The organism is bacterium, assembly GCA_019912885.1.
Classification (GTDB): domain Bacteria; phylum Lernaellota; class Lernaellaia; order JACKCT01; family JACKCT01; genus JAIOHV01.
In genome coordinates this window covers 1-51,946 of record JAIOHV010000069.1, presented here as the reverse complement: position 1 = coordinate 51,946, position 51,946 = coordinate 1, and the positions used below count along the sequence as shown (strand labels likewise).

The 51,946-nt window shown below is 65.1% G+C and carries 42 protein-coding genes and 1 tRNA gene; 22 read left to right on the top strand and 21 right to left on the bottom strand.

Annotated elements, in window-relative coordinates; genetic code table 11:
* Positions 1–500 precede the first annotated feature (500 nt).
* Entirely contained in the window at positions 501–1,097 is a 597-nt protein-coding gene (gene thpR, locus K8I61_05945; GenBank protein MBZ0271556.1) for an RNA 2',3'-cyclic phosphodiesterase, read from the top strand.
* A 104-nt stretch (positions 1,098–1,201) separates the two neighbouring features.
* Here the strand turns inward: thpR and cysK are convergent, their stop codons facing one another.
* Positions 1,202–2,161 (bottom strand): cysteine synthase A, encoded by a 960-nt coding sequence (gene cysK / locus K8I61_05940; protein MBZ0271555.1) that lies wholly within the window; start codon positions 2,159–2,161, stop codon positions 1,202–1,204.
* Positions 2,162–2,495: 334 nt separating this feature from the next.
* Here cysK and K8I61_05935 point away from each other — a divergent pair, with 334 nt between their 5' ends.
* On the top strand, positions 2,496–3,551 hold the full coding sequence (locus tag K8I61_05935) for an NAD-dependent epimerase/dehydratase family protein (protein MBZ0271554.1): 1,056 nt from the start codon (positions 2,496–2,498) through the stop codon (positions 3,549–3,551).
* 81 nt (positions 3,552–3,632) lie between these two features.
* Here K8I61_05935 and K8I61_05930 read toward each other — a convergent pair whose 3' ends face one another.
* Positions 3,633–4,091, bottom strand: coding sequence for a CAP domain-containing protein (locus tag K8I61_05930; protein MBZ0271553.1), 459 nt, complete (start codon positions 4,089–4,091; stop codon positions 3,633–3,635).
* 91 nt (positions 4,092–4,182) lie between these two features.
* Here K8I61_05930 and K8I61_05925 point away from each other — a divergent pair, with 91 nt between their 5' ends.
* Both K8I61_05925 and K8I61_05920 read left to right on the top strand, forming a co-directional pair.
* Entirely contained in the window at positions 4,183–5,220 is a 1,038-nt protein-coding gene (locus K8I61_05925; protein MBZ0271552.1) for a flippase-like domain-containing protein, read from the top strand.
* Positions 5,221–5,260: 40 nt separating this feature from the next.
* Complete coding sequence (locus tag K8I61_05920; protein ID MBZ0271551.1) at positions 5,261–6,715, top strand: B12-binding domain-containing radical SAM protein; 1,455 nt, start codon at positions 5,261–5,263, stop codon at positions 6,713–6,715.
* 180 nt (positions 6,716–6,895) lie between these two features.
* On the opposite strand, the gene K8I61_05915 is transcribed toward K8I61_05920, so the two are convergent.
* The 3 genes from K8I61_05915 to K8I61_05905 all read right to left on the bottom strand — a co-directional run bounded on the left by K8I61_05915 (position 6,896) and on the right by K8I61_05905 (position 10,338).
* A complete protein-coding gene (locus K8I61_05915; GenBank protein MBZ0271550.1) occupies positions 6,896–7,699 on the bottom strand; it encodes a hypothetical protein in 804 nt (267 codons plus the stop codon).
* A gap of 119 nt (positions 7,700–7,818) precedes the next feature.
* Positions 7,819–9,105: a B-box zinc finger protein gene (locus tag K8I61_05910; protein ID MBZ0271549.1), complete on the bottom strand. Its 1,287-nt coding sequence runs from the start codon at positions 9,103–9,105 to the stop codon at positions 7,819–7,821.
* A 33-nt stretch (positions 9,106–9,138) separates the two neighbouring features.
* On the bottom strand, positions 9,139–10,338 hold the full coding sequence (locus K8I61_05905; protein MBZ0271548.1) for an exo-alpha-sialidase: 1,200 nt from the start codon (positions 10,336–10,338) through the stop codon (positions 9,139–9,141).
* A gap of 221 nt (positions 10,339–10,559) precedes the next feature.
* Between K8I61_05905 and K8I61_05900 the strand changes: the two genes are divergently transcribed.
* Positions 10,560–11,939 (top strand): hypothetical protein, encoded by a 1,380-nt coding sequence (locus K8I61_05900; GenBank protein ID MBZ0271547.1) that lies wholly within the window; start codon positions 10,560–10,562, stop codon positions 11,937–11,939.
* Here the strand turns inward: K8I61_05900 and K8I61_05895 are convergent.
* The 3 genes from K8I61_05895 to K8I61_05885 all read right to left on the bottom strand — a co-directional run bounded on the left by K8I61_05895 (position 11,936) and on the right by K8I61_05885 (position 14,035).
* On the bottom strand, positions 11,936–12,448 hold the full coding sequence (locus tag K8I61_05895) for a 3-isopropylmalate dehydratase small subunit (GenBank protein ID MBZ0271546.1): 513 nt from the start codon (positions 12,446–12,448) through the stop codon (positions 11,936–11,938). The genes K8I61_05900 and K8I61_05895 overlap by 4 nt on opposite strands.
* On the bottom strand, positions 12,445–13,728 hold the full coding sequence (locus K8I61_05890) for a 3-isopropylmalate dehydratase large subunit (protein MBZ0271545.1): 1,284 nt from the start codon (positions 13,726–13,728) through the stop codon (positions 12,445–12,447). The genes K8I61_05895 and K8I61_05890 overlap by 4 nt, the downstream gene beginning before the upstream one ends.
* A gap of 233 nt (positions 13,729–13,961) precedes the next feature.
* Positions 13,962–14,035, bottom strand: a tRNA-Met gene (locus K8I61_05885).
* A 442-nt stretch (positions 14,036–14,477) separates the two neighbouring features.
* Here K8I61_05885 and K8I61_05880 point away from each other — a divergent pair.
* Positions 14,478–16,754 (top strand): beta-propeller domain-containing protein, encoded by a 2,277-nt coding sequence (locus K8I61_05880; GenBank protein ID MBZ0271544.1) that lies wholly within the window; start codon positions 14,478–14,480, stop codon positions 16,752–16,754.
* A gap of 202 nt (positions 16,755–16,956) precedes the next feature.
* On the top strand, positions 16,957–19,386 hold the full coding sequence (locus tag K8I61_05875) for a beta-propeller domain-containing protein (protein MBZ0271543.1): 2,430 nt from the start codon (positions 16,957–16,959) through the stop codon (positions 19,384–19,386).
* A 124-nt stretch (positions 19,387–19,510) separates the two neighbouring features.
* On the opposite strand, the gene K8I61_05870 is transcribed toward K8I61_05875, so the two are convergent.
* The 5 genes from K8I61_05870 to K8I61_05850 form a co-directional block, all read right to left on the bottom strand.
* Complete coding sequence (locus K8I61_05870) at positions 19,511–20,497, bottom strand: NAD(P)-dependent oxidoreductase (GenBank protein MBZ0271542.1); 987 nt, start codon at positions 20,495–20,497, stop codon at positions 19,511–19,513.
* A 228-nt stretch (positions 20,498–20,725) separates the two neighbouring features.
* The gene (locus K8I61_05865) at positions 20,726–21,058 is read right to left on the bottom strand and encodes a hypothetical protein (protein ID MBZ0271541.1); all 333 of its coding nucleotides are present in this window, start codon (positions 21,056–21,058) and stop codon (positions 20,726–20,728) included.
* Positions 21,059–21,328: 270 nt separating this feature from the next.
* Complete coding sequence (locus K8I61_05860) at positions 21,329–21,721, bottom strand: DUF1232 domain-containing protein (protein ID MBZ0271540.1); 393 nt, start codon at positions 21,719–21,721, stop codon at positions 21,329–21,331.
* A 307-nt stretch (positions 21,722–22,028) separates the two neighbouring features.
* Positions 22,029–22,646 (bottom strand): porin family protein, encoded by a 618-nt coding sequence (locus K8I61_05855; GenBank protein MBZ0271539.1) that lies wholly within the window; start codon positions 22,644–22,646, stop codon positions 22,029–22,031.
* Positions 22,647–22,653: 7 nt separating this feature from the next.
* Positions 22,654–23,286 (bottom strand): hypothetical protein, encoded by a 633-nt coding sequence (locus K8I61_05850; GenBank protein ID MBZ0271538.1) that lies wholly within the window; start codon positions 23,284–23,286, stop codon positions 22,654–22,656.
* A gap of 327 nt (positions 23,287–23,613) precedes the next feature.
* Here K8I61_05850 and K8I61_05845 point away from each other — a divergent pair, with 327 nt between their 5' ends.
* A complete protein-coding gene (locus tag K8I61_05845) occupies positions 23,614–24,093 on the top strand; it encodes a hypothetical protein (protein ID MBZ0271537.1) in 480 nt (159 codons plus the stop codon).
* 182 nt (positions 24,094–24,275) lie between these two features.
* Here the strand turns inward: K8I61_05845 and pyrF are convergent, their stop codons facing one another.
* From pyrF to K8I61_05830, 3 genes are all read right to left on the bottom strand, one after another.
* Positions 24,276–25,169, bottom strand: coding sequence for an orotidine-5'-phosphate decarboxylase (pyrF, locus tag K8I61_05840; protein ID MBZ0271536.1), 894 nt, complete (start codon positions 25,167–25,169; stop codon positions 24,276–24,278).
* 69 nt (positions 25,170–25,238) lie between these two features.
* Complete coding sequence (locus K8I61_05835; protein ID MBZ0271535.1) at positions 25,239–26,993, bottom strand: proline--tRNA ligase; 1,755 nt, start codon at positions 26,991–26,993, stop codon at positions 25,239–25,241.
* Between the two features lie 180 nt (positions 26,994–27,173).
* Positions 27,174–28,934 carry a hypothetical protein gene (locus K8I61_05830; GenBank protein MBZ0271534.1) on the bottom strand — a complete coding sequence of 587 codons (1,761 nt, stop codon included), beginning with the start codon at positions 28,932–28,934 and terminating at the stop codon, positions 27,174–27,176.
* Positions 28,935–29,078: 144 nt separating this feature from the next.
* Here K8I61_05830 and K8I61_05825 point away from each other — a divergent pair, with 144 nt between their 5' ends.
* Entirely contained in the window at positions 29,079–30,458 is a 1,380-nt protein-coding gene (locus K8I61_05825) for a DUF4147 domain-containing protein (protein ID MBZ0271533.1), read from the top strand.
* Between the two features lie 97 nt (positions 30,459–30,555).
* Here K8I61_05825 and K8I61_05820 read toward each other — a convergent pair whose 3' ends face one another.
* Complete coding sequence (locus tag K8I61_05820; protein ID MBZ0271532.1) at positions 30,556–31,311, bottom strand: 1-acyl-sn-glycerol-3-phosphate acyltransferase; 756 nt, start codon at positions 31,309–31,311, stop codon at positions 30,556–30,558.
* A gap of 95 nt (positions 31,312–31,406) precedes the next feature.
* Between K8I61_05820 and rplS the strand changes: the two genes are divergently transcribed.
* Positions 31,407–31,757, top strand: coding sequence for a 50S ribosomal protein L19 (rplS, locus tag K8I61_05815; GenBank protein ID MBZ0271531.1), 351 nt, complete (start codon positions 31,407–31,409; stop codon positions 31,755–31,757).
* Between the two features lie 124 nt (positions 31,758–31,881).
* Here the strand turns inward: rplS and K8I61_05810 are convergent, their stop codons facing one another.
* From K8I61_05810 to K8I61_05800, 3 genes are all read right to left on the bottom strand, one after another.
* Complete coding sequence (locus K8I61_05810; protein ID MBZ0271530.1) at positions 31,882–32,565, bottom strand: hypothetical protein; 684 nt, start codon at positions 32,563–32,565, stop codon at positions 31,882–31,884.
* A 343-nt stretch (positions 32,566–32,908) separates the two neighbouring features.
* On the bottom strand, positions 32,909–33,886 hold the full coding sequence (locus K8I61_05805; GenBank protein ID MBZ0271529.1) for a hypothetical protein: 978 nt from the start codon (positions 33,884–33,886) through the stop codon (positions 32,909–32,911).
* 217 nt (positions 33,887–34,103) lie between these two features.
* Positions 34,104–36,143, bottom strand: coding sequence for a hypothetical protein (locus K8I61_05800; GenBank protein ID MBZ0271528.1), 2,040 nt, complete (start codon positions 36,141–36,143; stop codon positions 34,104–34,106).
* A 65-nt stretch (positions 36,144–36,208) separates the two neighbouring features.
* Between K8I61_05800 and K8I61_05795 the strand changes: the two genes are divergently transcribed.
* From K8I61_05795 to K8I61_05785, 3 genes are read left to right on the top strand one after another with little or no spacing between them, the layout of a single operon-like run.
* On the top strand, positions 36,209–37,978 hold the full coding sequence (locus tag K8I61_05795; GenBank protein MBZ0271527.1) for a glycosyltransferase family 39 protein: 1,770 nt from the start codon (positions 36,209–36,211) through the stop codon (positions 37,976–37,978).
* Positions 37,975–38,157 (top strand): hypothetical protein, encoded by a 183-nt coding sequence (locus K8I61_05790; GenBank protein ID MBZ0271526.1) that lies wholly within the window; start codon positions 37,975–37,977, stop codon positions 38,155–38,157. Before K8I61_05795 ends, K8I61_05790 begins: the two co-directional genes overlap by 4 nt.
* Entirely contained in the window at positions 38,158–39,102 is a 945-nt protein-coding gene (locus K8I61_05785; GenBank protein ID MBZ0271525.1) for an A24 family peptidase, read from the top strand.
* Positions 39,103–39,282: 180 nt separating this feature from the next.
* Here K8I61_05785 and K8I61_05780 read toward each other — a convergent pair whose 3' ends face one another.
* Positions 39,283–39,777 (bottom strand): hypothetical protein, encoded by a 495-nt coding sequence (locus K8I61_05780; GenBank protein MBZ0271524.1) that lies wholly within the window; start codon positions 39,775–39,777, stop codon positions 39,283–39,285.
* Positions 39,778–40,056: 279 nt separating this feature from the next.
* Between K8I61_05780 and K8I61_05775 the strand changes: the two genes are divergently transcribed.
* The 9 genes from K8I61_05775 (at position 40,057) to K8I61_05735 (ending at position 51,777) form a co-directional block, all read left to right on the top strand.
* The gene (locus tag K8I61_05775) at positions 40,057–42,366 is read left to right on the top strand and encodes a hypothetical protein (GenBank protein MBZ0271523.1); all 2,310 of its coding nucleotides are present in this window, start codon (positions 40,057–40,059) and stop codon (positions 42,364–42,366) included.
* 261 nt (positions 42,367–42,627) lie between these two features.
* Positions 42,628–43,596, top strand: a complete 969-nt coding sequence (locus K8I61_05770) for an SGNH/GDSL hydrolase family protein (GenBank protein ID MBZ0271522.1) — start codon at positions 42,628–42,630, stop codon at positions 43,594–43,596.
* Between the two features lie 13 nt (positions 43,597–43,609).
* On the top strand, positions 43,610–44,656 hold the full coding sequence (locus tag K8I61_05765) for an SGNH/GDSL hydrolase family protein (protein MBZ0271521.1): 1,047 nt from the start codon (positions 43,610–43,612) through the stop codon (positions 44,654–44,656).
* A 37-nt stretch (positions 44,657–44,693) separates the two neighbouring features.
* A complete protein-coding gene (locus K8I61_05760) occupies positions 44,694–45,734 on the top strand; it encodes an SGNH/GDSL hydrolase family protein (GenBank protein ID MBZ0271520.1) in 1,041 nt (346 codons plus the stop codon).
* Positions 45,735–45,789: 55 nt separating this feature from the next.
* On the top strand, positions 45,790–47,325 hold the full coding sequence (locus K8I61_05755) for a hypothetical protein (GenBank protein MBZ0271519.1): 1,536 nt from the start codon (positions 45,790–45,792) through the stop codon (positions 47,323–47,325).
* Positions 47,322–48,938, top strand: a complete 1,617-nt coding sequence (locus K8I61_05750; protein ID MBZ0271518.1) for a hypothetical protein — start codon at positions 47,322–47,324, stop codon at positions 48,936–48,938. Before K8I61_05755 ends, K8I61_05750 begins: the two co-directional genes overlap by 4 nt.
* Positions 48,939–48,968: 30 nt before the next feature.
* Entirely contained in the window at positions 48,969–49,748 is a 780-nt protein-coding gene (locus K8I61_05745; protein MBZ0271517.1) for a phosphoglycerol geranylgeranyltransferase, read from the top strand.
* Positions 49,745–51,064, top strand: a complete 1,320-nt coding sequence (locus K8I61_05740) for a B12-binding domain-containing radical SAM protein (protein MBZ0271516.1) — start codon at positions 49,745–49,747, stop codon at positions 51,062–51,064. The genes K8I61_05745 and K8I61_05740 overlap by 4 nt, the downstream gene beginning before the upstream one ends.
* Positions 51,061–51,777: a hypothetical protein gene (locus K8I61_05735; protein ID MBZ0271515.1), complete on the top strand. Its 717-nt coding sequence runs from the start codon at positions 51,061–51,063 to the stop codon at positions 51,775–51,777. The genes K8I61_05740 and K8I61_05735 overlap by 4 nt, the downstream gene beginning before the upstream one ends.
* Positions 51,778–51,946: the final 169 nt, after the last annotated feature.

The window sequence follows — 51,946 nt, the reverse complement described above, 5'->3', positions numbered from 1 at the left end:
CGCGCCCCCCGCGCCGAGATGACCGTCCGCCACGTACGGACACGCGCCCCCCGCGCCGTGACGCGGTACCTCCGCGTCGTGATGACCGGTCGCCGCCCGCACGCGGCGGGCCGCCGCACAGGGACACACGTCCGCGAGATGATCGTCCGCCGCGCCGCGACGATCGCCCGCCGCGCAGGGACGACAGGCCGCCGCGCCGGGAAGACCGGGCGCCGGGTCGGCGGGGGGAGATCCTTCGCTCCGCTCAGGATGACAAGAGGCGGGATGACAAGAGGCGGGACGACAGGGCGCCGCGCAGGGATGACCGGGCGCCGCGCAGGGATGACCGGGTGCCGCGCAGGGACGACCGGGCGCGGGGTCGTGACGATCGCCCGCGTGACGATCGCTCGCGCGACGATCGTTCGCGCGACGAACGTCCGCCGCGCCGGGACACGCGCCCGCGCGATTTGCGGGTCGATCGACGGACAGAACGCGCGCCGTCGTCCAAGCCCAAGGCCAAAGTGGACGTGTCTCGGCCGGCGGCCGGCAAAGTCCGCGCGTTCATCGCCGTCAGCGTTCCGGGCGACGTGCGCGCGGCGATCACCGGCGCGGCGCGCGACGCGTTCGGCGATCTGCCGCACGTGCGTCTGGTCGCGGAAGAAAACATCCACGGCACGCTGAAATTCCTTGGCGATGTTCGCGAGTCCGACATCGCGGCGCTCGGCGACCTGCTCGAAGAGATCGCGCGGAAGCACGCGCCGTTCGCGCTTGAAATCGCGGGCATCGGCGCGTTTGAGAGTTTCGACTCGCCCCGCGTGTTGTGGGCGGGGGTCAGGGGCGATCTTGCCCGTTATGCGAGGCTCGTCGCGGATGTCGATAGGGTCGCGGCGGCGTTTGGCGTCGCGCCGGAAAAGAAAGACGCCACGCCGCACCTCACGTTCGCGCGCGTGAAGGCCGGCAAGCAACTCGGCGTCCTGCGCAAACGCGCGGCGCGAATGATCGACACCGTTTTCGGCGCGTGGCCGATCGACGCGATCGCGATCTACAAATCGACGCTCATGCCGGACGGCTCGAAGTACGAGTTGTTGAGGACGATACGGTTGACGGGGACGCCGTAGGGGCACGACAAAATCACGCTTCACCACAAGGGCACAAAACGCACAAAGGCCCAAAGAAACATGCGTTTTCCTTTGTGCCTTTGTCTTGAAAAATCTTTTGCGATTTAGTCGAACAGCCCTTCGTACAGCACCGACGACAGGTAGCGCTCGCCGGAATCCGGGAGGATGACGACGATCGTCTTGCCTTCCATCTCCGGCTCCTTCGCGACGCGCACGGCGGCGGCCGCGGCGGCGCCGCAGGAGATGCCGGACAGAATGCCCTCCTCGGACGAGAGGCGCCGCGACATCGCGATCGATTCCTCGTTCGTCACCTGCTCCACGCGGTCCACCTGTTCGAGATCCAGGTTGGTCGGGATGAATCCCGCGCCGATGCCCTGAATCTTGTGCGGGCCGGGGCGCAGTTCCTCGCCGCCGCGCTTTTGCGTGATGACGGGCGAATGCGTAGGCTCGACGGCGATCGCGGTGATCTTCTTGCCCTTGGTGTTCTTGATGAAGCGCGACACGCCGGTGATCGTGCCGCCGGTGCCGACGCCGGAGATGAGCACGTCCACCGCGCCGCCGGTGTCTTCCCAGATCTCCGGGCCGGTCGTGGATTCGTGGATCTTCGGATTGGCGGGGTTATCGAACTGGCGCGCCACCCAGTAGCGCTCCGGATCGGAGCGGGCGATCTCCTCGGCCTTTTCGACCGCGCCTTTCATGCCCTGCGCGCCGGGCGTCAGCACGAGGTTCGCACCGAATACCTTGAGAATCTTGCGGCGCTCAAGCGACATCGTCTCCGGCATGGTGAGCGTCAGCGGATAGCCGCGCGCCGCGGCCACGAACGCGAGCGCGATGCCCGTATTGCCGCTTGTCGCCTCGACGATCTCCATGCCCTTTTGCAGATTACCGCGTTTTTCCGCGTCCCAGATCATCGCCGCGCCGATGCGGCACTTCACGGAGTACGACGGATTGCGTCCTTCGATCTTGGCAAGCACGGTCGCCTTGGCGCCGTCGGTCACGCGATTGAGGCGCACGAGCGGCGTGCGGCCGATGGAAAAACTGTTGTCGAGAAAAAAGTTGCTCATGTTCGCCCCCTGGAGTTGGGGCAACGATTGGGAATTCGGCAAGGCGTGTCAAGGTGTGGCGCGGGCCGGATCGAATAGTCTGAAAGTCTGAAAGTCTGAAAGGTCATCGCAAGCAACGGTCGCGCAAATTGGACATGATGGACCGAATGGACGGGATGGCCGTTTGACGCGCTCCCTCGCCGAAGCGAACGCCGTGGGCACACGGCGGCTTGCGATGGCATTCGCAATCCGCAATTCCCAATTCCCAATTTGCCATTTTACAGTTCCCGATTCCCCATTCGATTGAGCCTGCCGCGATAACCGGATACAAACCAGCAAGGAGAAAGGCTCAACCATGCCCGTTGCCCTGATCACCGGCGCGTCCGGACTTGTCGGCTCCGAGTGCGTCGTGCATTTCGCCGGGCGCGGGTTTGCCGTCACCGGCGTCGACAACAATATGCGGATGGATTTTTTCGGGGCGGGCGGCGATACGCGGCGTCGCGGGCGAGAGCTGCTTGCGACGGTGCCGGATTACACGCTCGTCGAACGAGACATTCGCGATCGCGCGAAGGTGGACGATCTCGTGGCGGCGATACGGCCCGATCTCATCGTCCACGCGGCGGCGCAGCCCTCGCACGATCTGGCGAAGGATCGGCCGTTCGACGATTTCGAGGTCAACGCGCTCGGCACGCTGAATCTGCTCGAGGCGACGCGCCGGCACGCGCCCAAGGCGGCGTTTTGCTTTTTATCCACCAACAAGGTTTACGGCGACGGGCCAAACCGCGTGCCGCTTGTCGAACTTGAAACGCGGTGGGAATACGAACGCGACGAGGACCGCGCGGGGATCCGCGAGGATTTTCCGATCGACCATTGCACGCACAGCCTGTTCGGCGCATCGAAGGCCGCGGCCGACCTGATGGTGCAGGAATACGGCCGCTACTTCGGCATGAACACGGTTTGCTTTCGCGGCGGATGCCTCACCGGCCCGCACCACGCGGGTGTCGAATTGCACGGGTTTCTCGCGTATCTGGTGAAGGTCGCGGCGACCGGCGGCACGTATCGCATCTTCGGCTACAAGGGCAAGCAGGTGCGCGACAACCTGCACGCGCTCGACGTGTGCCGCGCGATCGAGGCGTATTTCGAGGCGCCGCGCCCCGCGGCCGTGTACAACCTCGGCGGCGGGCGCGGCAATTCGATTTCGCTTCTCGAGGCGATCGAAAAAGCCGAGGACGTCACCGGCAAGAAGATGAACACGGAGTACGTCGAGACCGCGCGCGTCGGTGACCACATCTGCTACATCTCCGACCTGTCGCGCCTTCGCGCCGACTATCCGGGGTGGGACGTGACCGTGGGGCTCGACCGCATCTTCGAGGAGATCCACGCGGATTTGACGAGGAGGATTGAGGATTGAGGATAGAGTCGAACGCAACGACATGTTACGCGTTGCAATGACCTTCCAGACTTCCAGCCTTTCAGTCTTCCAGCCTTTTCTTCACCCGCATGCCAGAAGCGCCACATACGCGCCGTGGTGCGCGACCCCGGCGTAATGCAGATCCGGCACGCGCATGTTGCGGTCGTGGCCCGGTGAAGCGCGCCAGCCGTTGAACACCTGTTCGGACGTGCGCGTGCCGACGGCGAGATTCTCGACGCACGTCGTCATGCCGCTTCGCCGCGCGCGTTCGCGGAAACCGTCGTGCGACATCTTGCCGGCCTCGTGCATCGCGCGGGCGTGCTCGCGCGCGAGCATTTCCAGATGCGGTTCGTGCGTGAGCTGCGCAAGCCCCAGCGACCAGCGGTATTTGTTGATCCGAATCAGCGTTTTTTGGTCGAATTCGTTCTCGGCCACATCGGGATAATACTCGACGCGCCCTTTCGCGGCGGTACACCCGGCGGCGAAGGCAAGGGCGATGGCGCAAATCGCGAGAGCGGCGCGGCGTCTGGTTTGGTCCATCCTTCGTCATTACAATCCGGATTCCGAAATCGCAATTCCGAAATGGCGGTTTTGCGTCATTTGGCCGCCTCACCAACGCGCGGGAGCCGAATTGGGACGCGTCCTGAGACATCTCACTCTGCTTGCCGCCGGCACCGGCGCGGCGCTTGCCGTGGTGTTCGCGTTCGCGCCGGTGGGCAAAACGGCGGCGGCGGCGCGCGAGCTTTCCGGGCCTGCGATCGCGTTTCTCGTCTTGTTCTCGCTCGCGTTCAACATCGTCGTGAACGCGGACCGGTGGCGGCGCGCGCTTTGGCACGTCGGCGTCAAGGCGCCGTTGGCCACGATCGTGCGGATTGACGTGGCGACCGGGCCGGTGCGCCTTGTGATGCCGATGCAAACCGGCGAATTCGTGACCGCGGCGGCGCTCGCGCAGTCGATCAAGGCGCCGGTCGGGCTTGTCGCCGGCACGATGATCTACAACAAATATCTCGCGCTCGCGGCGACGCTCATCCTGTTTGCGGGGGGCGCCGCCGCGGCCGGCGTCGAGGCGCGGTCATCGCTTGTGACCTTCGGCGGGACAGGCGCACTGTCGCCCATCGCCGCCGCGTCCGCGGCAGCCGGCGCAGCCTTGCTGCTGTTTTTCTCGCTTGAGATGGCGCCCGCGCGGCGGATCGCGGTGCGCGCCGCGGAGACGATCCACGCGCGGTTCGGCGACATGGCGCGCGATCTTCTCGCGGCGTTCGAACGCATTCCGTTTCGTGCCAAGCTCGGCCTGCTCGCGTATTCCGTAATTTTCCAGGCCTCCGAGATCGTGGCGTGCGCGATCATCTTTCGCAAACTCGGCATCGACGTGCCGACGGCGCGCCTCGTGGCCTACGTGACGCTCATCGTCATCGTGTCGTCGGCGCCCGTGTTTTTCGCGGGGATCGGCGCGCGCGAGGGCGTGGCGCTCGTTTTGCTCGCGGCGTACGCGACGCCCGGCGAGGCCGTCGCGGCGGGATTCGCGTATTCGTTTTTCGAGTATCTCGTGCCGCACGCCATCGGCGCGCCGATCGCCGTTCCTTTCATTCGCGAGGCATTGCGTTCGCTGCGTCGCGAGGATTCGTCAGCGGGCCTACGGGATGCGACGGACGAAACGTCCGTTCGTTGACACGCCCCAGGCGCGCGCGGAATATCGACCGGAATCGAACATGAGCCGCATTTTGTTCATCCGACCGGTCGATTCGACCGTCGCCGAGGTGACGCCGCCCATTGGCGTCCTGTTCGTGGCGTCCGTTTTGCGCAAGCGCCTGGGCGCGAAGGTGCGCGTCATCGATGCCTTTGCCGAGGGCATCGACGAGCGCGAGGTCGCGCGGCGCGCGGCGGCGTTCGATCCGCACGTCATCGGATACACCGCGTTGTCATGCCAGGCACCGTCGTTGCACCGGCTGACGCCGCTCGTGCGCGCAGCGTGCCCTTCCGCCGTGACGGTGGCCGGGGGCGCGCTGGCCTCGACGCAGACGGCCGATGTGCTTGCCGATCCGGCGATCGACTACGCCGTCGCGGGGGAAGGCGAGGATGTCTTTTGCGATCTCGTCTCGCGGCTTGCGGCGTGCGATGACGCGCGCGGCATCGCGGGGCTTTCGTATCGGAACCGCGATGCCGTGCACGATGGCGGCCACGCAACGGCGATCGAAAATCTTGACGCTCTGCCCGACCCGGCGGTGGATCTTGTCGATCTGGATTTGTACGCGCGCCTGCCGCGCATCGGCACGCTGTATCGCCACCGACGATATTTCTCCGTCTCCACGAGCCGCGGCTGCCCGTATCGATGCACCTACTGCCATGTCATCCACGGCAAGCGATTCCGCTACCGCTCCGCGGCGCGCGTTCTTTCCGAGATCGACGTTCTTGTGACGCGGCATGGCGTGCGCGAGATTCAGTTCGTCGACGACATCTTCAACATGCGCAAGGATCGCACGCTCGCGATATGCCGGGGCATCGCGGCGCGCAAGGAGGATCTCGCGATTTCGTTTCCGAACGGCCTTCGCGGCGATCAGCTCGACGAGGAGACGGTGGACGCGCTTGCGAACGCGGGCGCGTACAAGGTGTCGATCGCGATCGAGTCGGGCACGGAGCGCATCCAGCGCGAGATGAAAAAGAACATGAAGCTCGATCGCGCCGCCCGCGCCATCGACCTACTCGCGGCGCGGCGCGTCATGACGCATGGGTTTTTCATGCTTGGTTTTCCCGGCGAGACGCGAGAGGACATGGAGCAAACGGTCCGCTTCGCGCGGTCGTCGCGGCTGCACTCGGCGTCGTTTTTCTTCGTTCAGCCGCTGCCAGGCAGCGAATTGCACGCACAGTTCGTCGCCGCGGGCGCCATCGTTCCGAATAACGACGCGCTGACGAGCTACTACGACGGGCGCATGGCGGGTTTCACGCTCGCAAAGGTGGACGCGAGTGAAACGCGCCGGCTGATCCGCCGCGCAACGCTCGCGTTCTACGCGAGTCCGCGCCGGCTGTTCCGCATCGCGCGCGATCTGCCTTGCCGCCGCCAGCTTGCGTTCGCGGCCACGCTCGCCGCGACGCGGCTTTTCCTGCCTCGCCAGGAAGGCCGGCTGCTGGCGCGCCGCCGCCGAGCGGCGGCCGTGACGCCCGCGTAGCGCGGGTGATTCGGCGCGACGAGGATTGATCGCGTACAGAATCGGCGCCGATGCGAAAAGCGCGATCCGTGGCGGCAGCGCCCTTTGTGACTGTCAATTTTTATTTTGGTTCTTGCAGGCCCTTATGTTGTGGTCGACGCGGGCGCGGCGTGCGTTTCACCGTCGCGATTCGTCGCGCCCCTACGGCGTCGTCTCCGCCGTCTTCGTCCAGTCGGTGAGCGCTTTCTCGATGCGATCGAGGCGACGCCGCGCGCGGGCGAGTTTCTCGTCGGCCTTCGCGTCGGTCCTGCCTGCCATCGTGGCGCGAAGGCGCGCGGTTAGCGCATCGGTCGCGTCGTCGATCGCACGCTCGCGCTCCGCAGCGAGCGGCGCCGCGTACACGTAGCCTTCCGCGCCGCGGCCACGTTCGGCCGCGCGGCGAAGTTCTTCGAGTGCGTCCGCGAGCGCGGGCGCGCCGGGTTTGTTTTTCGAAATCTCCGTGGCGCCGCGCAGCGTGCGAATGTCTTTTTCGATCGATTCGGCAAGCCGCGCGCGCCGCCGCGCCACAACGTCCGCGTCGCCGAACGCCGCCGTCGCGGTGACGATCAACTCGAACGTCGCGCCGATGTCGCGGCGTATCGCGCCGGGTGTTTCGGCAAGGCGCGCCAGGTCGGCGTCGAGCCCCGGCGAAAGTCGCGGCGACAGCGCGCACGTCGCGGTGTAGGGAAGCTCCGCGGCGAACGGCGTCGCCAAAGCGAACGCACCGCCCGCGACGGGGACCGCGTCGGCGAACACGCCGTCCGCGCGCCCGGGGTCCGCGATGACCTCGACGTACACCCACGCACCGTCGGGCAGATCCGCGCGGCCGATAACGACGACGCGCCCATCCGCGCCGCGCGCAAGACGCGCCAGGAAAGCCGCGTCGCCGGCATGGACGGGCGCGGCGAACGCGAAGGCGAGCGCGACAAGGAGTGATGTCACGGAGACACGTTTCGATTGTTTCATGACGGGGGGCGCATGGACGTTTTGGACATGATGGACGAAATGGACAGGGCGATAGCGCCGATCGGCGCCGGCGCGTGAGTCTCTTTTTCCCTGTTTCCTATTTCCCGTTGCCTATCTCCTCAATTCACGTCCGGATACAACGCGCTGATACGCCGTTTACCGATCCAGCCGAGTTCCCACGCGGTCAGCGGTGAAATGACGTATTCATCGAGCGACGAGGGCCGTTCGATTTCGAACGGCTGGATCGGGCGATAGCAGGACATCAACGACGCCTTCTGTTGCGGATACTTCGGCGTCTGCGCGGGTTCGGCGAGGCCGTGCGGGTCGAGCGGGTAGCCCTTGTCGCTCAGTTTCAGCGTGGCGCCCATGGAGCGGCCGATGTAATGCGCGACAGCGGCGACGTAATACTCCGCGGACCACTTGAGGTTGACGACCGGCACGCGCACGTAGGCATATCCGCCGGCGGCGAAGCCGAGCTCTTCCATGAAGTCTTTTTCGAAGCCGGTTTCGTCGACGAGCTCCACCGCCACGACGATGTCATCGGTCTTGAAGGCATCCAGAAGATGCTCGTTCATCAAGCTCTGAAACCAGCCGCGAAACTCCGAATATTGCGCGAACGCCTTGTACGACATCTCGTCACGCGCGTGCGGCATCGGCGGCGGCAGATCGATGTCGAACGTGCCGGTGAGATGAAGATCCATCACGCCGCCGTCCTCCGGCTTTTTCCCCGCGATGCGCCGGTATTCCGTGTTGTACCAGTTGCCAATGTCGGCGACCGTGTGCTCCTCGCCGGGGAGGTAGTCCTGCGCCGTCGTGTCCTTGAACACGCGCATGTAATACGCGCCCTTGGCCTCGCCCGGTCTTTGCGTGACGAAGATGACGCCGACCTTCTGAACGTGGTGCGGGCCGAGATAGCGCGCCATCCGCGTGATCGGATGCCGAAACAGGATGCCCAGGAAAACGAGAAGCAACACCAGGAACGCGCCGCCGACCGCGCGCAGCACGCGCTTCTGCTTCCAGAGTTCGTAGTGCTCCGGGCAAAAAAGTTTCCCCTTGGAACCGTGGAGACAAATGATGCAGACGTATTTGCCACAGACCTTGCACGAGGCGCGCGCGAAGCGGTGCGGGTGAATTTCGCAGAACTTCGCGTTTTTTGTCAGCGGCAGGACCTCGATGGCCGCGCCCGCGTCGACGAGCTTTTCGGACAAGGCCTCCGCCGCTTCGGTTGGCAACGAGGGGACGAGATCGACTGGCGCGGTGTCCGCGATCTCGGAGGCCTCCTCGAAGTCCATGCCAAGGATTTCCGAAAGTTTCTTGATGGCGGCGTAACGGTCTTTCCCGGACTGGAATCCCACCAGGACGACCTTCGACCTCTCGACGCTCTGTCCGGGGCGCGTATCGGCCACGCGGTCTCCTTTCGTTTCGCGTGATGGTTTGCGCTACGCCGTTCGCCGCGCGGGGCGAGGCGTCTTCGCGCGGGTTTTCGCCGTCTTCGCCGATCGTTTCGCGTTCGCCGCACCGCCGGCGACGTACGCCTTCACGCACACGATGGGCGGCAGGCCGTCGGCAAGCGACGTCCACGAGTCGCCGTCGTTGCGCGAGGCAAACAGCTTGCCCGAGCGCGTTCCGACGTACACCCCCGCGGGCGAGAGCGGATCGACATCGAGCGCGTCGCGCAGCACGGTTTCGTAGGCGTCTTTTTGCGGCAGCCCTCGCGAAAGCGGCTTCCAGCTCTTGCCCGCGTCGTCCGTGCGGTAAACGCGCATCCTGGCCTCGGGCGTGCAACGGAACATGTCGGACTCGAGCGGCACGATATACACCGTGTTCGGGCGCGCCGGATGGACGGCCATGCCGAATCCGAAATCCGAGGGCACGCCGTTGGCGATATCCACCCACGTGTCGCCCGCGTTGTCGGATCGATAGAGCCCCCAGTGGTTTTGCAAAAAGAGGCGCTCGGGCCGTTTCGGGTGGGAAACGATCTTGTGAACGCACTGGCCGAACTGCGGGAATTTGCGCGGCATGAACTCGGCGCGCACGCCGATGTTTCGCGGCCGCCACTTGTATCCACCGTCGGTGGTTCGATAGACGCCGCCCGTCGAGATCGCCACGTGCATACGTTTGGCGTCCTTCGGGTGCGGAAGGATGGTGTGCAGGCAAAGGCCGCCGCCGCCCGGCTGCCACTTGGGGCGATGCGGGTGATCGAACAGGCCGTTGCAAAGCTCCCAAGTCGCGCCCGCGTCGGTCGAGATGAACATCGCCGCCGGCTGTACGCCGCAATACAGCGTGTCCGGTTCGCTATCGCGGCCGGGCTGGATCTGCCAGATCTGCTCGAGCGAAACGCCGGCCTTCTCCGGAAAGCGGATGGGGGCCTCATCCGGCGTGACCCACGTTTTTCCGAAGTCGTCCGAATGGCTGATCGTCGAGCCGAAGTGTCCGCCGTTCGTGCCAAGCAAAACGCGGTTTCGCCCGCCGCGCGTATCGTACGCCGCGGCGTACACCGCAAGGCCGGGTTGATACGGCCCGCTCACGCGCCACTTCCCGCGCGCCGCATCCGACGCGAAAAAGAACGCGCCCTTCATTGTCCCCACGACGACAAGCGTGTCGCCGTCTGCAACCGCCATCGGTTTCGCCGCGACCATCGTAAGCCTCCCCGGTCCGTTTAAGCCGCCATATTCGGCCGCGCATGGCGCGTCGTCAACGCGAAAGTTGAACGGCGCGTTGCGGCGTGTTTGCGCGAAGCGGTCATGCTAACGTCCGCAAGCCATGCGAACGAGGTAAAAAACGGCTTGGGATGGCCATGCGTCAAAAGCGGGTTCTTCAGGCTCGGGGGCATGACCGCCGGCGCGCACGAAGGCGCGTCGTGACGCGCCGTCCCGCGGCTTACGCAGCCGTTTGGTCGCGCCGCATGAAACGCGCGCTCTTCGCGCTCATTCCGGCATCGGTGTTGCTGATCGCGGCGACCTGGCTGCTTTCGGGACTTGAGCGACGCGACGCGATCCGCACGGAGACCGCGGACGAGTTGGCGCACTTCGGACCGGCGCGGCTATTCGGCGACTTCGCAACGCGGGACGCCGACGTCATCGTCGTGCGTCACCCGATGATGAATGCGATGACGATGCCCGCGAAGAAAAGTGGCTATCGCATCGTCACGACCGGCGGCAGCTTTGCGATGGGTTCGCCGTACAACTTCCAGGGCAACGACGATGTGGAGGCCCTCGGTATTCCGGACTGGATCCGCGAAACGCTGAAGGCCGCGCCGGGCGGCGCGCCGGCCGAGGTCCCGAACCTGGCGGCGGGAGGTCAGGATTCGACCGCGGTCGCCGAGATCGTTCGGCAGACCGTCGCGACGATCGATCCCGATCTGGTCGTCGTCATGACCGGCAACAACGAGGGCTTCGGCGCGCCGACCGCCCTCAACGAGCCGCTGCATCGGTGGGTGCTCTATCGCACGCTCAAGCGCGGCCTGCTGCCGGACATCCGGCCGGAAGAGAGGAGTTACTTCACGGCGGCGCGGGAATCCGAGGAACGCCTCGAGCGGCGATACGTCGCCAACATTCGCAAAATGGTCGCCGCCTGCCGCGACGCCGGCGTCGAACTGTTGCTCGCGACGCTGCCGATAAATTACCGATACTGGCCCGAATCGCCGCAAAAAATCGGGATTGATTTCGATCCGCTCGACGATCCCGCCGCGAGGGAGGGGATCGACCTTGCGCGCGAGGGTAAGTTCGACGCGGCGATCGAACGTTTCGCCGAGGTGCGCCACCAGGGCGCGTCCCTGCGCCTTCTCGCCGAGGCGTATGAGCGGCGGGGCGATTTCGGGCGGGCGCGCGAGTTCTATCGTCTCTACGTCGCGAGTTGGTCGATCAATCGCATGCGGCCGCATCTCAACGACCGCCTTCGCAGGATTGCGCGCGAGACGGGCGTGCCGCTTGTCGATCTCGAAGCCGCGTACGAGGCGACGGCGCCCTGGGGTCTCGGCGACCCGAAGCTGTTTGTCGACGTCTGCCACATGACCTGGCGGGGGTATTATCTCATGGCGCAGGCGGTGATGGATGCGATGCGCGACGCGAATCTGCCGGCCGCGGCTCGGCTTGCAGGCGCGCGGCCGGAGGCGGAGGCGATCATCGAGGCCTCACGATGGAACCGGAAGCCGGAGCGGCTCATGATCGAATACGAGACGGCACGCCCGTGGGTCAGCCTGTTCGACGAGGAGCCCGGCTCGGGCGCGTCGGCCGACTAAAGCCGCCCCATCTCGGCCAGGCGCTTTTGCGTGTACGGCACAAGGCCGCCGGCCTGGAAGAGCTTTTCCATGAATTCCGGCAGCGGCGTCGCCTTGAAGGTCTTGCCGGCCTTCGGCACCGTCACCGTTCCTGCCGCGACATCCACCTCGATCTCGTCGCCCTTCTCAACGGCGTCCACCGCTTCGGGGCAGATCACGACGGGCAGCGCGAGGTTCACGGCGTTCCGGAAGAAGATCCGCGAGAAACTCTTGGCCACGACGCACGGCGCCTTCGAGCCCTGGATCGCCAGCCCCGCGTGCTCGCGCGACGAGCCGCAACCGAAGTTGTCGCCGGCGACGATCACATCGCCGTCCTCGGCCTTCGTTACGAAGTCCGGGTCGGCGCTCTCCAGGCAATGCGCGGCGAGTTCCGCGGGGTCGATCGTCGTCAGGTAGCACGCGGGGATGATGACGTCGGTGTCGATGTCGCGCCCGAATTTCCAGACCTTGCCCTTGAAATACGTTCTCATGACGCCACCTCCGAGAGGTCCGCGGGCGCCACCTCTTCGGGGTGCGTGATTTTGCCGGTGATCGCGGTGGCCGCGGCGACGGCCGGATTGGCGAGCCACACCAGCGCCTCGGGGTGCCCCATGCGTCCGACGTAGTTGCGATTGGTCGTCGAAAGACAGCGTTCGCCCTTGGCGAGCACGCCCATGTATCCGCCAAGGCACGCGCCGCATCCGGGTGTGGACACGACGCACCCCGCTTCCGCGAAGATTTGCAGAAGGCCTTCCTTGTTGGCGCGCATCCACGCTTCCTGGCTTGCCGGCACGACGATGGTGCGCACCTTCGCCTCGCGGCCCTTGAAAAACGGCGCGGCGATCGCCAGGTCTTCGTAGCGGCCGTTGGTGCAGCTTCCGATGTAAACCTGATCGATCTCCTGCCCCGCGACCTTGCTGATGGGATTCACGTTCGAGGGCAGCATGGGGCAGGCGATCTGCGGCTCCATGCCCGTCACGTCAAATTCGATCGTCTCGCCGTACACGGCGTTGGCGTCGGGGTAGACGGGCTCAAAAGGCCGCGACTTTCGCGCCTCGCAGAACTCGAGCGTCTTCTTGTCGGGGATCATCAGGCCCGCCTTGCCGCCAGCCTCGATCGCCATATTGCTGATCGTCAGGCGCCCCTCGATCGTCAAATGATCGATGACCTCGCCTTCCCACTGGATCGCGCGGTAGAGCGCGCCGTCGTCGCCGATTCGCCCGATGAAATTCAGCACGACGTCCTTGCTGAACACGAACGGCGAGAGCGTGCCGTTTACGATCACGCGCAGCGTTTCGGGCACGCGCAGCCACACGTCGCCGGTGGCCATCGAGCAGCCGACGTCCGTCGATCCGAATCCGGAAGCAAACGCGCCGAGCGCGCCGTAGGTGCAGGTGTGCGAGTCGCCGCCGACGATCAGGTCGCCGGGCAGCGAGATGCCTTTTTCCGGCAGCACCGCGTGCTCCACGCCGCCGCGCCCGACCTCGAAGTACCACTTCAGCGCGTACTCGCGCGCGAACTCGCGCATCACCTTCGCCTGCTCCGCGGAAGCGATGTCCTTGTTTGGCGTGAAGTGGCTCGAGCAAAAGACGACGCGCTCCTTGTCGTACACGTCCTTGGCGCCGAGGTTGCGAAACACGCGGATCGCCTGCGGCGCGGTGATGTCGTTGGCCATCACGATGTCGACCTTCGCCGTCACGTAATCTCCCGGACGCACGGCGTCTCGGCCCGCGTGCCTCGCGATCAATTTTTCAGCCAGAGTCATGCCCATGTCGAATCCCAAGTCGAGAGCCGCCGCGCGTCCCGCACGACGGCGTTTGGAGCGCGCCTTCAGCGCGCGTTGAGAGTCACCCCGCGTTCCGCGTGGCGACGTCAAGAGCGGCGCTTAGCGCCGCGTTCCACGAACCAACAATTTTATGCGAAAGGGAGATTGCGCGAAAGCGCCTGAATCGGACGGTTCTTCGCGCTCTTTGCGTTTCCTTGGCGCCTTTGCGGTAAAGACGATGCCGGCGCAGGGAATCGAACCCCGGACCCCGCGATTATGAGTCGCGTGCTCTAACCATCTGAGCTACGCCGGCGAAAGACGCGCCGCAAACGCGGCAAGGGCGCGAAATATCGGCCACGGGCGGGGGAGTGTCAAGGCGCGCGGCACGCGCGTTACACCGCGAAGAGGCAAAGGGCGCGAAGGGACGTCGGAGGCGACATGTTGCGCTTGGCGCTCTTCGTGTCTTCGCGGTAAACGCCTTCAGAAAATCCCTGTCCATCTCAGTTTTTCGCTGCCTCCGCCCCTCGATCTCTCCACGCGAATCGCGCGATCCCAAGTGATTTCAAGCAAGTCCGCGGTTGGCGCGAGTGTTGCTTCCCCAAAGGTCCGTCTATCGAAATTTCTTTTTGCGGGAGGCATCGATGCTCCGCGGATATACGAACGAAAGCGTCTCGGCATCCGGCGGCCGTCGTGCGTCTTCGTCATCGGGGAGGCAGGCACCAATGCAATCGGGAACGCGCGCGGACATTCAAACCATGGAACAGCGAAAACCCCTGAGCGAAGCGATCGGCCCGCTTGTTTTGGCGGCGGCGATCATCCTTGTGCTTCTTTGGGCGACGGCCGCGAAGGCGCAGAACGGCCCGAATGCGCTTGTGCCGTGTGTCGATTGTGACGACGTCGAGCTGTGGCTCAAGGCCGCGACGATCGCGGCGATGGAGGCGCGCGTCGATCGCGAAAATCAAATCCCCGACGACTGGGGGCAGGACGACGACGATCCCTGGGGCGGCGATGACGGCGGATGGGACGGCGGCGCCAGTGACGACGACGACGGCGGCTGCGGCGGATGCGGTTGCGGATCGTCGGGCGATGATGATGACGACGACGATTCGGACAGCGTCGCGGCGGGCGGCGATGACGATGATGACGACGATGACGACGCGTCCGCGGAAGACGGCGGCGACGACGATTTCGGCGGCGACGATGATGATGATGATGATGTGACTGATGATGATGACGGCGGCGGGGATGAGGACGACGATCACAGCGGTACGAACAACCAGGAAAAGGGCATCGACGAGGACGACATCGTGAAGACGGATGGCGAATCGCTGTTCGTGCTCGCCAACGGCGTCTTCTACGTCCTCGATGCGCAGCCCGCGTGGTCGACGAGCGTCATCGGCTCGCTTCCGGTGCCCGGCCGCGCGATCGGCATGCACTTTTTCGGCAACACGGTCGTGACCATGACGGATGTCGGCGGTTGGGATCTACCCAAAGAATGGATCGAAGCGATCGGATTCGCCGTTGACGGGCCGGTCCTGAAGATCACCGTCATCGACATCTCCGACCTCACCGCGCCGGCGGTCATCCGCGAGCGCTGGGCCGAGGGAACGGTGGCGGGTTCGCGCCGCGTCGATAGTCGCATTCACATCGTGCTGCATACCGACAAGAACGGGCCCGATGTCGAGTACGCACTCGACCCCTACAGCTACCCCGATCGCGAGTCGTTCGAGCAGGCGGTCGAGGATTTGAAAGCGTGGAACCGCGAGCGCATTCAGGACGGCACGCCGGCCGACTGGCTGCCGATGGGGTTCGTAGCCGAGGGCGGCGCGAAAGCCGGCGGGCCGGAATTCCTGACGGCGTGCGACGAGCTGCTCCACCCCGAAACGCCGCGCGGCGGCGACGTGCTCTCGGTCATCACGCTGAACTTCGACGGCCAGGACGACACGCAGGAGTCCGTCGGCGTGCTGGCCAGCGGCCTTGCGGTCTACGCCGCGAAGGAGCGGCTGTACGTCGCGGGCACCGTCGAGGGCGCGCGCGACCTGTTCGGCCGCGATCCCGCGGTCTACCCGGACACGAGCGGCATCCACATGTTCGATATCGCGAGCGAGCCGGGGCGCGCGGTCTACACCGCGTCCGCGGAGATTCCGGGATTCGTGCTCAACCAGTTCAGCATGAGCGAGCACGAGGGCTATCTGCGCGTCGCGGCGACGTACGGCGACGCGAACGTCTACATCGCAAGCGCCGTGTCGATCTTCGACGTGACAAGCGGCGTCCTTGCACCGTCGGGCAGCGTCGGCGGCATCGCGCCGGGCGAGGAGCTTTACACCGCGCGTTTCATGGGCGACCGCGGATACCTTGTGACGTATCCCGCGCCGGGCGGCACGCCGGACGATCCGTGGGACGAAGAAGAGGATCCGTGGGACGAAGAGGATCCCCCGCCGCCGGACGATGGGGACGACTGCGGCGCTTGCGACCCGTTGTTCACGCTCGATCTCGCGGACCCGGAAAACCCGGTCGTTGTCGGCGAACTGGTCATCCCCGGCTTCTCGACCTACCTGCACCCGCTCGGGGACGATCACCTGCTTGCGATCGGCGAAGGCGGCGACGAATTCGGTGCGAACGGCGGTGTGGCGCTTGCGATCTACGACATCAGCGATTTCGCCAACCCGACGCAGACGCACCTCGTGGACCTCGGCGCCGAGGGCATCACCTCCGACGCGAAGCTCGAGCACCACGCGTTTTTCTACTGGGAGCCGCTCGAGCTATTGTCGATCCCCGTGCGGACCGACGAATGGTTCGCCGACGGCGGCAACGGCCGGCCGTTCGCGGGCTTCGCCACGTTCGACGTCTCGCCCGAGGACGGGTTCGAGTTCATCCGCGGCATCGAGCACACGGCGTTCGGCGACGGCGCGCTCACCAACCCGCGACGCACGGTCTACATCGAGGACAACCTCTATACGCTCTCCGACGGCGGCGTGGTCGTCACCGACCTGGAGTTCTGGGCCGACGTGGCGATGGTGCCGCTGAACTGAAGAGGCTGGAAGACCGGAAGGCTGGAAGGCCGTCGCACAACGGGCGGCCTTTCGGCTTCACAAAGATTGTTGAACGCGTCTGCGATAATTTTTTCGCACATCGTCGCGTTCGGGGTTTATGATGGTTGCGCCGCGGGTTTGTTGAGCAGGGGAGAGCCGGCCGCACGCATGGCGCCGGCTGGATTTATCGGAGGGTAATTCGATGACACCATCGCCAACGCGCTCGTCGTCAAAAAAGTATCGGGCGGGATTGTACGCGGTCATGTTCGCGCTGATCGCGGCGGTGAATTTCGCATGGCCCGCGCCCGCTGCCGCGCAGGAATACGATCCGACGCTCGAATACGTCAGCTCTTGCGCCGAAGCCGAAGCGTGGTTGAAAGCCGCGACAATCGCGGCGATGGAAGAGCGCATCGATCGCGACAACCCGTGGGAAGACCCGTGGAGCGGCGGTTGGGATGACGATTGGGACGATGACTGGGGTGATGACGACGATTGGGACGACGACGGGGACGACGACGATTTCCAGATCGGCGAGAACGAGCGCGACGACGATGACCAGAGCGGCCGGCCGCTCGACGACGATGGCGCGACCGGCGGCGACGACGATGACGACGGTGCATGCGGCGGGTGCGGCTGCGGATTTACCGGCGACGACAGCGCCGAAAACGACGGCGATGACGACAGCGCGGCCGGAAGCGACGATGACGCCGCGAATAACGACGATACCGATGACGATGATGACGACGGCCTGGACGACGATGACAGCCATTCGGACGACGATACCAACGGCGGCGGCGACGACGACATGGCCGACGACGACATGGATGACGATGATGACGACGACGATGGCGGTGACGACGACGCCTACAGCGAAACCAACAATCAGGAAAAAGGCGTCGACGAGGACGACATCATCAAGACCGACGGCGAGTATCTCTACGCTCTTGTCGGCGGCGTGCTTTACATCCTGGACGCGCAGCCCGCGTGGGCGACGCGCGTGATCGGATCGGTCGAGGTCGAGAATTGGGGCGCCGGCATGCACCTTTTTGGCGACCGCGTCGTCGTGATCAGCGGCGTCGAATACCGCCCGTCGTCCGAGGACGTTTTCCCCGGCGTACCGAACGCCCAAATCACGGGCGCCGTCACCAAGATCACGATCATCGATGTCTCGGACCGGACCGCGCCGGCGGTGACCGGCGAACATTTCATCGAGGCCGACATCGCTGGATCGCGGCGCATCGGCGAACGCATCTATTTTGCGATGCGAACGACCAAGGGCGGGCCGGCGGTCGAATACAATATCTTCGTGAACTATCCGACCGAGGATGAGCATCTCAAGGCGCTCGAAGAACTGAAAAAACAGAATCGCGAGATCATCAACGCCGGGACCCTGGATCAATGGCTCCCACGTTCGTACATTCGATTGGCCGCGGCAGAGTCGGAGGTGGAATTTCTTGTGCCTTGCGACGAGCTGTTTCACCCCGCGCAACCGGAAGGCGGAGATGTGCTCTCGATCCTGACCTACGATTTCGCAAGCGCGACCGCCAACACGCACGCGCTTGGCGTTCTGGCATCCGGGCTGTCGCCCTATGCGACGACGGAGCGCTTGTACGTCGCGGGGACGATGATCGGCGTGCGGCGCGATCTCGGCCTGCTGCCCGCGTTCTATCCCGAGGCCAGCGGCGTGCATCGCTTCGACATCGCGCCCGAGACGGGCGTGGTGTCGTACGCCGCCTCGGCGCCCGTGCCCGGCTTCGTGCTCAACCCGTTCAGCATGGGGGAATACGACGGCTACCTGCGCGTCGCGTCGACCTATCCCACGGGAGTCGAAGGCGCCGTCGCCAGCGGCGTGTACGTTTACGACGCTTCGGACGGCGCATTGACGCCGACGGGTTTTGTCGAGGACATTGCGCCCGGCGAAGAGCTATACACCGCGCGCTTCATGGGCGACCGCGGCTATCTCGTCACTTATCCGATACCGTTTTCCGAGCTCGTTGACGGCGGATGGGTGGGCGAAAATCCCTGGGCGACCGAAGAGGATGAGGGAGACGGGGAAGGTTCATGCGATCCCCTGTTCACGCTCGATCTTGCGGACCCGTACGATCCGAAAGTCTTGGGCGAGCTCATCATTCCCGGATTCTCGACCTACCTCCATCCGCTTGGCGACGATCACCTGATGGCGATCGGCGAAGGGGGCGACGAATTCGGCGCGAACGGCGGTGTGGCGCTATCGATGTTTGACGTGAGCGACATGGCCGATCCGCGGCGCGTGCACTTTCTCGATCTCGGCGCGGCGGGCGTGACCTCGCAGGCCAAGCTCGAACACCACGCGTTTTTCTACTACGAACCGTACGATCTGCTCTCGATTCCGCTGGTGGATACGCAGTGGATCGGCGACGGCGGCTCGCCCGGCTTGTTCGCCGGCTTTCTCGCGTTTGACGTTTCCGTTGAAGACGGTTTCGACTTCATTGGCGAAATCGAACACACGCGCATCGGTGGCTGGTTCGGAGGCTTGGCTATACCCCTGCGTTCGGCGGTCATCGACAACGCGCTCTACACCCTGTCCACCAACGGCGTGAAGGTCACGAACCTCGATTCGTGGATTGACATCGCGAAGGTGCGGCTGCGCTGAGGAGAAAAGAGAAAAGAGAAAACGAGAAAAGAGACATTATGCGCGGCGTGCCGAGGCGAAACCGCTTCGGTGCGCCGCGTTTTTGCGATGACCTTTCAGTCTTTCGGTCTTCCAGCCTTCCAGTCTATTCCTTCCGGTACGGCGCAAGCGCCTCGGTGAGTCGCTCGTCGAAGCGCTCCGGGTGCGGCGCAAAATCGAGTTCGGTCTTGGCGCGTTCCACCGATCCATCGTTGTCGTAGCAAAGAATGTAGACGCCCATCTTCGTCATGAGCGGCGCGTCTTTCTTGCCCAACAAGCGCGCGATGGCCTCGGACGCGTACGCCGCGCCCTTGGCGGCAAAGCGCGGGAATGAGAGCTTCGGTGGCGCAAGTTCGAGCCGCGCGCAGATCGCCTCGGCCAGATCGCGGAACGTCCGCGCGTCGTCGTCGTCCACGTTGTAGGCGCGGCCTTTCGCGGCGTCCTTCTCGAGTGTCAGCCGCACGATCTGCACGGCGTTGGAGACGTGCGTCAGCCCGAGGCGCGCCTTGCCCCCCGCGATGTACGGAAGATTCTTTTTGCGGAATCCGTCGATGATCTTCGGGAAGAACTGCCCGTCGCGCGGGCCCCACACCATGCCGGGGCGGATCGTCGTCGCCTCGATCTCGCCGCGCTCGTGCGCGTCCCACGTCACGCGCTCGGCGTCCACCTTGCTCTCGCCGTAGAGCATGCCCGTCTTGCGCATTGGCGCGTCCTCGGAAATGGCGGTCAGGTGTTTGTCGCCATTGCCGTAAACGGACATGGAGCTGATCTGCACGAAACGGCGCACGCCGCCGCGGACGCACGCCGCGACGAGCCGCCGCGTGCCCTCGACATTCGTGTGGTGGAACTGCTCGCGCGTGCCCCACTCGCCGACCTTCGCCGCGCCGTGAACGACCGCATCCGCGCCGTCAAGCGCGCGATCGAGAGCGGCGTCATCCAGTAGGTCGCCGGTGACGATCGTGAAGCCATCGGCGGAAAACGGCAGGCGCGCCGGATCGCGCACGAGCAGCGTCACGTCGTGCCCGTCCGCGCGCAACGCCTCGGCGACGTGCGATCCGATGAAACCCGTCGCGCCCGTTAGCATGATGCGCATGCTCGTCTCCACGAGAAAAGAGCAAAGAGAAAAGAGGTTAACGCGAACGTGCTATCGAGGCGAGGGCTCTTGTCGGCGATGGCCCGGCCGCGCGCGCCCGCCGTGCCGTAGCCTTGGTGACGGCGGGTCAGGGAGCCGGTTTCATGCGAATCGCGAAAGGATCAAACGAAAAAGCGTCGCGAAGGCGGCGCGTCACTCGATCCCCAATCCTCGATCCTTAATCCTCGTTTATGCTTCCTCGACGCGCGTGAGTCCCATACGGGCAAGGTAAGCGGCGAGCTTTTCGTCGCCGGAGAGGAACGCGAGGTAGGGCAAAAGCCCCGCGCGATGCACGGAGGCGGCAAGCTCCGCGAGGCCGAGCATGTACACCTCACGCACCGAACGCAGGTCGATAACGATCCGCAGGCCGCCGTGGCAAATCCCTTCGAGGGCGCGAGTCGCGAGCGACCGCGCGACGAAAACATTCATCGTCGCCGGCGCCAGCAGAATCGACGTACCGGACATGCCGGGCGCGGCGGTGATTTGAAGGTCGTGTTCCATTTCGTGCGTGTGCGTCTTCATGGTCCGTCGGCTCCGGGAATTTTTCTGGTCTTTGGCGCTTTTCATGCGGGGGAATACCGCAAGCGACGTGCCAGTTATCGGCGAAGCCCATGACAAGGATGAGGCGAACGCGTAACGATTGGAAAACACTCCAATATTTCTTCGTCGTTGCGCAAGGGCGAAGCGAGCCGCCGCGTAACGCGCGGCCGTTTCGCGCGGTGCGGCCTTCGCACTTCGACACAAATCGGCATCGTGTTTTCCAAAAATGTAAAACCTGAAGGGGCGGCGCCGTCAGTGGCCGATGATGCGGCCGGCCTTCCATTCGCCGTACGCAAGCAGGTCTTTTTCGAAGAGCTTGAGCACGGCGGCGACGACGGCCGCGTCGTCGATCAGGCCGATGCCGGGTATGAAATCCGGCACCACGTCGAGCGGGTTGAGCACGTACAGCAACGCGAAGACGATTCCCGCGACCGTGCGATAGGGGATCTTGCGATACTGCCCGCCCCGGTAGTCGCGCACCATCGAGATCAGCAGCTTCACGTCATCGACGAAGCGGTAGAGCGGACCGCGCATCTTTTCCATGATGCGGTCCGGCGAGAGCAGCACCTCGTCGAGCTCGTGCTCCGAGACGTTCTGCGCGCCTCGTTCGATGAATTCGCGTTCGCTGGGTTCAGGCGCGTTCATACGGCCATCATCGCACAACGCATGCGACGGCGCGACCCGCGCATGTCACGGTGATTCCGAATTCACCGCGGAGGTTACCAGGGACACAGCGCGGCGAAGCCGCAAGCAAATTCATCGTGCCCGTGCCCGTGCCCGATGGAATAGTCTGGAAGGCTGAAAGACTGGAAGGCTGGAAGGTCATCGCAGGACGGCATCCGCGGATTTCGCAGACATTTTGTCTTTCACGCCGACGACGCGGCCCCGACCTTTATCTGCGATCGGCGTAATCTGCGGATAGAAAAAACTTCCCGTGAAAACAATCCCCCATTCAGAAAATCACCGTGAACCGAAGCACGCCCGCGTAGAACGTATAGACCTCGACCTGGTTGTCGACGTCCTCGCCGTGCGCGAATTCGAGATCGGTCGAGACGACGCCGGCCTTGGCGGCAAGGCCCAGCGTGGCGGATGCGCCGACGAACGCATCGACGCCGGCGATCGCGTTGCCGCCGAAGCCGTGCGTGTCCTCGGAGTCGTCCCGCGTGCCGCTGCCGGCGGGAAAGCGGGCCTCGTAAGTCGAAAGCACGATCATCGGCGCGAGCGCGACGTGCGCGGCGACAAAATCGCCCGTGATCCCGAAACGCGGGCCGAGCGATCCGGTGAGATGCGTCAGGGAAAGGGCGCCGTATCGGTCGCGCTCGGTCTCCTGGTGTTCGGAGTAAAGCACATCGATATCCAACGCGAGCCAATCGGTGAAGCCGTAGGTAATGTTCGCGCCGTACGCGAAGTCCGCGGCGAACAATTCGCCGAGCTTGCCGGTGAACGCCAGGCCGCCGACCTGGGGCGCGAGCGCGCCTTCGTCCGCCTCGACGGCGCGCGCGGGCGCGGCCGACGCAACAAGTCCGGCCACGACGGCGAGGACGAGAAGGTGTCGGACGAGAGGTTTCACGTGCGTCCTAGAAGGAGAACACCAGGCGCGCGGTCGCGGTGATCGCGACAAGGCCCGTGTCCACGATTTCCTGCACGCTGAAATATTCGTAGCGGAGCCGGGCGCCGAGCAGCACGCGGTCGAGCGTGGCGCCGCCCTCGGTTTCCCAGAGCGAAAAATCGGCGCCGCCGCCGATGTTGAGGTAGGGGTCCTGCTCCCAGATCTTTCCCGTCGCCGATTCCGGTTCGTATTTCATGATCGCGGCGCCGGCGCCCACGGAGATGTACGGCTGAATGCGGCGGCCGGTGAAAAAATAGCCGATGTTCGCCGAAAAGGTATCGACGTTGAGGTTGAAGACCTCGACGTCGTCGCTGTCCAGATCGTGCGTTTCGCCGTGGCTGCGGCTGTGCAGATAGCTGACGCCGAACGACACGTTGCGCGACCACGCGAAGTCGAAAATCTTCTCGATCGTGCCGCCGTACGCAAGGGCGGGACGCACGGTGATTTCGCGCGTGCCCGTTTGATAAAGATAGAGCCAGCGCCCGCCGCCTTCAGGCGACGGCATGAAACGCGTGTCCTTCGCCCACGCGCCGGGCGCGGCCAGAAGGATCAGCGTCGCGGCGACAAGGATCGCCGCTAGGCGCGAGGAGGTTTCGGTCAACGGCGGACCTTCCGCTTGGTGCCAAACGACGGCTTTCGCCGGCGCGATTCCCGGGAAAAAGCGCCCACACGTTATCCGATTCGCCCGCGAACGCAAATATGCGCAATGGAGGATCGAGGATTGAGGATTGAGGATCGAGTGCGAGCAAGCGATTGCCCGGGGCGATCTCGGGCGGTGGAAAAGCCGATTTTCGTCCGGGTTGTCGCCACCGTCGCCTGCGCCGTCCACTCAATCCTCAATCCTCGATCCTCAATCCTCGCGACAATCCTCGATCCTCGATCGTATTTGTGCTAATGATTCGCCATTCATTTGAGGGAGAATTTGAAGGTGCGTTCAAACACGAACATTCTGGCCGCGATGGTGGCGCTGCTTTTCGCGCTGTCGTTCGCGATCATCGCGTGCGTTCCCGATAGCGGCGACGACGACGATGACGACGACGGCGGCAGCGGCGGAGACGACGATGACGACGATGCCGCGGACGACGACGCCGCGGACGATGATTTCGGCGACGACGATTTTGACGGCACCGACGCCGCCGAGGAATGCGCCGGCGTGACCGAAGGCGAACCCGCGGAGGCCTGCCGCTCGTGCGTCGTGCAGTGCAATCTCGCTCGCCAATCCGGATTCGATCTGTCCGACGGCCCGTGCCTTGCCGAAAAGATCGTCGAGAACTGGGTGTGCGACGTGGTGCACGATCCGCGCGAGCCGGTGGATGACGTTCTCGAGAATCAGTGCGTGCAGTTTGGCGTCGTCGCCGAGCACCGGGTCGAGGTCACGCCCGACTGCGAGTTGGTGGGGCTGGAGTAAGGCCGGAAGTCGGAAAGACTGGAAGGCCGTCGCAACACGCCGTGCCCGCTCCCTGATGGTCGCGGTTCCAGCCCCTTTTTCTCCTCCGTGTTCTCCGTGGCTTCTCCGTGTGCCCGGTGTACCGCTGAATTGCGATGCCGCGAGCGGGCGCCGATAGTCGCGTAACGTGCTTGTTTCATCCGCTAATCGAAAAGCGTCTCCAGCGCGGCGCGCGGGTCGGGCGCGGCGGTGATCGGCCGGCCGACCACGATGAAGTCCGCGCCGGCGGCGATCGCCTCCGCGGGCGTCGTCACGCGCTTCTGGTCGTCCGCGTCCGCATCCCGCGGGCGCACGCCGGGCGTGACGATCAGGAACTCCTCGCCGCACACCTTGCGGATGACGGCCGCCTCCTTCGGCGAGCACACCACGCCGTCGAGCCCCGCGTTTTTCGCCATCAGCGCCAGGTGCACCGCCGGCGGGGTCGCGAGCGCCGTGATCGATTCCGGACCTTCGTCCTGATCCATGGCGTCGAGGTATTCCTTGGCGCGGCCGCGTTCGTATTTGGAGATCGCCTTCATGAGCCTCGGCATCACGTCGCCGGGCGAAAAGCGCTTGGGGTCCATCGTGTCGTAGATCGTCTCGAACTGAAACGCGCTGCCCACTTCGCCAAGCTCGCGCGCGTCCATGCTGGTCAGCACGGTGACGGCGATGACGAGCGGGCGCTTCTGACCCTCGGTCTCGGATTCGGGCGACTCGCCGAACTCGTCCGCGGCCTCGACGGCGGCCCGCATCATCTCGCGTCCGCCGAGCGCGTGGACGTTCATCATGCGCGCGCCGAGCTCGCACGCGGAACGCACCGCGCCCGCCACGGTGTTTGGGATATCGTGGTACTTGAGGTCGAGAAACACGCGATGCCCATCCTTGACCAGGTCGCTTACGATCTTCGGGCCGGCGGCGGTGAACAATTCGAGCCCGACCTTCACCGCGCCGACGCGGACGGTGTCGTCCTTGCCGCCGGCGAGCGCCGCGGCCCACTTGCGGGCCTGCTTCGGGTCGGGGGTATCCAGGGCAACGATGACGCGTTCGTAGGGAGTCAGGGTTTCCTCCGGGAAGTCTGGAAATTTTCGATTTCGATCGCGCGGCGCGGGGGCCGCGTCATTGGCTTTTTAGACCGGCGGTTTCGGAATGTCCGTTGACACCGGCGGGCGCAGCGCGTCCTCGACGATCGCCACGAGGCGCGCGGCGATCTCGCCGACCGGCACGCGCTCGGGCGCTTCGTCGGGTTTCGCGCGGAATTTCAGCTCGACCACGCCGTCGGCCAGCCCCTTGGCGCCGACGTTGACGCGCAGCGGGATGCCCAAAAGGTCCGCGTCCTTGAACTTCACGCCCGCGCGCTCGTCGCGGTCGTCGTACAATACGTCGATCCCCGCGTCGAGCAGCTCGCTGTAGAGACGTTCCGCGGCCCCGGCGACTTCGCCCTTCGGGTTGATCGCCGTGACGATGACGGAAAACGGCGCGATCGGGATCGGCCAGACGATGCCGTTTTCGTCGTGGTTCTGCTCGATCGATGCCGCCGCCGTGCGCCCGATGCCAAGGCCGTAGCAGCCCATCACCGCGGGCGCCTGCTCCCCGGTTTCAAGCTGCACGACGCACCCCATCGCCGCGGAATAGTTCGTGCCGAGCTTGAAGATGTGCCCGACCTCGATGCCGCGATCGACGCGAAGCTTCCCGCCCTCGCAGCGCGGGCACGGATCGCCCGCCGCCGCGTCGCGGATGTCCGCGTACAGGGTCGGCGTGAAGTCGCGGCCGGGATTGACGTTGACGTGGTGCGCGTCGGCCTTGTTCGCGCCGGTGACGCCATTTTCGACGCGTTCGATCTCGTAGTCGGCGATCGTCTTCACGGCAAGGCCGACCGGCCCGGCGAATCCGACGGGCGCGCCGGTCGCCTTTTCCGTGGTTTCCGGATCGGCCAGCGCGACCTCATCCGCGTCGAGCAGATTTTTCAGCTTGATCTCGTTGACCTCGCGATCGCCGCGCACCAGCACGGCGACGGTTTCGCCGTCGGCGATGTAGATCAACGTCTTGATGCAGCGGGCGGGCGCAACGGAAAGAAAACCGGCGATCTCCTCGATCGACTTCATATTCGGCGTCGCCACGGTTTCGAGCGCCTTCGGCTCTTCCCGCGACGCGGGCGCGGACGCGCGGTGCGTCACCGCCTTTTCGATATTCGCGGCGAAATCGCACGCCTCGCACGAGACGACGACGGATTCGCCCGTGTCGGCGAGCACCATGAATTCGGACGAAAACGACCCGCCGATCGTGCCGGAATCGGCCTCTACCGCGCGGAAGCGGAACCCGAAGCGGCGGAAGATGCGGTGGTACGCCACGCGCATCTTCTCGTAGCTTTCGTCCGCGCCGGCGTCGTTGGCGTCGAAGCTGTAGGCGTCCTTCATGATGAACTCGCGCCCGCGCATCAAGCCGAAGCGCGGGCGGATTTCGTCGCGGAATTTCGTATTGATCTGGTAGAGATTCACCGGCAGCTCGCGATAGCTGCGCACGTCGCGGCGGACGATGTTGGTGATGACCTCTTCCGCGGTCGGCGAGAAGCAGAACTCGCGCTCGTGCCGATCCTTGATACGCAGGAGTTCGGCGCCGTATTTCTGCCAGCGGCCGGACTCCTGCCACAGCTCCGCGGGCTGGATGACGGGCACGAGCACCTCGAGCGCGCCGGCGCGGTTCATCTCCTCGCGCACGATCGCCTCGACCTTGCGAAACACGCGCAGCCCGAGGGGCAGCACGTCGTAGATGCCCGCGGCGGTCTTGCGGATCATGCCCGCGCGCACCATGAGCTGGTGGCTGATCACCTCCGCCTCGGCGGGGTTCTCTTTGAGCGTCGGAATGAAGAATTGCGAGTAGCGCATGGGGGCCTTATAGGGGCGGGGATGGGGGCGCGTCAAATGCGAGGCGGTCAGCCCGTTACCCGTCGCGGTTTCGCAATGGACACGATGGACACCATGGACATGATGGACCGGACCCGTCGACTTTCCGCAACGCCAATCGACACCGCCCGCGACGGCGTTTCACTCAATCCTCTATCCTCGTCACAGCGCGCCATCCAGCAGATCATTCATCGCGGCGCGGTACGTTTCCTCCGCGCGGTAGCCCAGGCAGTAGCCTTCCTCGTAGAAGTCCGGATGGTCGAGTTCGTGGAAATCCGTTTTCGGCACCATGTAGCCGATTTCGTCGCCCGTGAGCGCCATGTGCATCGGCACGGCGATGTCGCGGCCGTCGAACACGCCCGTCATCGCGGGATAGTCAAACACGCCGTAGGTACCGCCGTAATCATGCGACGACGCCTCGCGCCCGATGATCGTCTCGGGGAACGTCTCGCCCGGCGAGGTGACAAGCACGATATCGCCGAGCCGCACGACGCCGATCTGCTCCCTGACGCACGGCATCAGGCCGCACGTCGCCGCGTCAAACAGGAGATCCTGCAATTCGTAATCGACAAGGCCGATGACAAACAGCGCGAGAAGGAACGGGTTCGTTCCGGGGATCGGCGTGTCGGCGACGCTCACCGCAAGCGTGGGCGCGGCGTCCGGCGTCGCCCCATCGAGCGCGTCCAGCGCGGCGTCGGCCAGAAGCCACCCGAGGCTGCGCGTTTTTTCCCACGTGCCTTCGCTCAAATAGACCTGCCCATTCCCGTCGATGATCCGGTCGCCGTTTTCGTCGAGCGCCGGCACCTTCACCCCAAGCGGCGTCGATAGCCCGCCGACCGCGCCCGTCAGATAAACCGCCGTGCCGCCGTCGAGCGACTCGATCCGATCGCGCAGATAACCGGGGAAGTCGGAGGTGAATTCCTTCGAGCCGATCACCACCTCCGGGTGCGTGTGCCAGTTGACGAGCGTCGCGACGACGCCGTCCTCGTCATCGACAAAGCGTGCGGCGGAATAATACGGAATGACGCGCACCGGCTTGCGCGAGTCGCGTTGAAGGAACGGATCGTTCGTGCCCGGATCGTCGAATGTCTCGGTGGCCGCCTGCATCGTCACCGGGACAAGCTCGGCCCAGATCGAAAGCACGAGCTCCACGATCGTCTCGTGCAGGAACTTGTTGTAGGTCGCGTCCGCGCCGGTGTGCAGATAATCCGGCCCCCAGATGCCCATCGTGTCCGGGCCTTCGTGGTTGTGCGTCGACTGGATCAGCACATGCGCGCCATCGAATCCCATCGCGTCGAGGTCGTCCTGAACGCGGCGGACGGGGCTGCGCGGCCAGCCCACGAGATCGAGACTGACGATGATCACGTGTTCGTCGCCCTGGGCCAGCGCCAGCGCGGAGGCGTACAGCTCGTCGTGCGTGCCGGTCGCGACGCGGTCTTGCGACGTGCCGCCCATGTAAAAAGGCTCGGGGTGATTCGTTTCGTTCGGCGTCACGACGATGCGGCCCGCCGCCGCGTAGAGCCGGCCGTCGTCGGGCGGGAAGTCGATCAGATCGTCGTCGCCGGTATCGTCGTCGCCCGTGTCGTCATCGGATGTATCGTCGTCGCCGGTGTCGTCATCGGACGCGTCGTCATCGATCGTGTCGTCGTCGGATGTATCGTCGTCGCTCGTGTCGTCATCGTCCGTGTCGTCATCACCCGTGTCGTCATCGCCGGTGTCATCGTCATCGGATGCGTCGTCATCACCCGCGTCGTCATCGGTGTCATCGTCGGCCGCATCGTCGTCCGAGGCGTCGTCGTCCACGCCCGGCAGGTCGCCGGTGTCCGCGTCGTCATCGTCGTCGCCGCACGAACAGCCGGCGGCAAACGCAAGTATCATCGCGAGAACGCAGAACGCGCCGCGCGAAATCATTGTCGTGGTCATGTTTCGTCCAGCCCGGCGAGCGCCGCGCGCAAGCCGGCCCAAGGCGGCCGTTAAAGGGGCCGCATTTTACGCGCGACGGTCCGCGGCATCAATGCGCCGGGATTCGACTCCAAACGCACCGTGGACAAAATGGACGATATGGACTTGAAGGACAGAATGGGCGTCGTGACCGGTCTCGTCGAAGCGCGCGATCGTCTTCGCCGCGATCTTCTCGCCGCGGGCGAAGCGGCGATCGCGAGCGTGCACGCGGGCGCGTGCGTGGCAGAGGCGCTGTCGCGCGACGGCAACGCGATTTTTGTGAATGGCGGCCGCATTGTGAGTCGGGCCGTCGATCGCGCCGTCATCGTCGCCGCCGGCAAGGCGGCGCGGCCGATGGCGGACGCCGCGCTCGCGAAACTCGGCGACATCGTGACCGAGGCGCTTGTCATCGCCCCGATGGACGACGAACAACCCGCGCCGGCCGATCCGCGCGTGCGCGTGATGGTCGGCGAGCATCCCGTGCCGGGCCGGGGGAGCCTGGCTGCCGCGCGCGCGGCGATGTCGATGGCGCGCGCGGCCGATGAAAAGACTTTTCTTCTCGTGCTGCTTTCCGGCGGTGCGTCGGCGCTGATGGCCGCACCGGCCGACTGGCTCTTCTTCGGCGAAAAACGCTCCCTTGTGCGCGCGCTCCTCGCGTCCGGCGCATCGATTTCGGAGGTCAACGCCGTTCGCCGGCGCGTGTCGTCCGTGAAGGGCGGGCGCCTGGCGATGGCCGCGCGGCGCACATCAATCGTGACGCTCGCGGTCTCCGACGTGCCTGGCGACGATCCGTGCGACATCGGTTCCGGTCCGACCGTGTTCGACGGCCCGCCTTGCTCGGAGGCGATCGCCGCGCTCATCCGATACGGGCTCGCCGGCGATTTTCCCTACATCCGGGAGATGCTGGGACGGGAATCGACACTTGAGATCGAACGGGTCGTCGCGGGTTCGCCGGCCGCGCCGTCGCTCGGGCCTTTCGCGGTCATCGCCACAAACGCCGGCGCGCGCAAGGCAGCGGCGGACGAACTTTCGCGGCGCGGGTACGTCGTGCGCGTCATCGACGATTGGCTCGACGACGCCGTCGCGGACGCGGCGGATCGGCTCGCGCGCGATTTCGACGCGCTCGCGTCCGGCGAACAATCGTGCGCGCTTGTCGCCGGCGGCGAGGTTCGCATCGGCGCGCGAAACGCGGCCGGCCGCGGCGGGCGCTGCACGGAACTGGCGGCGCATCTGGCGATGCGGATGGCGTCGATGCCCGGATCGGCGGTCCTCGCGCTTGCGACCGACGGCCGCGACGGCACAAGCGAAACCGGCGGGGCGATGGCGTTTGGCGACACGATCGCGCGTGCCCTGTCCGCGCGGATCGACGTCCACGGCGCGATCGCCCGGCACGATACGGCGCGGATCTTTACGCGGCTCGGCGACGCACTGCCCGTGCGCGTGACGGCGACGAACGTTGCGGATATCGTGGTGCTGGTGCGGCGAGGATCGGGGATTGAGGATTGAGGATCGAGTTGCCACCGCTTCAAGCGGGGTTGCCGTTCCCGGTTCAAGGGCTTACCGCTCTGCTCTCTCCGTGTACCGCCGGATGCGATGCGCGCGTTCAGCCCGCCGCCACCTTTGGCTCGACGAACTGCTCCTCCGGCTCCTCGGGCTCGCCAAGCTCGCGGGCAATCACGTTTCGCGCAAGGCGCGCGAGCTGGTGCGCGTCGAGCCCTTCGGGTTCGATCGGGTGGTGCCAGACGATCTCGGCGTCGCCCGGATACAACGCGTAGCGTTTGGGCGGGTTGATCGCGGCCGTACCCTTGAGCGTGACGGGCACGACAGGAACGTTCAGATGTTTGGCCAGATGAAACGCGCCCATCTTGAACGGTTGCAGGCGGCCGTTGCGCGTGCGCGTGCCTTCCGCGAACACCATGACCGAGCGCCGGCGGCGCTTGAGCTGCTCGCAGACGCGGTCCAGACGAGAAAAATCGGTGCGTCCCTTACGCCGGTCCACCGGCACGTGCCCGGTGATCGACAGCGCCCACCCAAATATCGGCACCTTGAACAGGTTCTTCTTGGCGAAAAAGCGGATCGGGACCGGGGATGAGATAAAGACGGCCGGAATGTCGATCGTGCTCAGGTGATTGCTGACGATGACGTAGCTTCGATTCGGGTCGAACGCGGGCGCCATGCGGCATGTCAGACGCAGTCCGCAGAGCCTCGCGGTGAAACGCGCCCAACGCAACGCGCAACGGTCGTGGATGTCCGAGTCGCGGCGAACGAGCGTCCCGGCGATCGCGACGGACCCGTAGTACACGGTGGCGGCCGCATAAAGGGGATACATCCAGCAAAAACGGAAATTCGGTATATTCATGGGTTCGCGGCGACGCCCGTTCGCGTGCCGGAGTCCGTTTGACAACGCGAAGGGGAATCGACTATATAACCCCGTCTTTTGGGCCGGAGCAAGTCATGAACAGCATCGATATGATTGAACGGGCGCAGGAAAAGCCCGCGCTGCCTTCCTTCGCGCCGGGCGACACCGTTCGCGTGAACGTCCGCATCACCGAGGGCGACAAGAGCCGCGTGCAGCCGTACGAGGGCGTGGTCATCGGCATCCGCAACCGCGTGAACCGCGGATCATTCACCGTGCGCAAGGTCAGCCACGGCGGCATTGGCGTGGAACGCACATTCCCGTTTTATTCGCCCGCCGTCGACTCGGTGGAGGTGGTGCGACACGGCGCCGTGCGCCGCGCGAAGCTCTACTACCTGCGCGAGTTGACCGGCAAGGCCGCGCGCATCCGCGAAAAGCGAATCCGGTAGGTTTCGAAACAATCCGAAACGCGAGCGGCCGGCGATACCCGCCGGCCGTTTTTGCGTGTGCGCGAAAAGTCAAACAAAAACGGCGCGCGAAATTCCGCGCGCCGTTTTTTTCGGTCGGACTCGACTAGTTGAGGAACACGTTGATAGCGACGCCCAGGCCGAAACGCCCGCTCGTCGTATCGTAGTCCGCCTCGGCCGTCGTGGTCGTCTCGGCACCCGTGGTCGGATCGACGGTTGTCGTGACGACGTCCGCGGTGCCCGACAGCGACTCGCCGCGGTAGAAGATCGACGGCGCGATGCCGACGGTTCGCGCAACCGCGATGTTGATGCCGAGGTCGCCGCGATAACCGAAGCCGCTCGCGGAGTCGGTCGTGTCCGTTCCGGTGTCCGGCGCGAAGTCGGTCGACTCGCTCGCGAAGCCGAAGAGGATGGCGACGAACGGATCGACGTACCCGCTCAGGTCGATGAAGTACGCGCCCTGAAGACCGATCAGGAAGTCCGTCACCGTCGTGACGTTGTCGGCGTCGTCCGTCATCTGAGTGTAGTCGAAGTCAAGGCCCAAGCCGATTTCAAGACCATCGATCACGAAGTAGCCGACGCGGGTCCCAAGGCCGAACTCCGTGACGTCGGTTGTGGCATCCGGGCCTTTCTCCGGCGTCATGGTGTCCGAACCGAATGCGAGGTCGAGATTCGACCCGCCGGAGAGGAACCACGTGCCCTGATCGTACGAACTCTCGGCGGCAAACGCGGACGTCGCCAGGAGAACACCCAGCGAAACGGCCAAAAGAACCTTTACCAACTTGCCCATCTTATCACCTCCCAATGGTGGTACAAAAAAGCCTCGCGCAGGTTCGCGAACGCACCTCTCATCATCGGAATGTCAATACCTGCTTGAGCCTTTGTCGCGTAAGCATATCCATTTGCTTTCCGATGTCAAGCCAAAATTGAAGTAATCCCGCAGGTATATGCCATAACCACTGGAAATCACTGCAATTATTCGATTTTTTATGGCTTTTTGTCGCGCAATTTTACGCCTCATGACGCCGGTTTTGGAGCAAAAAGCGGAAAAATGCCGGGTCCCTTACGGGCTCCCGGCGTTTTCCGGTTCAGGCGGCGCCCCGATTGGTGCCGCTTTTTTCACGGTGTTTTCGTCAGATTCGCAATTCGGCCTCGAATTCGACCTTCAGATCGTCGATGTCCACGTCCACGTCCGTCGAGGAGGTGACCACCAAATTGCCCTGAAGATTTTCGCCGTCCATCAGGTTTTCGATTTGCGTGCGAAGGCGGCGCAGACCGTCGGGCACGACCAGCGCGTCGCCGGCCTTGATCGAGCGGCCCGGCTCCAGCCAGGTTTCAATGATGAGGTTGCCGTCGACGTTCGGATCGTCGCTGCCGACCGCCCACACGATGTGCACGGTCGAGTCGCCGTTGTTCCGGAACATGCCGGTCACGCTGGTGCTGACGACGCGCTGGAAGTTGTCCCGAGCGACTTGCGCGAACTCGGCCGGGATATGCACCACGCGCCCGAACGCCGGCGACGCGTCGAGGCGAAGATTGGCGACCTGCACCGAGTCCGCATTCACGCCCTCGGTATAGAGGATCACGTAGAAAACCGGATTCGTGTCGTTGTCGGCGAAGTACGACGCGATCTGGCTCGTCACCTCGTCGGGCGCCTGTTCAAAACCGACCGATCCCATGAGGTAGCGCGTTTCGCCCGCATCGAGGGGCACGGTGCCGATCAATACGGCCTGGGTCGCCGACGGATTCTTGTTCGGCGCGAAATAGACGTGAACGCGCCCGGGCGCGCCGGCGTAGTTCACCACCGTGCCCGAAACGGCCATCTCGACCTCGGAAAGGCCCGTCGCCTGCGCGAGCAGGTTTTCGGCCATCGTGCCGACGAACACCTCGTTCGCGACGACCGGCGCGGGTCCGCCCGCGAGGGCGTCATCGACCAGATCGAGCGTCATCGGCCCGCGCACCGGCTGGCCGTTGTAAATGCCATGATAGAAATCGACATTCTGCGTCCGCAGGTCGTCGATCGCTTCCTGGAGTTCGCCGCAACCCGTGATGGCGATCAGTACGGCCGCCATCGTGAGGAAAAGGATTTTGGTTCCGGATTCGTAACGCATGATTTTCACGCTCCCCTTGTGCCGCGTTTGCCAACGCGAAGTTCGTTCCGCGTGCATACCAGTGCGAGGAGCGTGCCAACAGGAAAATTGACGCCAAACGTCAATAAAAACAGTGCGTTACAGTTTTGGTTCGTGAGCTACGGCACACCGGGTGGGATTACGCGAAATCCGGTTTTTTCGCGGGACCGGAGATTTCGTAAGCGGCGGGCGCCGGCGGTCAGCCGGCCGAATCGCGGCGGAATTCAAAGCTGAAGTCCGGCAGTTCGATGCGGTCGCCGTTTTTGAGGAAGGATTCGACCATCTCGCGTTCGTTCAGGCGGACGTTTTCGACCTCGGAATCGCGCTTGTGAACGCGAAGGCGATCCTCGCCGCGCCTTCGCTCGATAACAAAGGCGACGTGTGGAACGTACTCGCCTTCAAGGCGCCAGTCGCACTCCGGCCCGCTGCCGACGGTGAACGCGGAACCCTCGACGGTCGATAGATCGCGTTCGTTCTGGCCGGCGAGGCCGCGCGTCATGACGAGGGTGCCGCCGATATCCCCGATCCGGGGCGGCTTGAAGACCGTCTTGCGCAACACGACGGCCGCCGCCGCCGCGATCGCCAGAATCGCCCCGAGAATGATGAGGTAAAACGGGAGATCGGAAACGGCGGTGTATCGGAATTGGAGGCGTCGCCGGGCGGCATCGCCGGCGAAGACGTGCATCGGCTTTTCGGACACCAGATCGATCGCCGTGTCCACGACGCGCGGCTCGTCCGGGGGCAGGAAATGGACGATGTACGTACCGGGGTTCGCCGCACCGCCCGCCGAAACGGGGCCGTCAGGCCCGTCGATGCGCACGGTGTTGATGTCGAACTCGACGCGAATCGCGGGTTCAATGACAAACTCGTCTCCCGCGACCGCGATCGTCACGGGCGGGATCGCGTCGTCTTTCACCTTGCGCAACGGCCACTCGCCAAGGTCGTAAACGCCGTCGTCCCCGGCGTCAGGCGCCTGGACCGTCACATCGATGCGGCCGGTCGGCGGATTCAGATCGACGTGCAGATAGATCACAAGCTCGGGCGAGCCGCTCGCCAAAAACAACGCCGGCGGCGCGCCGGCGCCGGCCGCCGTCAGGTGTACCCGCGCGGACAGGCGCTTGACGTCCTTTTCGATCAGGGTGCGAAGTCCGGTGAGAGTCGGCGACAGTTTCGCTCCCGCGCCGGCGAACGGCGGCGTAAACGTCGCATCATCCGCGGCGATACCCGCGCCCGCCGGCCAATCGTTGATGCGCGTCGGCTCCATCGACGCTTCGATCGACGCCGCATCGCCGTGGATGGAGAAACCGGACAGGTCAAGCGGGATCGACTCGCCGATCAGGCCCTTCAACGCCGCGGCGCCGACGTTCACCTCGATCGCCAGGCTCGACGGAACGAGCATGCTCTCCACGGGCGGCAAATCCTTGAGTTTGTACACGCCAAGGCCGTCGGCCGTCTGCGCGATTTTGCGCTCGGAGCGAAACTCCTCCTCCACCTCGTTGTCGGGCAGCTTGCCCTCGGCGTAGACCTTGGTCAGCCAGAAGCGGCCTTCCATTTCGCTCCGGTGCAGTTCGACGCCCTGCACAAGATGCGCGAACAGCGCCGAACGCACGTGGTTTCGGCTGTCGGTGAGCGCCATCAGCTTGTGGATGCGCTTTTCGAGATAGGCCGCGCGCTTTTCGGGATCGCCGGGGACGCGGTTTCGCAGGTAGTTCAGGCCCTCGACGATCGCCTCGTAACTCGCGGAGGTGAAAAAATCGCGCTCGGCCGCCGCTTTTTCAAGACCGGGCCACGGCACGAGCTCGGTCTGCCGCGGCGAATAGGCCGGCAGCCATTCGGCGCTCGAAAGTTTGCCGGCCTCGGGCGGCGGCGCGAATCGCGGCGGGTCGAGATAGGCGGCGAGACGGCCCGCGTCGGCGTCGTCACGGATCGCGAAAACGCGCCACGGATCGAACGGGCCGTCGGCGTCGAAATCGACGATTCCGCGCGCGTACGGCACGACGAGCACATCGACCGGCTTGGGTTGCGCGCGCACCTCCGCGACGATGCGATCGACGATGCCGGGCATGACGTTGTCGGTGCGGATGTCGTGGAAACAGCGGGGACATCCGACGTTCGAATTCGTGACATCCACCATGTACATGAAAAGGGGAACCGGCGGCGTGTCCTGCGCCGCGGACATCGAAGGCGCGGCGACGAGAATCGCGGCGATCGCGGCAATGAAGCGGACGGCGCGCGGCAAAGGGAAACGGGCTCCTTGGGATCGTTTGAGCGATTCGAGTGTACCGATGCCGGGGCGCGCGTACAATGAGGCAAAATACGCCCCGCGCGTTTGGGCGGGCGATCGAATCGGCCGTGCGGACGCACCCGGGCGCGCCGCCGCTTGCGTGCCCGCGCGAATCCGCGTCATATCGCGGCGTGCCAAGGCGATGGATCGACAACGCGCCGGCGTCCCGGGCGCGCCTGGACCGGGTTGCGCTTTTCGCGGCGGCGCCGTTTTTCGCCCTCGGCGTCGCGCTTCGATTTCGCATCGCGAATTGGCCGCTTGAAAAACTCGTTTCGACCTTCGTCGCGGATGACGCGTTTTATTACACCGAGATCGCCCGCCACATCGTTGCCGGCCACGGCCCGACGTTCGACGGTGTCAATCTCACCAACGGTTTTCACCCGCTGTGGATGCTGTTTTCGGTCGTGGCGCAATATGCCGCCGGCCCTGACCCCGAGCGCGTGCTGCGCGTATTGCTATACGGAGCAGCGGTGTGCGCGGCGATCGCCGGCGTGCTGCTGTGGTTTCTCGCGCGGCGCGTCGTGGCGCCCGAATCGGCGCTCGCTCCCGCCGCATTGATGGCCGTCTGGGGGCTCAACGCCAACATCGCCGGCGCGGAAATGATGGGCGTCGAGGCGCCGCTCGCGCTGGTTTTCGTCCTGCTCGCGACCTTTCGGCACGCCGCCTTGCGCGACGCGATGACGCCGCGCCGCGCGGCGGGGATCGGCGCGATCGCGGGGCTCGCGTTTCTGGCGCGCACCGACGCGGGCGTGTTCGCGCTCCTTCTCGGCGTCGCCGTTTTTATCGACGCGCGGCGCGCCGCGTCAGCCGCCGGCGATGTCAAAGCGACCGGCGCCGTGTGGTTTCGCGCGACGCTCGCGTACGGAACGACGTTCGTGCTTGTAGCCGCGCCGTGGTTCGCGTGGAACCTGGCGCGATTCGGCACGATCTGGCAGGACTCCGGCCGCGTGCTTTTGGCGCGCGAGCGCGCAATCTTCGCGGATTCGGGGATGACACTCCTTTCGCATCTCGCGTCGGCCGCGCGGCGTGGATTCGAAAACGAGTTCGCCGGCGTGTACGGCGGCATCTCCTCCACGGCGGCGTTTGCAATCGTCGCGATGATGGCCATTCTCGTCATCGCCATGCGGCTTTCCGGCCGGCGCGCGCCAGGCGGTCTACCCGGGCCGCTTGTCGCGTTTGGCGCGTTCGTGTGGTTTTTTTACGTTCTTTATTTCTGGCAGCAGAAGGCGTGGTATTTCCTTCCGGTTCACGCGGTGGCCGCGCTTTTCGCCGCGCGCGGCGGCGCGTATATCGAGGTCGTTTCCGCGCGGCGCGAGTCGGCGCCGTGGCGAGCCGGCCTTGCGGCCGGTGTTCCGGCGCTCGCCGTCGCGCTGTTATATATCCCCGCGCAGCGGAGCGTTTTGGCGCAGGGCATCCACCCGTGGCAGTCCGTGTATCTGAAGGTTTCGCGGGATATCGCGGGCGGGCGCGTCGCGGGCCTTTCCGCCGACGCCGTTCTCGGCGCGTTCAACGCGGGCATCCACGGCGCGTTTTCCGGGCGGCGCGTCGTCAATCTTGACGGTGTGGTGAACCCCCATATCATCGGCGCCATGCGCGAGCGCCGTTTCATGCAATACGTCCGCGAGGCCGGCGTCGACGTCATCGTCGATCACCGGAACCTCATCCTGACGTACGAGATCTTCAGCGCGCCCGGAGCGCTCGCGCCGCTTCGCCGCCTGGCGGCCTACGAAAGCGGCACGCCCGCGGGCGACGTGCTCGTTTTGGCCGTGCCGCCATTGGATGCGCCGTGAGCGCCGCCGCCGCGCTCGCCCTTTTTGTCGCCGGCGTCGCGCTTGTCGCCGGCGCGCTCGAATATTCGCACCGGCGCGAGGGCCTCGCCGCCGGGCTTGTCGCGCTCGCCGCGCCGGTCGGGTTTCTTGCCGCCGTGGCCGGGCTCGTTGCGTTTTTCGTGCCGGGTTTTTTCGGCTAGATGCCCGCTTACGATCTGCTTGCCGCGGCGTTCGGCGCCGAGTTCGTGGCCGACCCGCTGTTTTTCGCGTTTCTCGCGTCGGCCGCGTTCGCGTTCGGCGCGGTGATCGGCAGTTTTCTCAACGTGTGCGTCGCGCGCCTGCCGGCCATGTCGCTTGTGCATCAGTACCGCAAGGGCAACGAAGCCGTGCGACGCGAGCTGGCCGAAGCCATCGACGAGGACGCGGCCTCGGGGCGCGCGCGGCTCGAGGAGATGGTGCGCGAGAATGTGAACCTTTCGCGTCCACGCTCGCGCTGCCCCAACTGCAAAAATCCCGTCGCGTGGTACGACAACGTGCCGATCGCAAGCTGGCTCGTGTTGCACGCGCGGTGCCGTCATTGCGCCGAACGCATCTCGCCGGTCTATCCGCTCGTCGAGCTCGCAAGCGGCCTTTTCGCGGCGTACGCGCTTCTCGCGTTCGGACCCATCGTCGGGCCGATCTACTTTCTCGTGTTCGCCGCGCTCGTTGTCGTGACGGGCGTCGATCTTCTGATCTTCGAAATCCCGGACGAGGTCGTTCTGCCGGGCACGGTGATTGGGCTCGTCGCCGTCGCGGTGCTGCCGATTTCGTACACCGACGCGCTTGTCGGCATCGCGCTTGGCGCGGGCGTGCCGTACGCGCTCGGCAAGATCTATTTGCTCATCGCGAAAAAAGAGGGCATGGGATTTGGCGACGTGAAGCTTCTGGCGATGATCGGCGCGTTTTTCGGCTGGCGCGGCGTGCTCGTCACGCTACTGATCGCGTCGCTGACCGGTTCGATCGTCGGCATCTCGCTCATGATCGCGCGGCGTCACCGGCGCGGCGAACCGATTCCGTTCGGTCCGTTCCTCGCGCTTGGCGCGTTCGTTCACATGAACGTGGGACCGCAATTGCTCGACTGGTACCTGACGCAGTTTCGCGGGTAGTTCACGGCGTCAGGGCCGCAAACGTAGACGCGCCAGCGGCGCGGCGAAGTGCGCGGTCGATCCCGCCCTGGCATCGCCGCTTACGCAGACCGTCCATGCCAGCGCGTGTCCAACCGCGCACTCCGTCGCCTACGGCGACTTCGTTTGCGGCTCCGACGTCGCCGACTGTAAGGTGTGGCCTTACTCCAGCCCCGTCGCGCTGATTTCGCACCCGTCGACACGCAGGTCGAAGCGGCAGACGCGCGGCGCGTCGCCGTCCGGCGCGGTGACGACGGAAAGTCGGACGACCTCGGTGCATTCTTCGTACTCGACGCGCATCGTGAAGGGGCTGCGCCCGCGGATCATGTTGAAGCAGCCGCCGTTTTCGCCGCCGCGCAGATAATACGTGCTGTCGAAATCCAGCATGATCTCGCCAAAGATTTCGTAATACGTCTGTTCGTCGTTCGCGAGCATGGCGTCGATATCGAGCACGCTCACGAGATCCTCGCACGAGCCGGGATCGAGGTCGAACTCGACGCCGATGAGATTCCGATCGACGACCGGGCAGGTCAGCGGGTCGCCGTCGTCGTCGTCGTCGCCGCCGTCGCCCTCGCAACCGGGCGCGGCGAAAAACGCGAGCGCGACAAAAAGCGCGGCGATCAAGACCGGGAAAAGAAACGTACGGGCGGGCGTCATGCGCAAATGATAACGCCGGTCGCCGCCGGGCGAAAGGCTGAAAGGTCGTCGCCGAAGCCCCTTCGAAAACGCGATGGACATTATGGACATTATGGACGTAATGGACATCCCTTCAGCTTTCAGCCTACCAGCCTTTTGTTTCCTCCGTGTCCTCCGTGTCTCCTCCGTGACCTCCGCGTACCGCCAAAAAAAATCGTCCTCCATGCAACCGGGACCTGTTTCGCGGGTTCATAACGGACAGAGCGCGAAACGAAACACAAGAAAATCGAGGAGGCAGCGATGAACCCTTATCGCATGCATGCGGCCGAGTCTCGCCATTTGTCGGCGCGCATCCGCAAACCCATGTTCGGGAATCTTTTTTTCGATATCGCGATCCGCGTTTTGCTGTTGATCGCGGTGATCGCCCTGATCGCCCTGGCGCTTCCGGGCGCGGCCCGCGCGGCCGATTTGCCCGGCGGCGCCGTGACGATTCCGTGGAACGACTTCCAGAAAATTCTCACGCAGCTTCAGCCGCAACCGACGCCCGATCCGGAACCGCCCGTCGAGTTCACCATCGGCCGCGGCACGCTTTCGGGCACGCTTGTCGACGACAGACTCGACGTGCGCGCGACGTATCCGCTCTCCGTGCCCAAAAAGGGCTGGGCGATGGTGCCGCTTGTCGCCGCGAGCGCGCCGGTGGTGGAGGTGCTGCTCGACGGCAAGCCCGCGAGCGTGCGCGACGACGGCGGCATGATCGCCCTTGTCGTCAAGGGGCCGAGCGAACATGAATTGAGCTTCCGCTTTCGCGCGACGGCGACGATGCGCCCCGGGCCGGGCGCCGTTTCTTTGCCGCTGCCGCGAGCGGCGGGGCAGGTGCTCAAGCTCGATGTCGGCGCGCGCGTCTCGGACGTGACCGCGGACGGCGCGACGGTCTCGCGCGAGGGCAAGGCGATCGTCGCCATACTGACGGGCGACCACCTCACCTTGCGCTACAACGTCGCGGTCGAGTCGGGCCAGGCGGTCGCCGCGCGCCCCGCGAAGATCGACGTCGAGACGCACACGCTCGTTTCCATCGACGAGGGCTTCGTGCGCGCGGTGGCGAACGTGGCGTACACGGTGCGTCACGCGCCGGTGACGCGCTTTTCGCTCGCGGTGCCTGACGGCTACGAGGTGGCGGACGCGACCGGAACGTCGCTGGCCGCGTGGCGCGTCGAGGAGGGCAAACTCGTCGTGGATGTCGGCTACGAGGTCACCGGCGACTACGCGCTGACGGTGGTGCTCGAACGCACGACCGAAGGCAAGGCGTTCGACTTTCCGCTGCCGGCGCTCGACGCGCTGGACGCCGAGCGCGAGCGCGGATTCGTCGCCGTGCAGGCGACCGGCGGCGTGCAGGTGGAGATCGCGAGCGAAGGCGATCTGACGCCGGTCGATCCGAAGGAGCTGCCCGACGCGCTGCGAGCCGGAGCGACCAATCCCATCGTGCTCGCGTTCAAGGCGATGAAGCAGCCGGCAAGCGCGACGCTCGCGGTGAAACGGCACGAGACGCATGCCGTGCTCGCCGCGGCGATCGATTCGGCCAACTACGTCGTGCAACTGACCGACGACGGCGACGCGGTGACGCAAGCCTCGTACATGGTTCGCAACAATCGCCAGCAATTTCTCGCGATCGAGCTGCCCGGCGGCAAGGCGACGACGTTGTGGAGCAGCTTCGTGGGCGGGCGGCCGGTGAAACCGAGCGTCGGCGAGGACGGCCGCATCCTTCTGCCGCTGGAAAAAAGCGGCTACGTCGGCCAGCAGCTTTCCACGTTCGAGGTCGAGGTCATCTACCACACGCGGCTGCCCGAAAACATCGGCTACGCGGGCACGCTCGATCTGGCGCTGCCGAAGGTCGATCTGCCGGTGTCGCAGTCGGCGCTGTCGGTCTTCGCGCCAGAGCGATTCCGTTACGCGCGTCTTTCCGGCTCGATGCGCGACGCGCACCGCGCCGTTCCCGCGACGGCGACCTTTGCCTTCCGTCCGGCGGAAGAGGCCGATGTCGTGGGCGACGAAGGATTCGCCATGAACCAGCCGATGGGGGCGGCCCAAAGCGCCCTCGGCGGCCGGATGGAGGCCAAGGACGAGGTGACGCGGCTGGACAAGCGTCAGATGGAGGCGGAGTACAACTTCCAGTCGCGCATTCGCGCCGCGCGAGAAGCCACAAGCGAACAGGGAGCGCTGCCGGCGAAGTTCGTCGTGCCGCGCGCGGGCGTGGCGCTGCGTTTTTCGGAGCTGCTGACGATCGGTCAGGCGCCAACGCTCACCCTCGGCTATGCAGCGATGTGGATGCGCGATCTGTTCGGCTATCTCGCGCTCGCGGCCGCTTTCCTGTTCGCGGTCAACGTCGTGCGTCTTTATAACGCGGGCCGGCGCGGGCGCGGTTTCGCGGGCGGCGGCCTGGCCGGCCTGATCGCGTTCGCGTCCGCGGGCGCGGCGCCGTTTGTCATCGCGGGGCTTTGCGCGGGCGCGTTTTTCGTGACGGGGCGTTATGTCGCCGCGCGCGTTCGCGTGATGCACGCCTTCCGCTCGGCCGCGCATGACGCGCCATCGAACGCCGAGGTTTCCGCGACGTAAGATTCACGAATCCGCGAGCGTCCCGGCGTCGTCCCGCTCCGAGCGGGGGGCGGCGCCAAACACAGAGGGCGGCGGGCGCAAGAGGCCCGCCGCCCGATTCCTTTCGGACGCGCGCCGATTTGCCGCCCGTTGCCGCAAGCCGCCGCGATATCGCGCGCGCCGCGCCGCGGCTATAATTTCGCGCGGTATTTTTGAATCATATCCGAAAGGCGGGGAATTGCAGGACCGGTCGCGTATTCCAGCCCGCGCGGAGCCTCGATCGTGACGCGGCGTCGTTTGCCGATCGGCGTTCGCGTGGCGTTCGCGTTTGTCGTGGTGTTCGCGGGCGCGGCCGTCGCCGCGCAGATTCAATACGCATTTTTCACGCATTGGCTCGACGGCGTTCTGGCGAACGCGCGCTCCGGCCGTTTTGCCGAAACCGAATCCCGCAAAATATTGTTCATGGGCGACTCGTTCACCGAGGGGCGTCACGCCGAATCGCACGTGGGTTACTGGGCGTATCTGCCGGATCGCGCGAAACGGACGGGATACGAAACGCCGGTCGAGACGGTGAACATCGCCGTCGCCGGATCGACGACGCTGTCGCAGATTCGCCAACTGGAGTCGTTTCTGGATGAGTCGAAGCAGACGCCGGACGACATCATGATCATCTCATCCGTAAACAATCCGGACTCCGTGGAATTTCATCGCGCGTATCTCGGATCGAATGCCGGCGCCGGCGCGCCGGCGTGGCTTCGCCTGGCGTACCGGCTGCCACGCGCTTGGATCTTTTCGATCAACATGCTCGGGCGCATTCCGATCTGGTCGAATCCCGAGCGCGCGGATTGTTTTTTCGGATGCCAGAATTTCGTGATCGAGGCGCTCGACATCTCGCGCACGGCCGAGCCGTATCTCGATTTCATCGTCGCCGAGACGGGGCGCCTGCTCGGCCGGATCGCGGACATCGCGCGAGCGCGGGGGATCCGCCTGCTCGCGGGGACGTATATCGGCGAAAATTCGGTCGATACCGCCGCGGCGGCGGAAGCGCTCGGGATTTCGTATCTGGTCCTCAACGATCCCGCGACGGTTCAGTGGTTTCGCGAACGGGGGTATTTTCTTGCCGACGGATGGCACCTGAACGACGCGGGACAAAAGCAGCTCGCGGCCATATTTCTGGACTGGCACCGGCGACTCGGCGCCCCCGGCGAGCCGGCGACGTTTGTCGCCCTACCGCCCTTTCTCGCGCCGTGATGCGAGGCGGACGATGATTTTGCGCGAGGTGCGTGTGCAGCGCCTCTTCTGGTTCCGCCTGCCCCGGCGACTGCTGGCGATGGTTTTCGGATTCGCGCTCGGCGTCGTGGCCGCGGAGATCGCGGTGCGCCTGTTCGCGCTCGACATCCGCGTCGCCGAGACGTTGATGTATTACCAGGACGTCGATAAGTCGGTTCACATGGCGGATCCCGATCCGCGTCTGTTTTTCCGCCTGAAACCGGGCGCCGTTTATGAACACGAGGTTCCGAAATACCGCGTGACGGTCAACCGCCACGGCGCGCGCGGAACGGAATACACGGCCGTCAAGCCGCCGGGCGTGTTTCGCATCGCGGCGCTCGGCGGATCGAACGTTTACGGCGCGCAGCTTGACGACAACGAAACCTGGCCCGCGCGGCTTGACCAACGCCTGAACGCGGACGAGCCCGGGCGCTTTGAGGTCTGGAATTTCGGCATCTCGGCGTACAACCAGGAGCAGATGGGCGTCCTCGGGCGCGAAGTGCTGGACCGCTTCGAGCCGGACCTCGTCATCTTCGCGCCGTCGAACGCCAACGGAAACGCGATGCTGCCGGGCACCGATCTGGGGCCGTATATCGAGCGCGATCCCGAGATCATGACGCGGCTGATTCGCGCCTTCGGCCGCATCGACGGATACCGGTATCCGACGCCCCGGCAGATGCGCCTGATGGAACGGATTCGCCTTTATCGCCTGGCGATTTTCGGTTTCACCCGCTTTCACGATCGCGGATGGGATGACGATCCGTTGCATCAGATCAACGGGGTGAAGGAGTACGACCGGCTCGTTCGGGCCGCGCGCGGCCGGGCGCGCCTGGTGTTGTTTTTCTGCCCCGCCGCGCACCGCCACCTTTTTACCGATTACCTCCACCACCCGGACATTCCTGTATACGATCTATCCGCCGACGACATGCCCGACGAATACCGTAACATCCACCCGCCGGACTACGTCATGGTGTGGTATGCCGAACACGTCGCGACGTGGTTGCGCGACCAGGGACTTCTTGCACCGTCGGAGGCGCCGTGACGATCGCCGATGCGCGCACCGTCGGACGCGGACGACGATGATGGGACGATCGCCGCGCGCCAAGCGGATCTTCGTCGCACGATTGCCGCGGCGCGCGTTGGCATTCGCCTTCGGTTGCGTCGCCGCGTTGTTGGTCGCCGAGATCGGCGTGCGCGCGCTCGCGATCGATATCGGCATGGCGGAGTTGCTGATGTTCTATCAGGACGTCGATTCCAAGGCGCACGTTCCCGATCCGGACCCGCGATTGTTTTTTCGCCTGAAACCGGGCGCCGTCATCGAGCGCGGCAACCCGCGCCGGCGCGTCACCATCAACCGGCACGGAGCGCGCGGAACCGAATACACCGACATCAAGCCGCCGGGCGTGTTTCGTATCGTCGCCGTGGGCGGCTCCAATGTGTACGGCGTCCGGCTTGACGATACCCAGACGTGGCCGGCGCGCCTCGAGGAGCGCCTCAACGCGGGCGAACCGGGGCGCTACGAAGTCTGGAATTTCGGCACGGCCGCGTATGGCTCGGAGTCGATGGCCGTCGTCGCGCACGAGGCGCTTGGGAAGTATTCGCCCGATCTCATCATTTTCGCGATGTCAAACGTGACCGGCCCGACGATGCTTCCCGGAACCCGGCTCGCGCCGTACGTGGAACGCGATCCGACCATCATGACGCGGCTTTTAAACGTGCTCGGCGAAATTCCCGGCGAGCGAAAGCCGACGCCCGCCACGCTTCGCGCCGCCGGCGCGGTGAGGATTTACCGACTCGCGCTTCTCACGCGCTTGCTGGTGGCCGGAAAGGGATGGGGCGTCGATCCCACGCACGAAGCGAACGGCGTTCGCGAGTACAAGCGGCTTCTGGAGGCCGCCCGGGATCGCGCGCGGGTGGTATTGTTTTTTTGCCCCGGGGCCGATCCGTTGCAATTTCGCCGATACCGATCGGCCGCCGACATTCCCGAATTCGTTCTGACAGCCGGCGGCAAGCCGGCGGAGTACCTCGATCTCCATCCGCCGGCGTACGTCATGACCTGGTATGCCGAACACCTTGCGGCGTGGTTGCGCGACAATGGGCATCTTGAACCGCTTCCCTGAGCCGGCACCCGGCGCGGACGCGAATGCGTCGTCGAGGCGGCGGGCTATCGCCGCCTTGAGCCTGACGATCGCCGCGCTCGTGGCGATGAACGCCTATGTCGTCGTGGACGAAGAGCTGAACGTTCGCGGTTTTCCGCATCTCTATCACGTTACCGCCTTGCAGAAGTATTTCGGGTTGACCGAGACGCAGTTGCGCGCGACGGACAACGATTTTGCCGTCGATACGATGGGCAACAACTGGCGATTCAGCCCGCTCTACGCGGCTTCGACCCTCGCCATGCGCATCGGCGGAACATCGATCGAGGCGATTCGCCTGTCGGGGCAGGTGTTTCTTGTCGGTATCTTCGTTTGCGCACTGGCGATCGGGCGCAAGCGGTTTGCGTTTTCGGATCGCCTCATCGTCGCGACGGCGGTCGCGGTGACGCCGTCGGTGCTTTCGATGTCGCGCGAGATCGAGGACCACAACCTGCACGTACTCGTGCTCGTGCTGGCCGCGATGAATCTGGATGACCGGGACAACCGGCGTTCGCGCGATCTTCCGCTACCGTTTTATTTTTTGCCGGCGATCGATGTGCTGGTCACGCACATGTTCACGAACGCCGTGGTCGCCATGATCAGCTTCGCGGCGATGTACGCGGCGTTTATCGTGCCGGCGGTCCGTTCGTCGCCGAAAAAGGTGCTCGCGCACGAGTCCTGGCGGGTGGCGCTTTCGGCGGTCGCGCTCGCGGCGGCGCTCGTCGTCCGGTTCGGCGCGCAGTCCCTTTACATCACGCTGATGTATTACGGCGAGGAGACGAACCAGGCCGTCGCCGCGCACCTACCGCGCCATCCGCTGGCCTATCCGCAGGCGCTGTTTTTCGGCGCCGTCGGGCTCGGCCTGACGCTCGCGGCCGTTCCCGCGCTGTGGAAGCGGTATCGATTCGAGGGTTTCTGGGTGTATGGCGCCTGGGCGCTGGCGCCGCTTGCCGTGCTTTCTCTGATGGCAAAAAAACACAACAACTACGTCTGGTACGCGGCGCCGGCCGTCGCGATCATCGCGGCGCGTGTGTCATGGCACTTGCCGCGGCGCATCAAGATCGCGATTCCGGCGCTTCTCCTCCTTTCGGCGGCCGGGCGGCACCTTTGCGACATCACGCCCGCGGAGGACTGGATCGACCGCCAAGTGTACTACCACGGAGTCTACGCCGATCTGACGGCGCGCCTCTACATCGAGCCCGATATCGTTGCCGCATACGCGCGCGAGATCGAACAGCTCGACCAGAGCTGCGATCGCCCCGGGCGCGCGATCTTGTTGTTCGGCAACGCCTCGGAAAACTTCGTTCTGGTGTTGAACTTCGTGATGCTGCGCGACGATCCGACGCGCGAGACGTTCGGGATCAGCCCGGAGGTCAGGCGCTATCCCCGCTCGCTCGCGGCCGTGGAACTTCTGCATCCCGTGCTTTCGGATGTGCCCGCGCGTTCGTACTTTCATTCCGACGACCAGGACCGCGTTCGCCGCGTGCTGCGCAAATCGCACGTGCCGGCGGACTTGGGGGCGGACTTGCGCTTGTGGTGCCCGAAAAGCCCCGGCATCGCCGCGGCGTTGCCATGATTCGCGCGTCGCTGCAAAGGCGCGTGGCCGCCGTGGTGCTACCGATCGTCGCGCTTATCGGGATCAACGTGTTCGTCACGCTGACCGACGGTCCGGGAGTTCGCGGGTTTCCCCACCCCAATCAGCTCACGGCGTTGCACAAATACATGGGGTTTACCGAGGAGGTGCTTCGCGCGTCCGACAATCAATTTTCCGTCGATACGCAAAACAACAACTGGCGATTCAGCGTCGCCTATGCCGCGTCGTCGGCGGTGGCGGCGATCGCCGGTCCCTCCGTTCGGACGATGCGTCTTTCGGGGCAAATCTTTCTGGTCGCGATCTACTTCGCCGCGCTGGCGATCGGGCGCAAGCGCCTTGCGCTTTTGGACCGGGTGATCGTCGCGACCGCGGTCGCGTCAACACCCGTCGTCATGTCCATGTCGCGCGTGATCGAGGGGCATAACGTCCACGCGCTCATTCTCCTGCTCGCGGCGGGGTGGCTTGACCGCGGCGACGAGCCTAACGCGCGGCGGCCGGCGTGGCCGCTCTACTTTCTGCCCGCGGTCGACGCGCTTATGGCCCATACCTTCACGAATTTCGTTATCGCCATGATGAGCTTCGCGGCCATCTACCTGGTGTATCTCGTGCAAATCGCGCGGATCGCGCCGTCGCTTGCGCTTCGCCGCGAAGCGCCGTGGATCGCCGCGGGAGCTGTCGCGGCGGTGACGGCGATCGTCGTGCGCTTTGGCGTGGACCGGCTTGCGATCATGATTCCGTATTACGGCATCGAAATGGATCTGCCGCCCGAAACGGGAACGTCGACATCGTTTTTTCTTTATCCGGAAGAGTTGTTCTTCGTCGCGCTCGGCGTGGGGCTGACCCTGGCCGCCCTGCCGGCCGCAAGCAAGCGCTTTCGCTTCGGGGGATTCTGGATGTACGTCGCGTGGGCGCTCGTGCCGCTCGTGGCGCTCGGATTCGTTTCGAAAAAGCAGAATTATTATATCTGGTACGCCGCGCCGGCGTTGGCGATCATCGCCGGCCGCGTGCTTGGGCGCCTGCCCGGTGCCTTTCGGGCCCTGGCGCCGATGCTTCTGATCCTGTTGGCGGTGGCGCGGCAGATCGGTGACATCTCGCCCTTGGCCGACTTCGTCGAGCGCGATAAATTCCTGTTCAAAATCTATCATAACCCGGACGGTCGCTCGCACCTGGCGACCGGCGAGGTCAGCCGGCTCGCGGAGGCGATCAACGGACAGGCGAAGGCGTGCGGGATTCCGGTCCGGGATCTGCTCGTTTTCGGCGACATTCCCGAAACGTCACTCGCGACGCTGCGATTCCGGCTTCAGGTGCTGCATCCGGACACCCTGCTTTGGGGCATTCGGGCGTCGAAAATGGGATATCCCGACAGGCTTGTCGCGGCGGAGATCCACAATCCGGACGCGGTCGCGGCGGCAAACCTGTCCGTCGACGATCAGGCCGGGCGAACGCAGGTGCTCGAACGCCTGTCGCAAACGCACGAAAAACGCCGGTCCGGCACGATGATTTCGGTATGGTGCGCGCGCGGGACGGATGCCGCGCCGCCGGGTACGCCCCACGCCGCGATTTTTCGTTCGCCGCGCGCCGAAGGTGATGTATAATCCGCACGATTGCCGGGGAGGGTATTTGTAATGAATGAGCCGCGAGACTTTTTCTCGCAGTCGCTCGTGTATCGCCGGTTGCACATCACCGCCATCGATCCGTGCGCGCACGAACCGGATGCGCTGGCGGGCGTAATCGACGGCGCGGTGGCCGGCGGCACGGACGCATTTCTTGTCGGCGGCTCCGACGACGTGAATGGCCCGCTTGTCGGCCGCTGCGTCGAGATCGTCAAAAAAAGCCTCAACGGCGCGGGCGAACGCACGCCGGTGTTCCTGTTTCCCTCCAGTGCCGCGACCGCGACCGTCTCCGGAGCGGACGGCGTGCTTTTCCTTTCGCTGTTCAACAGCCGCGACGTGCGTTTCGTGGTGCGCGAGCAGGCGCGGGCCGCGAGCTTCCTCGCGGCGCATCGGGTGCCGGCAGTCGGCTGCGCGATGATCCTTGTCGAACCCGGCGGCACCGCGGGACGCGTCGGCCAGGCGGAGCTCCTCGATCCCACGGACGTCGAGGGCGCCGCATCCTTTGCGCTCGCCGCGCGCGCGTTCGGATTTCCTCTCGTGTACCTGAACGCCGGATCGGGCTCGCCCGCGCCGGTGCGTCCGGCGATGATCGAATACGTCTCCGCGCGCGCGGGCGGCCCGCTCATCGTCGGCGGCGGGCTGCGCGACGCGGAAAAGGTCGCGACGGCGGTGCGCGCCGGCGCGGACATCGTCATCACCGGCACGGCGATCGAGTCGTGCGACAACGTCGCCGGAATCGTCGCCGAACTCGCGGGCGCGGTGCACGCGGCGCCGCCTCGGGGCGCGGCATGAAGATCACCCTCGTCGCGCCCGCGTCGAGCGTCTCGCGCCGGCGGCCGGGACACGGCCCGCGCGGCACGTCGTATTTCCACTACTACAAACTCGGCCTCGCGACGATCGCCGCGGCCACGCCCGCGCCCTTCGAGATCGAGACGATCGACGAGGTGCTCGACGTATGGGATCCGAAAACGCACCGCACCGGCGCGGTGGCGATCAGCGCGCTGACGGCGCTGGCGCCGCGCGCGTACGAGCTTGCCGGTATCTTCCGCCAACGCGGCATCCCGGTGATTCTCGGCGGACTGCACCCGACCGCGTGCCCCGACGAGGCGGCCGCGCATGCCGATGCGATCGTCATCGGCTGGGGCGAGGCGGTGTGGGAAGCGCTGTGCCTGGATCTTGAGGCGGGCACGCTGAAATCGAAATACGACGGCACCGCGCGAACGCGAAAAATCAGCGTGCCGGCCGCGCGGCGCGACATCTTCACGAACCGCCACTATCCGCAGCTCGACATGATCCAGTTCACGCGCGGGTGCGTTTACAAGTGCCACTATTGCTCGGTGCACGCCTTCGCGGGCGGAAGGTTCCTGCAACGCGATATCGACGAGGTGCGCGCGGAATTTCCGAACCTGCGCCGCTGGCATCTCATGGTCGCCGACGACGATATCTATGGCGACCGCGACTACGCGCTCAAGGCGTTTCGCGCGCTCGCGCCGCTGAAAAAATACACCGGCATCCAGACGACGATGGACATGGCGTTTGACGACGAGGTGATGGATGCCGCGCGCGACGCGAAGGTGCGCGCGGTGTTCGTCGGCCTGGAGACCGTGTCGATGGCCGCGCTTGCCGAATCGAACAAACGGCACAACATCGTCGCGCAATACGCCGACGCGATGCGGCGCTTTCACGATCGCGGCATGTTCGTCGAGGTCGGGCTGATGTTCGGCTTCGACGACGACGGGCCCGACGTGTTCGACGAAACGCTCGCGATGATGGACGAGATCGGCGCGGATGTGGCGCAAATCGGCATCGTCACGCCCATGCCCGGCACGCCGCTCTACGCGAGGCTGATCGAGGAGGGGCGCATTTTCGACTTCGACTGGTCGCACTACGACTGCAACCACGTCGTCTTCCGCCCCGCGAGGATGAGCGTGGACGAGCTTTACGCCGGCGCGGCGCACTGCCGCGAAAAATTTTATCGCCGCCGCGAGATCGCACGCCGATCGCTTGCGGGATGGAAGCGATTCGATCTCGTCACCTGGGGAACGCAGACCGCGCTCAACCTCGGCTTCCGCAAGAATCACCGGCTCGGCCTGGATTATCCGCCATGAAGGGCGCCGTCGGGCGCTTCGTGTTTCGTCATCGCGTGGAGGCCGCGTGCGTCGTCGCGGCGGCAGGGTTTTCGGCCTATCTGTTCGACAACCGGCAGGCGATTGACCTCGCCGCCGCGTGGCTTGGCGCGCCGGTCGCCGCCGTGCGTCAGGTGAACTACCTTGCGCTTGCCGCGATGAACGCGGGCGCATCGTTTCTTCGCGTGTGGGCGGGCGGCACGCTCGGCGCCGCGCGGATGATGGCGTTCGACGTGCGAACCGATCGCCTCATTGTCGCGGGGCCATACGCGCATCTGCGCAATCCGATCTACGCCGCGGACATCGTCTCGCTCGGCACGATGGCTCTTGTCGTCCCTCCGGCGGGCGCCATCGCGATGCTGGCGCTGCTTGCGTTCATCTACCCGGTGTTGATGCGCCACGAGGAGGCCGCGCTACTCGCGGCACGCGGCGACGCGTACGCGCGTTTTCGCGACGCGGTGCCGCGCCTTGTCTGCCGGCCCCGCGCTTACGAGGGCGCGATCGCACTTGGCGTCAATTGGCGCGAGGGCGTACTGAACAATTTCCTGTATCTGCCGCTGGTGCCCGGATTTCTCGTGTGCGCCGTGACGGGCGTGCTCGGATACGGCGTGCTTATCGGCGCGGCCGGACCGGTCGGTTGGGTGATTCTGCATTTCGCGCGAAACGCGCGCGCGGCGAAAGCCGTGGAGGAATGAAGGCGATGAACCCCCGTACCCGTTCCGTGCCGGTCGCGGTTCCGGAATAAGGGCGAGAGCGCACGCCCGATGCGATTGAAGATCGAAGAATGAAGATTGAAGAATTTCCGTCCATGCGGACGATCGACGTGGCCGTTGTCGGCGGCGGACCGGCGGGCGCGATCGCGGC

Excerpts from the sequence above, each read along its gene's own strand:
- cysK (MBZ0271555.1), bottom strand. The coding sequence starts at position 2,161 with ATGAGCAACTTTTTTCTCGACAACAGTTTTTCCATCGGCCGCACGCCG.
- K8I61_05935 (MBZ0271554.1), top strand. The coding sequence starts at position 2,496 with ATGCCCGTTGCCCTGATCACCGGCGCGTCCGGACTTGTCGGCTCCGAG.
- K8I61_05930 (MBZ0271553.1), bottom strand. The coding sequence starts at position 4,091 with ATGGACCAAACCAGACGCCGCGCCGCTCTCGCGATTTGCGCCATCGCC.
- K8I61_05920 (MBZ0271551.1), top strand. The coding sequence starts at position 5,261 with ATGAGCCGCATTTTGTTCATCCGACCGGTCGATTCGACCGTCGCCGAG.
- K8I61_05915 (MBZ0271550.1), bottom strand. The coding sequence starts at position 7,699 with ATGAAACAATCGAAACGTGTCTCCGTGACATCACTCCTTGTCGCGCTC.
- K8I61_05905 (MBZ0271548.1), bottom strand. The coding sequence starts at position 10,338 with ATGGTCGCGGCGAAACCGATGGCGGTTGCAGACGGCGACACGCTTGTC.
- K8I61_05895 (MBZ0271546.1), bottom strand. The coding sequence starts at position 12,448 with ATGAGAACGTATTTCAAGGGCAAGGTCTGGAAATTCGGGCGCGACATC.
- K8I61_05890 (MBZ0271545.1), bottom strand. The coding sequence starts at position 13,728 with ATGGGCATGACTCTGGCTGAAAAATTGATCGCGAGGCACGCGGGCCGA.
- K8I61_05880 (MBZ0271544.1), top strand. The coding sequence starts at position 14,478 with ATGGAACAGCGAAAACCCCTGAGCGAAGCGATCGGCCCGCTTGTTTTG.
- K8I61_05875 (MBZ0271543.1), top strand. The coding sequence starts at position 16,957 with ATGACACCATCGCCAACGCGCTCGTCGTCAAAAAAGTATCGGGCGGGA.
- K8I61_05870 (MBZ0271542.1), bottom strand. The coding sequence starts at position 20,497 with ATGCGCATCATGCTAACGGGCGCGACGGGTTTCATCGGATCGCACGTC.
- K8I61_05865 (MBZ0271541.1), bottom strand. The coding sequence starts at position 21,058 with ATGAAGACGCACACGCACGAAATGGAACACGACCTTCAAATCACCGCC.
- K8I61_05860 (MBZ0271540.1), bottom strand. The coding sequence starts at position 21,721 with ATGAACGCGCCTGAACCCAGCGAACGCGAATTCATCGAACGAGGCGCG.
- K8I61_05835 (MBZ0271535.1), bottom strand. The coding sequence starts at position 26,993 with ATGCGCTACTCGCAATTCTTCATTCCGACGCTCAAAGAGAACCCCGCC.
- K8I61_05830 (MBZ0271534.1), bottom strand. The coding sequence starts at position 28,934 with ATGACCACGACAATGATTTCGCGCGGCGCGTTCTGCGTTCTCGCGATG.
- K8I61_05820 (MBZ0271532.1), bottom strand. The coding sequence starts at position 31,311 with ATGAATATACCGAATTTCCGTTTTTGCTGGATGTATCCCCTTTATGCG.
- rplS (MBZ0271531.1), top strand. The coding sequence starts at position 31,407 with ATGAACAGCATCGATATGATTGAACGGGCGCAGGAAAAGCCCGCGCTG.
- K8I61_05810 (MBZ0271530.1), bottom strand. The coding sequence starts at position 32,565 with ATGGGCAAGTTGGTAAAGGTTCTTTTGGCCGTTTCGCTGGGTGTTCTC.
- K8I61_05805 (MBZ0271529.1), bottom strand. The coding sequence starts at position 33,886 with ATGCGTTACGAATCCGGAACCAAAATCCTTTTCCTCACGATGGCGGCC.
- K8I61_05795 (MBZ0271527.1), top strand. The coding sequence starts at position 36,209 with ATGAGGCAAAATACGCCCCGCGCGTTTGGGCGGGCGATCGAATCGGCC.
- K8I61_05785 (MBZ0271525.1), top strand. The coding sequence starts at position 38,158 with ATGCCCGCTTACGATCTGCTTGCCGCGGCGTTCGGCGCCGAGTTCGTG.
- K8I61_05780 (MBZ0271524.1), bottom strand. The coding sequence starts at position 39,777 with ATGACGCCCGCCCGTACGTTTCTTTTCCCGGTCTTGATCGCCGCGCTT.
- K8I61_05775 (MBZ0271523.1), top strand. The coding sequence starts at position 40,057 with ATGAACCCTTATCGCATGCATGCGGCCGAGTCTCGCCATTTGTCGGCG.
- K8I61_05765 (MBZ0271521.1), top strand. The coding sequence starts at position 43,610 with ATGATTTTGCGCGAGGTGCGTGTGCAGCGCCTCTTCTGGTTCCGCCTG.
- K8I61_05760 (MBZ0271520.1), top strand. The coding sequence starts at position 44,694 with ATGATGGGACGATCGCCGCGCGCCAAGCGGATCTTCGTCGCACGATTG.
- K8I61_05750 (MBZ0271518.1), top strand. The coding sequence starts at position 47,322 with ATGATTCGCGCGTCGCTGCAAAGGCGCGTGGCCGCCGTGGTGCTACCG.
- K8I61_05745 (MBZ0271517.1), top strand. The coding sequence starts at position 48,969 with ATGAATGAGCCGCGAGACTTTTTCTCGCAGTCGCTCGTGTATCGCCGG.
- K8I61_05740 (MBZ0271516.1), top strand. The coding sequence starts at position 49,745 with ATGAAGATCACCCTCGTCGCGCCCGCGTCGAGCGTCTCGCGCCGGCGG.
- K8I61_05735 (MBZ0271515.1), top strand. The coding sequence starts at position 51,061 with ATGAAGGGCGCCGTCGGGCGCTTCGTGTTTCGTCATCGCGTGGAGGCC.